We start from the raw sequence: 57671 nt of genomic DNA on the forward strand, positions 1-57671 counted from the left end.
TGGCGAGCGCAGCCGGCAGGGTCGTGCCCGAGGTGGTCGTGACCAGCAAGCCGGACGCGTACGGGGACCGTGAGCGTGTCGTGATCGGGGGCCGGGCCGCGGGCGCGCCGGCCGGCACGGCGGTGACCTTGCAACGCTCGAGCCACGGGAAGTGGGCCAAGGTCGCCACCGTGAAGGCCACGTCCACGGGTGCCTTCGTCGTCACGTACCAGGCAGGATCGGCGAAGGCGACGGCGAGGCTTCGCGTGGTCGTCGGGGCGACTCGTCAGGTGAAGAGTGCGAAGTCGGGCGTCTTCGGCATCAGACCGCGCGACGCCGTCCACGTGAGTGCCGCCCTGGCCGGCGGCCCCTTCGTCAAGGGCGATGTGGTCACCGTCTCGGGCACGGTCGCCGGCACCACGTCGGCAGTGGCCGTGCGGCTCGAGGAGCTGCGCGGGGCCACCTGGCACGTGGTTCGGTCCGGGCACACCTCGTCACGCGGCTCCTATTCCCTCGCGACGACTGCGGGGACGTCGAGCCGCTTCCTGCGCGTCGTGGCGCCCGAGGCGGGGCGGCGGGACGCCGGCGTCTCCCGCTCGGTCACCGCGAGCCACTACGCGTGCGTGGCAGGCGCCGCTCCCGTCGGTGGCATGGCTGCTCGCTTCAACACGCCGATCTCCGGCAGTGGTCGCGAGCTGTCGTCGCTGCTCGTCGGTACGGCCTGCGCGGCCGCCACAGGGGCGACGATCAGCGTCTCGACGTACATCCTGGCGGCGAACGATCCGGAGCCCGCGCGGATCCTCACGGCCCTGCGATCGGTGGCCGTCGAGCGCGGCGTGCACGTGCGGTTCGTGCTCGAGCTGCAGGGGAGCGGGATCACCAGCGCCACGGTCCGCCAGCTCCGCAGGTTCGCGAACGTCGTCACCTGCAAGGGCGGATGCATCACGCGCGCCGCGGACGCGGCGCAGATGCACGACAAGGTGTTCGCGGTCAGTGACACGCGGTGGTCCCCGGGAAAGGACCCCGCGGTGATCCTCGGGTCGTCCAACTGGTCCACACGTCAGTTCCACCAGTACTGGCAGACCGCTGCCCTCTTCCACGGTGACAAGGCGCTGTACGCGGCGCACGTCGCGAAGTTCGACCTGATGCGGCGCTGTGCGACCTCACGGTGCTCCGCGTCGCAGGTCAGGGCGACCGTGGCGACCGACCCGGGCCGGGGGATGACGCTGCACTTCTTCCCGCAGAGCTCGGGGGACGAGACGGTGGCGACCATGAGGACGGTCGGATGCGTGCCGGGGTCCCACGTGTCGATCTCGATGTACATCGCGTCCGGCTCACGCATCTCCGCCGTGACCAAGCAGCTACGCCGGCTCGTGAAGGAAGGCTGCGACGTCGACGTGCTGATGAGCGACGGCGGCGCGTACAGGACGTCGAGTGCCGGCCTCGCTGAGGTGCGGAACACGGGTGCGTCGCTGCGGTGCGTGACGCTGTCCCACGCGAAGTTCGCTGTGTATCGCGGCGTCACGGTGGGTGGCCGGACCGTGCAGGCGATGGTGACGGACGGTTCGCAGAACTGGACGACGTCGGGTCTGCGGCGCAACGACGACAGCACCTTCACGCTCTCGACGGCGCAGGCGTCCGGAGGATGGCAGGCGAGGATCAAGGCGATGGCGTCGTCGTACGAGGCCGGTTGGCGCGCGATCGCGTCACGATCGCACCGCTGCTCGTAGCGCGATCCCTGCCCATCGAGGCTCGACGGCCCACGCGGTGAGGCCACGGACCAGGGGTGTCGCCAGCACGAACGCCAGCGCGACGGCCGCTGCCGCCAGGAGCGTCGCCTGAGCAGCGCTCGTGACCGGTTCGTCGCGCAGCGGTGTCAGCACCAGGGCGTGCAGCAGGTAGACGTAGACCGACGCCCGCCCGACCGACGTCCACCAGTGCGTGGCGCGGGGCATCACGACGAGGACGGCGAGGGTCGTGACGGCGGCGGCGCACACCAGGATCAGCCGCAGCAGCGTCCCGCGTCCTGCGGTCGTCCCGATCGCGTCGGTCGCGAATCCGGGCTGGAGAGCCGCGCGGTTGAAGGCGTCGCGGGCCAGGGCCGTCACGACGAGCGCGGCCAGCAGCACGAGGCCCGCCACGACGCGCCACCGGACCGCGATCGACGCGACGACCTTCCCGATCCGGTCGAGGCCGCCGGCGTCCCGGAGCAGCAGACCGGCGACGAAGAAGGGCAGGAAGCCGAGCGTGTCGTCCAGCGCGAGCGCGTGGCCGACCCCGCCGCCCAGACCGCCGAGCACGCACAGGACGAGCGCCGCCACCAGGGCGACGGCGGGTCGCAGGGCGAGCCACAGCGGCACCGACAGTCGCCACAGCACGACCGCGACGAGGTACCACAGCGTCCATCGCGGCACCAGGACGTGCAGGGGCGCCGCGTGCCCACGCAGCACGGAGACCTCGATCGTCTGGAGCACCTGGAAGATGACGTACGGCACCGCGAGGCCGACGACGAGCCGTCCCGCGCGCCTCGTCGTGAGCTCGGCGGTGAGGACTCCCGTGACGAGCACGAACGCGGGCATGTGGAACAGGTAGATCCAGCGGTAGGCGACGTCGGCGGCGACGACCCCCGCGGCCGCAGCCGGTTGCAGGGCGTGCCCCACCACGACGAGCGTCACGAGGACGGCCTTCGCGTTGTCCCAGTACGCGTCCCGTACGTCCGCCGGTTGCTCCACCGGTGGCAATCTAGGTGCGGGCTGTGGGTTGCGCCAGATCCGTCCACCGATTCCGTCAGGCCAGGGCGTGTGGCCTATCCTTCCGCGGTGGGGATCGACGAGGGGCAGAGGCGTGGCTGACGTCAAGAGGATCCTCAGGCGAGGGGTCGAGATGCCCGGCCGCGTCGTGCTGGGCATGCTGCCGGCGTCCACGGCACGTCGGGTCCGCAGGCTCGTCAGCCCTGACGCCCGTGCCCTGCTGCGCTACGACCTGGCTGGGGCAGACCTGGACGTCAGCGGGCGCTACGCGGCGCGGGACTGGCGCGTGCAACAGCTCGAGGTGTGGGCTCGTCGGGCCGGTCGAGGGTTCGAGCTCCCCAACGAGGCCGAGGGCGAGGCCTTCGCCTTCCGCGTCTCGCTCGACCAGGTGCGGGCCGAGGGCGCGCTCAGCGAGGACGAGGTCGATCTGACGCTCCTGCTCACGAGCGACGACGGTGTCCGGCGGCGGGTCGCACTGGGCCCGTTCGACCGCGTCGAGCGGCCGCAGCGTCGGCTCGAGACGGTCGTCGACGGGACGACGGCCGTGGTGCAGAGCTCCCGGACCGGGGCCCTGTCCATCGGGTTAGGGGACGCCCCGGAAGCGTCGCCCGCATTGCTCACGCACCGGCTCGCGCACGGCGACGAGAAGATCGCCGTCGATCTCGAGCTGTCGACCCGCAATGTCGTCGTCGCGGCGGCGCAGCTCGTCGCGACGGGCCGTCAGTCGGGTGTGCGGCTCACGGCCCCTCTGACCGTCACAGCTGATCCCGAGGCGAGCACGCAGGGGAACGGTGGCCTGGTGCACCGCGTGACGGGGCACGTCTCGGCCCTCGAGCTCGCCGCGCTGCTCCCGGCGACGGAGGAGACGGTCGACCTCCACGTCGTCACGAACCCGGGTGAGCCGGGCGAGCGCTGGGTGCGCGTCCGGGTCCCGAACGGCCACCGAGGCCGGCGGATGCGCTCGGTCAGCGCCGACGAGGGTGCGCAGACCACGCTGTTCGTCCCGTATTCGACCTTCCGCGCGCACAACGTCTCCTACCGCGTCGAGCGGTACCGGACCGAGGACTACCGATACATGTGCCGGCTGGCGCGGTTCGGGTGGGCCTTCACCCTCACCCGCCCGTTCACGCGGATCTGGCTGATCGGTGAGGTCCCGTACAAGGCGCAGGACAACGGGTTCCAGCTGTTCCGGCACCTGCGCACGACGAGCCCCGGTCGACGTGCCTACTACGTCATCGACGCGGCGTCGCCCGACCGGGCGAAGCTCGAGCCGTACGGCAACGTCGTGACCGTGAGGAGCCGGGAGCACATCCGGTACACGATGGCGGCCTCGCGCCTGGTCGGCTCGCACCACGCGGAGTACCTGCTCGCGTCGCGGGACCACCGCGTCGCCCGCTGGGCGCGCGGCGTGCGCGTCTTCCTGCAGCACGGGCCCACCGCCAACAAGAACGTCACGCTCAACTACGGGCGCCAGGGCACGGCCGAGCGGCCGACCGAGCGGTGGATCGCGACCTCGGAGCTCGAGAAGCGGATCGTGGTCGAGGACTACGGCTACCGGCCGCACCAGGTGAGCGTGGCCGGGTTCGCGCGGTTCGACGCGCTGTTCACGGACGACGTGGAGCACGAGCGCACGGTCCTCGTCATGCCCACGTGGCGCGACTCGCTCATGCTGGAGGAGACGTTCCTGGCCAGCGACTACTACGCGAACTGGCACGGCTTCCTGCACGATCCCGGACTGCACGACGCGCTCGCGGCGGCAGACCTGGAGGTCAAGCTCCTGCTGCACCCCAACATGCGCAAGTACGCGGACCACTTCGAGTCGGACCGCGTCCACGTGATCCGCCAGGACGACGTGGACGTGCAGCGGATGCTGAAGGCGTGCGCGGTGCTCATCACGGACTTCTCGAGCGTGTGCTGGGACTTCAGCTACCTGCACAAGCCGGTGCTGTTCTTCCAGTTCGACCGTTCGATGCTGGTCAAGGCGCGCGCGCCGCACATCGACTTCGACACGATGCTGCCCGGCCCGGTGTCCACGACGCCGGCGACGCTGCTGGCCGACCTGCGCACGGTCATCGACGACGACCTGCGCATGAAGCCCGAGCACCAGGAGAACGCCGACGCGTTCATCGCGCACCGCGACCAGCACAACTGCGAGCGCATCGAGCACGTCGTCGCGCACGCTTGGAACACCAAGGTCGCGTTCGAGCGCGTGCGCAACGCGGAGAACGTCCAGCTCGTGTGGCGCTGGTTCCGCAAGAAGCCGATGTACTTCCGGGCCGTGCGGGCGCTGGGCTGGGTGGGCCGCCGACTGCCGCGCACCGACGTCGTGCTGTTCGAGTGCGACCGTGGTGCGCACTACGGCGACGCGCCGCGCTACCTCTACGAGCGCCTGGCGGCGCGCGAGCACGGCCTGCAGCTGGTGTGGGCGGACAACACGACGACGCGTCTGACGGACCCCCGCGCGCGCAAGATCCGCCGGCACAGCCCCACCTACTGGTGGGTGGCCTCCCGGGCGCGGTACTGGGTCAACAACCAGAACTTCCCGGCGCCCATGCGCAAGTCGCCGCGCACGCAGTTCCTCATGACGTGGCACGGCACGCCGCTCAAGCGCATGCAGCACGACGTGGAGCAGATGGTCGGTCGCGAAGGTGACTACCACAAGCGTGCGGCCAGGTTGACGAGCTACTGGACGGTGCTGCTCTCGGCGAGCGCGTACGCGACGAAGGCGTTCCGCAGCGCTTTCCAGTTCACCGGGAACGTGCTCGAGGTCGGCTACCCGCGCAACGACGTCTTCTCCTGGCCCGGTGCCGACGAGCGCGCCGCCCGCGTGCGGGGGCGCCTGGGTCTGGCCGACGACCCACGCAAGGTCATCCTGTACGCGCCCACGTTCCGCGACGACGAGCGCCAGGGCGTGCACTGGAAGCAGCGCCTCGAGATCGACATCGCGGGCCTCGAGGAGCGGCTGTCCGACCGGTACGTGCTCGTCGTGCGCTTCCACCAGCTGGTCCGCGACGCGCTGCCGGAGCGGTTCCGGGACAGCCCCTTCGTCGTGGACGCGTCGAGCTACCCGGACGTCCAGGAGCTCATGCTCGCCAGCGACGTCCTGGTCACCGACTACTCGTCGCTGTTCTTCGACTTCGCGGCCCTGGACCGACCCATGGTGTTCTTCGCCTACGACCTGCCCAAGTACCGCGACGAGCTGCGTGGCTTCTACCTGGACTACGACTCGCAGGTCCCGGGGCCGATCGCGCAGACGAACGCCGAGCTCATCGACACGCTCGACGGGCTGGACGGCATCTGGCCGGCCTACGGGCAGCGTCTGCTCGACTTCCGGCGCACGTACGGTCCGCTCGACGACGGGGGAGCGAGCGACCGGGTCCTGGACGCGTTCTTCGGCGACGTGATCGGCTCGCAGCGCGACGACCTGAGCGTGCCGAAGCAGGGCTGATCGTCCGCTCCGATTGCGCGACCGGCGTTCGCTTGGCACCGTGTGCCGATGGACGAGCGACGACGACGTTCCCGACGCGTGGTGGCCGTGCTGGTCGCGGCACTGGTGACGACCGGTCTGGGCGTCGGCCCGGCGCACGCCGCGACGCGCGCGAGCACGACGACGCTGACGCTGAGCCAGACCCACATCCGGTACGGCGAGATGGTGTGGCTGACCGGCAAGGTGACGTCGGGCGGTTCGGCGAGCAAGGCCCGCAAGGTCGTGGTCGAGCGTCGGCTCGGGTCGGGGTCGTGGGCCAAGGTTGCGACGACGACCACGTCGAGCAAGGGCACCTTCACGGTCCGGCAGCGCCCGACGAAGGAGTACACCTACCGTGCGCGGGCGCTCGCCACCGCCACCCGAGCGGGGGACTCGAGCCCGGCCCGGCGCGTCGACCTCACCGTGGGCGCGCGGACGCTCGCGGCCCGAGCGAAGGCCCTCGGCTCGCACGCCGGCAAGGCCACGTCCTCGGCGGTCAAGGCCAAGGTGTCCGGCACGAAGGCCGTGACCTACCGCAGCCACTCCCACGGGCTGCTGGTGCAGGTGACCAGGACCAGCGGGACGGTACGCACGTGGTTCGTCTACGGCGACATCCTGACGGCGTACCGCAAGCAGGGCGGTCCGAAGGGTGCGCTCGGCGTGCCGCTGGCCGACCCCAAGTGCGGGCTCATCGAGAGCGGCTGCGTGCAGCGTTTCCAGCACGGGGCGATCTACGACAACAAGAACACGACGAAGGCGTCCGTCGCGCTCGGGTCCGGACGGATGATGGAGGTCATCGCCGCGGAGAAGTCGCAGGTCGGGTACAAGCAGAAGACGTACAACCACTCGAAGTACAACGTATGGGCGGGCCGCGTCGGCGCGTGGTGCTCGGTGTTCCAGTCGTGGGCCGCGACCGCGTCGGGCAACCGGGCGGCGATCCCGCAGCACGCGTCCTGGGCCGCGTTCCTCAAGGACGTCCGCGCCCACGAGAAGCTCGGCAGGACGCCGAAGGTCGGCTCGCTCGTGTTCTTCGACACCATCTCCGACGGGAAGACGGCCGCCACGCACGTGGGGATGGTCGTCACGGTCAAGAAGTCCACCATCGTGACGATCGAGGCCAACACCAGCACCCCGGGCTCGCACGGCAACGGCCGGGGCGTCTACCAGAAGGAGCGGCCGCGATCATGGGCACTGTTCTACGCGTACCCGTCGTACTGAGGCGACCGCTGTCGGGCGGTGCAGCGCTCGTCGCGCTCGCGATGCTCGCCGTCCTGCTCGCACCCGCGGCCCAGGCGGCGACCGTGAAGGTCACCTTCAAGCCCAGCGCCACGTCGTTCCGGTGGTCGGAGTCGCTCTGGTTCACCGGGTCGGTCAAGAAGGGCACGAAGGCCGGCAAGGCCATGAAGGTCGAGCTTCGGCGGCAGCCGTCCGGCTCGAGCACGTGGAGCACGGTCGCCCGCGCGACGACGACGTCGTCCGGCGGCTACAGCATCCCGTACACGCCGTCCGCGCACACGGCCAAGTACCTCGTCCGCGTCGTGGCGACCTCGTCGACGGCGGTGAAGCGCAGCACGGTCGTGACCGTGAAGTACACCGTGGGCGACCGCACCCTCGAGGCGCGCGCGAAGCAGCTCGGCTCGCGCCTCGGAACCGCCCAGGCGAAGACCGTCCGTCTCAGCGCGACGGCCCGCAAGGCGGTGGGGGACACGTCGGTGACGTCGGTGCGCTACCGCAACTACACCAAGGGGATGCTCGTCGAGGTGGTGCGCGGCGGGAAGATGCGTACCTGGTTCGTGCCGGCCAAGATCCGGGACCGGCTGGTGTCCACGGGCGGCGTGCGCAAGACGTTCGGCGTCCCGCGCAAGGACGCCGTCTGCACGCTCATCGACTCGGGGTGCACGCAGCAGTTCAGCAAGGTCGCGGCCTACCAGAGCTCGGCGTCGAAGCTCGCGCGATACCAGGCGGGCACCACACGCCGCGCCCAGTACCTCGCGGTCGCGCGCTCGCAGGTCGGGTACGCGGAGCCGTCGTGGCGGCACTCGAAGTACAACACCTGGGTGGGGGCGCACAACGCCTGGTGCGGCGTCTTCCAGTCCTGGGTGGCCGCCGCGTCGGGGAACCCGGACCTGGTACCGAAGCGGACGACGTTCGCCGGGCTCGTCAGCTCCGTCAAGAAGGAGCTGGTGACGTACAAGCCGTCGTCGAAGACGCACAGACCCCGCGCGGGGACGCTGGCCTTCTTCGCGTTCAAGACGGCGCACCCGAACACGGCCAGCCACGTGGGCGTGGTGCTTTCCGTGAGCGGCGGCAAGGTGCGCGCCATCGAGGGGAACTCGTCGAAGGGCTCGGTCTTCACCGACGACCGGGGCGTGTACATCCACACCCGCAGCGTGTCGTCGGTGCTGTTCTACGCGGAGCCGGACTGGTGAGCGCCGGCGGGCTCGGCGTCGCCACTACGCTGGGTCGACCGCCCCGACCCTGAGGAGTCCTGCTGTGCCCGTAGCCGGTGAGGTCCGTGCGATCGCACGTCGCGGACGCGCGTACGCCCGACGACGCCGGGACGCCCGGGCCGTCGCCCGCCTGCTGCCCGGTCGTGTGCCGGTGCCGCCCGGCACGGTCGAGGTGGTCGTCTACTTCCCGGACACGGCCGTCAACCTCTACCAGGTGCGGCAGTGGTACGAGCCGCTGCGCCTCCTGGCGGCCCACCACGCGGTGGTCGTCGTGTCGCGCGAGCCCGACGCCACTCGGATCCTGCTGGCCGAGTGCCCCGTGCCCGTGGTACCGATGCGCAACATCGCCGAGCTCGAGCAGTGGTTGGCCACGCAGAAGGTCACGCTGATGCTCTACGTGAACCAGAACGCCAACAACTTCTCCGCGATGCGGTTCGCCGAGCCCGCGCACGTCTTCGTCTCGCACGGCGAGTCCGACAAGGCCTACATGGTGTCCAACCAGCTCAAGGCATACGACGCGGTCATGGTGGCCGGTCAGGCCGCGGTCGACCGGATCGCCGCGAACATCGTCGGCCTACCGCCCGAGCGCCTCGTCAGGATCGGACGTCCGCAGGTGGACGTCGAGTACGACGGCCCGGACCTGCCGGACGACGGCCGGACGGTCGTGCTCTACGCCCCCACCTGGGAGGGCGACCGGCCGAGCATGAGCTACTCGTCGGTCGCGTCGCACGGGCCTGCGATGGTCGCCGCGCTGCTCGCCGACCCACGGTTCCGCGTCGTCTACCGACCGCACCCCCGGACGGGCGTGCAGTCGGAGGAGATCCGGGGGGCGCACGCGGACGTGGCGCGACTGATCGAGCGCGCGAACTCCGCCGACCCCTCCGCGATGCACCTCGTCGACACGAAGACCGCCTTCGGCTGGCACCTGCGGGCCGCAGACGTCTGCATCACCGACATCTCCGCGGTCGCCTACGACTGGTTGGCCACAGGGCGGGCGCTTCTCGTGACCCGGCCCGCCTCGTCGGACGCCGTCCTGGAGAGCTCGCCGCTCGTGGACGCCCTCGCGCTGGTCGACGTGGGCGACGCACGCGCCATCGTCGACCTCGTCGTCGCTGCCCTCGTCGACGGGGGCGCCACCCTCCAGGAGGTGGCCGAGCGATACTTCGGCGACACCAGTGCCGGCGCGTCGATGACACGCTTCCTGACGGCCGCCGACGACCTCGTCCTCGCGCGAGCTGGTGTGCTCGAGGGACGGTCACGCACCCAACACTAGGATCGACGCAACGCCGGGCCTGGCTTGACGGCACAGGACGGAGTCCGGCGATTCGACGAGCCCGACGATCGGATTCATGCGCGCATGGTCTCCCCGACGCCCACCGCTGCTCTCGAGGCGCTGGCGCCCGAGCGCACGCGCACGGCGGTCCGGCCCGAGATCCAGGCGCTGCGCGCGATCGCCGTGATGCTCGTCGTGCTCTACCACCTGTGGCCCGAGCGGCTCACGGGAGGGTACGTCGGCGTCGACGCCTTCTTCGTCATCTCCGGCTTCCTCATCACGGGTCACCTGCTGCGCGAGGCCGAGCGGCAGGGGCGAGTCTCGCTCGCGCAGTTCTGGGCTCGACGAGCCCGCCGGCTGCTGCCCGCGTCGCTGCTGGTCCTGCTCGTCACCGCGGTGGCGACGTTCGCCTGGGTGCCCAGCGGGCTCTGGAAGGACTACCTGCGGCAGGTGGGCGCCGCCGGTTTCTACGTCCTGAACTGGGTCCTGGCGCACGACGCGGTCGACTATCTGGCCGCGGACGCCGCGCCGTCGCCCGTCCAGCACTACTGGTCGCTGTCCGTCGAGGAGCAGTTCTACCTGGTCTGGCCGCTCCTGGTGGTCTTGGCGCTGTGGGTCGCTGCGCGGATGCGCGGGCAGGTGCTCCGCTCGGTCGGCGTCGTGCTCGGGGCCGCGAGCATCGCCAGCTTCGTCTGGTCGCTGCACCTCACCGTGTCGGACGCGCCCCAGGCCTACTTCGTGACGACGACCCGTGCGTGGCAGTTCGGTGCCGGCGGACTGCTGGCGATCGCGATGGTCGCCTACGAGCGGCGCGCCGCTCGACTCGTCGCAGCGCGCGCCGTGCTGTCCTGGGCAGGGCTCGCCGTCCTGGCCTGGACCGGGTACGCATTCACGTCGGCGACACCGTTCCCGGGCACGGCTGCGGTCGTCCCGGTGCTCGGTACCGCCGCAGTGATCGCGGCAGGTGCGCCGGAGGCTGCGTGGGCGCCGACCCGCCTGATGGCGTGGCGGCCGGTCCAGACGCTGGGGGACATCTCCTACTCGACGTACCTGTGGCACTGGCCTCCTGTCGTCATCCTGCCGTTCGCCCTGGGCCGTTCGCTGCACGCCGTCGACAAGGTGGTGCTCCTCGTCGTCGTCCTGGCTCTCGGGTGGGCGACGAAGCGCTGGGTCGAGGATCCCGTCCGCTCGGCTCGCCGTCTCGGCCTGCGGAGGCCGACGGTGACCTTCGCACTGACCGCGGCGGGCATGGGCGTCGTCGCGGCCGTCTGCGAGCTTGGTAGCGGTGCGGCGTCGGTCGCGAGGGAGCGAGCCGAAGAGCGCGCCGAGACCGTCGTCGCCAGCAGGCCGCTGTGCTTCGGGGCCGCCAGCCTGGTGAACGACGGCAAGGGGTGCCCCGACCCCCGCCTCGAGAACGTGGTGGTGCCCGGGCCGGCCGAGGTCAAGAACGACGACGCCGGGCTGCAGAGCTGCTGGAGCGACAACAGCGAGCCGGACATGGAGCCGTGCACGTTCGGGAAACCCCGCCGCGGCGTGCCGCACGTCGCGGTCGTCGGCGACTCGCACGCCCGCGCCTGGTTGCCCGCGTGGCAGGTCCTCGTCGACCGAGGCCACGCCGTCGTCACGCTCTATGCCAAGGCGTCGTGCGTGTGGAGCGCCGTCCAGCCCGAGCGCTCCAAGCCATCACTCGTCGAGGGCTGCCGGACGTGGCAGCGCCAGGTCGGTGCCCACCTCCTGGCGAAGGGGAACACGTACGACGCGATCGTCGTGACGGGGTATGCGCGCCAGAAGATGCAGGTCCCGACCGGTGAGAATCGGCGGGACGTGGTGGCGCAGGGTCTTCTCGATGCCTGGGATCCCGTGCTGGACGCCGGCACGCCGATCATCGCGATCCTCGACAACCCGTCATCCGACGTCGATCCGAACGACTGCCTCCTCAAGGAAGGGCGCGGCGACCCGAGCCGGTGCGACCGACTGCGCAGCGACGTCCTGGTCGAGCACGATCCGCTGCGGGATGCGACCGATCGCAGCGACGGCCGGGTGCCGCTCGTCGAGATGACCGATCACTACTGCCGGGGGGATTCTTGCCCGGCGGTGATCGGCGGCGCGAACGTGCACCGGGACAACGACCACATCTCGTCGACCTACGTGCGCAGCATGGCGCCTTACCTGTGGGAGCGGATCGAGCCACTCGTCGCGCCGTGACTGCGGGAGCGGGACGAACCGCCGCACGACTAGCATGCTCTGGGGTGCCGCGGGCAGCGGGCGCCCCTGGAACCGACGACCACCTGACGAACAAGGAGTGACTTCTCGATGACGACACAGGTGGCGATCCTCGCCGCGGGCATGGGCACCCGGCTCGGACGTCCGTTCCCCAAGCCGCTGACGCCGCTGCGCGACGGCCACACGATCATGGACCAGCAGGTCGCCAAGATCCGCGGCGCGTTCGACGACGTGCAGCTGTACACCGTCGTCGGCTTCAAGCTCGAGATGATCCTCGAGGCACACCCGCGCAACCTCTTCGTCTACAACGAGGAGTACGACCGCACCAACACCTCCAAGAGCCTGCTGCGCGTGCTGCGGGCGTCGGGTGACGGCGGCGTGCTCTGGATGAACGGCGACGTCGTCTTCGACCCGGCCATCCTCGAGCGGCTCAAGCCGTACATCGACAAGGAGCAGTCCCTCATCTCGGTCAACACCGCCACGGTGGCCGAGGAGGAGGTCAAGTACACGGTCGACGGCGACGGCTTCATCGACCAGCTCTCCAAGCAGGTCGTGGACGCGCTCGGCGAGGCCGTGGGCATCAACTACGTGTCCGCGCAGGACAAGGCCACGTTGATCGCGCGCCTCGACGAGGTGGGCGACCAGGACTACTTCGAGCGCGGCATCGAGGTGGCCATCGAGAGCGACGGCCTGAAGTTCGTACCCGTGGACATCTCCGACCTGTGGGCCGTCGAGGTGGACTTCGACGAGGACCTCGAGCGCGCCAACGAGCACGTCTGACCGCGGATGGGGCTGGACGTGGCGCAGGTGCGCCGGCGCGTGCGCGGCTGGGGTGGCGTCGCGCTGCGCCGCCTCGGCTGGCTGCCCGCGGGCATGCCCGACGGACTGGGCGACGACGCCGCGCTGGAGGGGAAGACCTTCCCTCAGCGCGTCGTCGTCTTCTATGCCGGCACCCGGCAGAACCTGTACCAGCTGCGGCAGTGGTACGCGCCGCTGCGTGAGCTCGACGCCACGTACGGTGTGCTGATCGTCGCGGCCGACTCGCGGGCGGCGCGGGTCGTGGCGCAGGAGCAGCGGCTTCCCGTCATCACGGTTGGGCGCAGCGCCACGATCGACGCGATCGCCGAGCGTTCCGGCACCGCGCTGTTCTGCTACGTCGGGCACGACGTCGGCAACTTCAACGCCCTGCGCATCCCGAGCGCGCTGCACGTCTACCTCTCGCACGGCGAGAGCGACAAGCGCGTCGCGGCTTCCAACCTGATCAAGGCGTACGACTACGCGTTCGTCGCCGGTCAGGGTGCGGTGGACCGGTTCGCCGACCAGCTCATGCGGTTCGAGCCGGCGGGGCGCGTGGTACCGATCGGGCGCCCGCAGCTCGACGCGGTGCGCACCGGGCCTCGCGAGCGCCCGACGGGCGCGCCGATCGTCGTCCTGTACGCCCCCACGTGGGAGGGCGGCCAGGGGTCGAGCGCGTACTCGTCGGTCGTCAGCCACGGCGAGCGGCTGGTGCACACGCTGCTCGCCGACCCGCGCTTCCGCGTCGTCTACCGCCCGCACCCGCGCACAGGGGTCTCGGACGCGCGGTTCGCGGCCACCGACGCGCGCATCCGCGCGGCGATCGCCCAGGCCGGTCCCGGTCACAGGGTGGACCGGGGGAACGACCCGTACCGGACGTTCGAGGGCGCCGACCTCATGGTCACGGACGTCTCCGCGATCGCGTTCGACTGGTTGGCGACGGGCCGCCCGCTCGTCGTCACCGTCCCGCCCGGTGCGGCCGACGTCGCGTCCACGGGACTGCTCGAGACCGTCCCACGCCTGCACGCCCACGACGTCGGGACACTGCCCGACCTGCTGGAACGCGAGGTCGTCGCGGATCCCGACGCCGCTCGGCGCGCCCAGCTCGTCGACTACTACTTCGGCACCGTCGGTGGTGCCACCGCGCGGTTCGTCGCCGAGTGCGACCGCGTCATCTCGGAGCGCGACGCTCTGCAGGCTGACGACGTCCTGCGCGCCGGACAAGGACAGGAATGACCGAGCACACCACCTCCGCGCGGCCCACGGTCGCCGACATCAGGCGCGTCGGTCAGCCCGACTCGATCCGCAAGCGCCGCAACGCCGAGCACTGGACCGCTGATGTGTACGGGCGGCGGATCTCGCCGTACCTGACCCTGGGTGCGCTGCGCCTGGGGATGAGCGCGAACGCGGTCACCTGGGTGATGCTCGCGATCGGCTGGGTCGCGGCGCTCACCGTGGCGCTGCCGGGCTGGGGCTTCGCGGTCCTGGCCGTGGTGCTGACGCACCTGCAGATGGTCGTGGACTCGTCCGACGGCGAGGTCGCGCGCTGGCGCGGGACCAGCGGACCGGTCGGGATCTTCATCGACAAGCTCGCGCACTACACGACCGAGGCGCTGATCGCGCTGGCGTTCGGCGTGCGAGCGGCCGGCGGGTTCGGCGAGATCTCCGACAACCTGGCCTGGACCACGTGGGGCGGGCTGTTCGCCACGCTGCTGCTGCTCAACAAGGTCGTCAACGACCTCGTCGTCTCGTCGCGCGCGCAGGGCGGGCTGCCGCCCGCGAAGGACGCCGCCGAGGTCGCGGCGCCGCGCGTCAGCGGGGTGGCGCGGCTGCGCCGCGCGGCGCGGTTCGTCCCCTTCCACCGGCTGTTCCACGCCGTCGAGCTCGCGACCGTGATCGCGCTCGCGGCGATCATCGATGCCTTCGTCGGCGGGATCGACGTGACGCGCTGGACGCTGATCGGGCTCGTCGTCGCGGTCGTGGTGACTGGCCTGGGCCACGTGACCGCGATCCTGTCGTCGTCGAGGTTGCGCGCATGAGCCGCCCGCTGCCGACGATCGGCGTCGTCGTGCTGTCGATGGGCAACCGACCCGTCGACCTGACGATCGCCGTCAAGTCCGCCCTCGCGCAGGAGGGTGTCGAGACCGACGTCCTGGTGGTCGGCAACGGCTGGGAGCCCGAGGGCATCCCTGCCGGCGCGCGCTCGATGGCGTTGCCGGAGAACCTCGGCATCCCCGAAGGTCGCAACGTCGGTGCCGCGCAGGTGAGCGGCGACCTGATCTTCTTCCTCGACGACGACGCCGTCATCCCGTCCACCGATGCGCTGCGTACGATGGCCGAGCGGTTCGCGGCGCGCCCGAGGCTCGGGATGGCGCAGGCGCTGCTCACCACGGCGGACGGCTCGGAGCCGCCCGGCCGCTGGGTGCGCCGGCTGCGCAAGGGCGACCCGCGCCGCTCGAGCGTCATCTTCTCGGTGACCGAGGGCGTCACCGCGGTGCGTCGCGACGTGTTCGAGGGCGCCGGGGGCTGGGCGGGGGAGTTCTTCTACGCGCACGAGGGCATCGAGCTCGCGTGGCGGGTCTGGGATCAGGGCTTCGAGGTCTGGCACATGGGCGACGTCGAGATGCACCACCCCGCCACGAGCCCGAGCCGGCACGCGGTCTCGCAGCTGCTCAACGGCCGCAACCGCGTCTGGCTGGCCCGACGCAACCTGCCCGTGGTGCTGCGCCCGCTGTACGTGGGGACGTGGACGGCGATCCAGGTGGTCCGTGACCGCAAGGACCGCTCCGCGCTGCGGGTCTGGTTCGACGGCTTCCGCGAGGGGTGGCGGGACGATCCGGGCGAAGCGCGCATCATCTCCTGGCGCACCGTCGCGGTCATGACCCTCAAGGGCCGACCGCCGATCATCTGAGGCAACCAATTTGCGGTCGATACTGGATGCTGCGGCGCGGGCGTGTCACAGTTGCCCCCATGCGCCACGGTAGTCGTCTCTCGTTCACTCCTGTCACACGCCTCGCAGCCTCGATCCTGGCCGCGGTGCTGGTGCTGGCGGGGCTGACGGTGGCGCTCCCAACGGCCGCGGAGGCGGCGACGACGTCGCACACGCTGACCGCGCCGACGTCGGTCCACCTGGGGACGTCGGCGACGATGAAGGCCACCTGGATCACGAAGGGCAAGCGTGCGACGGGCAGCGTCCTGCTGCAGAAGCGCTCCGGCGGCACGTGGAAGACGGTCGCGAAGGTCAAGCTCGTCAAGGGCAACGGGTCGGTCGCCATCAAACCCGCGGCGAGCGCGACGTACCGGCTGCACAGCGCGACGTACAACAGCGCTTCGAAGACCGTGAAGGTGGTGCGCAACTGGCTCTCGTTCGGGCCGAGCGCGGGCGCGTCCATCAAGGTCGGGACCTCGGTGAACCTCACGCTCAAGGTCTACAAGGACGCCAAGCCCGTCACGCGGATCGTGGCGCTGCAGCGGCTCTCGGGCAAGAAGTGGGTCACGGTCCAGAAGCTGAAGGTCAGCAGCACGGGCACGACCGTCGCCGTGAAGCCGACCTCGACGACGAAGTACCGCCTGGTCCGCTACTCGCTGACGAGCGCCATCCGCACCGTGACGGTCGACCGCGACTGGGCGTCCCTGTCGTTCTCGTCGCGCTCGCTCGCCACCTCCACCTCGACCACGACAGCGACCGCCACCTGGTACTCCGCGGGCAAGAAGGCCACCGGAACGATGACGCTCCAGCAGCGCATCGGGTCCGGAGCCTGGACCACGGCCGCGAAGGTCAAGGTCACGGGCGGCATCGGCACGGTGACCGTCAAGCCGCTGGTCTCGCGCACCTACCGCCTGCTCGCCGGTTCCGTGTCGAGCTCGTCGGTCAAGGTGAGCGTGAAGACCGTCATCCCGGCATCGTTCACGATCAAGGGTTCCGGTTTCGGTCACGGCGTGGGGATGTCGCAGTATGGCGCCTACGGCATGGCGCTCGACGGGTACAGCGCCACCAAGATCTTGCAGCACTACTACTCGGGCGACACGGTCGGGCTCGATGGGCTGTCCTCCAAGACTTCCATCGCAGTCCAGATCGACAACGCAAGGACGTCACTGCCTGTCCAGATCGTGGGTGGAGCGTGGCGTGTTGGTACGACGCCCGGGCTCTCGACGTTGGCGGGCTCGGCGAGCGCGACGATCAAGTTCGCGGTTGCGAAGGACGGAAAGTCGGTTACTGCGACGTACGGCAGCAAGAGCGTGACGTCGCCGAGTCTCGCCCTGCAGTGGGGTGGGACTACGTACTTCCCCTCACTGACGACCGGCATCTATGCCACCTGGGATGCGACGGCCAATCGGTATCACTACGGCCAGCTCCGGATCAGCGTGCTGAACAAGAAGCTGAACATCGTGAACGACGTTCGACTGCAGACCGAGTACCTGTACGGCCTGGGCGAGGTTCCGTCGAGCTGGTCGATGGAAGCGCTGAAGGCGCAGGCGATCGCGGCGCGCTCCTATGCGGAGACGACGCACCGCACTGGTTGCGGTTGCGACATCCTGGACAGCACGAGCGACCAGAATTACGTCGGCTGGAAGAAGGTGACCGGCACGGACGGTGCTCGATGGGTCGCAGCAGTCGACGCCACCGTGGACGCCGCGACGGGCCAGGGCAAGGTCGTCAAGACGAATGCTGGCAAGGTCGAGCACACCTACTACTACTCGTCCTCTGGTGGCAGCACGCTCAACAGCGAGGATGTGTGGGTCGCCGCGATCCCCGCGATGAGGTCCGTCGACGATCCGTGGAGCCTGGACCCCAGGGTCGGCAACTCGCTCTCTACATGGTCCGTGTCGCTGAGCCAAGCGAGCGCAGCCAAGATGCTCGGCCTCAAGGATGTCGTCGCGATCTCGCTGTCTCACTACACAGGAGGCGGGCTGAAATCGATGACCGGAACATCGTCGATGGGCCTGACGGCTACGGTGATCGGTAAGGCGGACGCCATGCGCAGCAAGCTGAATGCATACGCCACCGGCACGGTCTACGGTCCCTGGGTGAGGTCGGCAACACCGGTGCCGCCGAAGTAGGCCGCACCGGCGCCGTCGACCTCAGCGGCCCAGGGTCGCGTACTTCGCCTCGGTGGCCTCCTTGCGGGGGCGCCACCAGGCCTCGTTGGCGCGGTACCAGTCGATGGTCGCGGCGAGGCCCTCGCGGAACGAGCCGTACTGGGGCTGCCAGCCGAGCTCGTCGCGCAGGCGCGTCGCGTCGATGGCGTACCGCAGGTCGTGACCGGGACGGTCGCTGACCAGGTCGTACGCATCGGCGTCCTGGCCCATCAGGTCCAGGATGGTCTCGACCACCGTCTTGTTGTCGACCTCGCCGTCGGCGCCGATGAGGTAGGTCTCGCCGATCCGGCCGCGCTCGACGATCGCCCACACCGCGGTGTTGTGGTCCTCGACGTGGATCCAGTCGCGCACGTTCTGCCCGGTGCCGTACAGCTTGGGCCGCACACCGTCGATGACGTTGGTGATCTGGCGCGGGATGAACTTCTCCACGTGCTGCAGCGGGCCGTAGTTGTTGGAGCAGTTGGAGATCGTGGCCTGCACGCCGAAGGAGCGGACCCATGCGCGGACCAGCAGGTCGGACGACGCCTTCGTCGACGAGTACGGGCTCGACGGGTTGTACGGCGTGTCCGGCGTGAACTTGGCCGGATCGTCGAGCTCGAGGTCGCCGTAGACCTCGTCGGTCGAGATGTGGTGGTAGCGCACCCCGTGCTTGCGGACTGCCTCGAGCAGCGTGAACGTGCCGATCACGTTGGTCTGGACGAACGGCGACGGGTCGTGCAGCGAGTTGTCGTTGTGCGACTCGGCGGCGAAGTGGACGACCAGGTCGGACTGCGCGACAAGACCGTCGACGAGCGCGGCGTCGCAGATGTCGCCGCGCACGAACGTGATCGCGTCCGCGACGCTCGCCAGGCTCGCCTCGTCGCCCGCGTAGGTCAGGGCGTCGAGCACCGTGACCTGCACGTCGGGGCGCTCGCGCACGGTCTGGAGGACGAAGTTGGCGCCGATGAAGCCAGCACCGCCGGTGACCAGAACACGCACGAGAAACTCCTTCGGGTGGCGCGTGCGATGACGCGCCGTGGGGTTGGGACGGTGACAAATCTACCGGGGCACGTACCCTGGACGGCGTCGCGTGCCTGACGCAACGGTTCGAGGGGGAGCATCGCATGGTCCGCAAGCTGGTCGTGGCGGCCGTCGGTCTGTCGGTCGCGATCGGGGGGATGGTCGTCCCGGCGCAGGTGGCCGGCGCCGTCGGCCCCGAGGTGTCTCCCGTCGTCCTCGCGCCCGACGAGGACGCTGCCGCGCCTGTCGACGGCGCATCCGCCGACGGGTCGTCGGACGCGACTGCCGTCGACCCCGAGGTTGTCGACCCTGACGTCACCGCCGTGCCCGTCGACGGTGTGGACCCGGCCGCGAGCCGCGACGCGAGCGCTTACGCGCCGGCCCGGACGGACGGATCGTCCGCGTCCGCGCCAGCGGTGGCGGCGGTCGACCCCGACGACGTCGTCGCGCTGGGGGCGCGGACGTTCACGGGCCACTTCCTGGTCGCGGGCGTGACCTGGGACCCGGGTCAGGACATCGCGGTCACGCAGGTCGCCGTGCGGGTGCGCGAGGGTGGGACCTGGACGCCCTGGCAGGACCTCGACGTCGTCGACGTGGGCGTGCCGGGGGAGCGGCCGGGCACCGAGCCGCTGATCAGCTCGGGTGCGGACGCCGCGCAGGTGCGCGTGGCGACTGCCGGCGGAGACGCCGAACCGGCGGGCCTGCGACTCGACGTGATCGACCCCGGGACGACGCCCGTCGCGAGCACCTCCACGAGCACGCCCACCCGCACCTCGGGGGACACGGGCGTGCGGGCAGTCGCCGACGTCGTCCCCGCCGTCGAGACGGTGCCCGCACCGACGCCCACACCGACCTCGGCCCCGACGCCCACGCCCACGCCGACCACGCCGACCACCCCGAGCACCGTGACCGTCGCGGCGAAGACCGGCGCGAAGGGCGACGTCATCCGCCCGAGGATCGTCACGCGCAAGCAGTGGGGCGCCAACGAGAAGCGGGGCAGCGCGTGGCCGGAGGTGTCGTCGCGCCTGACCGCGATGTACCTGCACCACACCGCCGGCACGAACAGCTACTCGAAGTCCCAGTCCGCGGCGATCGTGCGCGGCATCTACGCGTTCCACACCGGCAGCCGCGACTGGCCGGACATCGGCTACCAGTTCCTCGTCGACCGGTTCGGGACTATCTACCAGGGGCGCCGTGACGCGATGACGGACCTGCCGATCGGCGCCCAGGCCGGGGGGTACAACACCGACACGATCGGCGTGTCCGCCATGGGGAACTTCCAGACCGGGAACCCACCGGCCGCCATGGTCGCGTCCGTCGAGAAGGTGTTCGCATGGCAGGCCTACGCGCACGGCCTGAACGCGACCGGGCGCGCCACGCTCATCACCGGGTCGAGCACGGGGAGCAACACGAAGGCGAAGGCGGGGGCGAAGGTCTCCGTGCCCGTGATCCTGGGGCACCGCGACACGAACGGCACGGCGTGCCCGGGGTGGCGGCTCTACGAGAAGCTCCCGGCCATCCGCAAGGCGGTCAAGAAGCAGGTCACGGCGGCGATCGCGAAGTACGGCAAGCCGGTTCCCGCGCTGCCCGCACCCACCGCCGTCGCGCCGACGAGCACGCAGGTGCCGGTCCAGTGGGCGTCGTCGTCGACCTACCGGTGGAAGGCCGTCAAGGGCGCGGTGTCCTACCAGGTCCTCACCCGGTCGTCGGGCTTGACGTACGCGATGGACGACGACCGCGCGTGGACCGTGCTCAAGACGGTCAAGGGCACGTCGACGTCGATCGCCACCGACCCCGGTCGTACGCGCGTGATCGCGGTTCGGGCGATCGACAGCAAGGCGCGGCGGGGTCTGGTCACGGTGATCGGCCAGGTCACACGCCTCGTCGACTGGTCGAGCGTCGCCCGGTCCGCGTCCTGGAAGCGCAGCACCGCGACCGGGTACACGACGTACCGCACGACGACGAGCGGGGCGACGCTCACCGTGAAGAGCGTCAAGCAGGCCCGCGCCGTCCTCCTGCAGGTCGCACGCGGACCGGCCACCGGCCGGATCGAGGTCAAGGCGGGCAGCAAGCGGCTCGGGTACGTCGAGACCCGTTCCTCGACGACGACGTCGCGGGCGGTCGTCCGCCTCGACCTTCCCGCCTCCACGTCCGGCACGATCACGCTGCGCACGGTCGCCGGCCGCGGCCCGGTGACCGTGGCGGGCATCGCGTTCCCGAGGGTCAGGACCGCAGCCCTGACGCTCGGCCTCGGGCGGCTGCCGTCCGCGACGCCGACGAAGGTCGCGCTGTCCGCCTCGCAGGCACCGTTCCTCGAGGCCACGTCGTCGGTCTACCGCTGGAAGAAGGTGTCGACGGCCGTCCGCTACGAGGTGTTCGTCCGTACCGCGGCGCACGGCAAGGCGTTGCCGTCGTCGTGGACGAAGGTGAGGACCACGACCGGGACGTCGTACCGGCTGCCCACCTCGCCGTCCGGGCGCACGTGGCTGGTGGGGGTCCGGGCGGTCGGCAAGGGCGGCTCGAGCGCGATCACGTCCTTTCCGCGGGCGACGCGTCCCGTGTCGAGCGCGCTCGTGAAGCGGTCGTCGGGGTGGACCACCAAGCACGGCGACAGCTGGTACCGGGCTCAGGTGTGGCAGGCGACGACCGCCAAGCGGACGCTGACGGTGACGTCCGCGAAGAGCGTGCGCGCGGTGCGGCTCATCGTTGCGTCGGCGCCCGGGCGTGGGCGCGTCGTGGTCAAGATCGGCTCGACGACCATCAAGACGGTCTCGACCGCATCGGCCCAGCCAACGGCCCACCGGCACCTCGACATCGTCCTGCCCAGGACCATGAGCGGGACCCTGACCGTGACGGCGCTGGACCGCAAGACGGTCAGGATCTCTGCCATCGTGCTGGGGCGTTGATGCGTCCTGACCTGCAGCTTCGCCCCTCTTGCAGCGACGGCGCGCGATAGATCACCCAGGCAATCGGCGCAGGTATACTGCTCCCGCCCATCTGTGCGTGAGGGGTCGCCCCCGGCTCGTGCGCACACATCCGAGCAGGGAGCACGATGCACGAGACGACGACGGATCCGGTGCGGCAGCAGCCACGACTGGCGCACAGCACGGGTTCGGGAGGGTCTCGCACCCTTGCCATCGATCCGGTCGTCTTCATGCAGCCTCTGCATCTCATGCCCTCGGGGTGGCTGGAGCACGTCCCGTTCGCGTTCTGGCTGGCAGCGACCCACCGGCCGACGACGTTCGTCGAGCTCGGGACGCACTACGGCGTCTCCTACTTCGCCTTCTGCCAGGCGCTGGACGTCACAGGGCAGGCGACCCGCTGCTTCGCTGTGGACGCGTGGAAGGGCGACGAGCACGCGGGTGCGTACGGACCGGAGGTGTTCCGGGCCGTCCGTGATCACAACGAACGCCTCTACTCCCGCTTCTCGACGCTCATGCCCATGTTGTTCGACGACGGCCTCGAGTTCTTCGCGGACGGCGAGATCGACCTCCTGCACATCGACGGCTACCACACGTACGAGGCTGCGCGTCACGACTTCGAGTCCTGGCTGCCGAAGCTCTCCCGCCGGGCGGTCGTCGTGCTCCACGACACGAACGAGCGGAAGGACGACTTCGGAGCCTTCCGGTTCGCCGACGAGCTGCGTTCGATCTACCCCGTCGTGCAGTTCTCGCACGGGCATGGTCTGACTGTCGTGGCCGTCGGTCCCGACCAGAACCAGGAGATGCAGGAATTCTTCCGTACGGGCCACGACGGCGCGGCCCTGAGTGACCTGCAGAAGGTGTTCGGTCGGCTGGGCAAGGCATGTGCTCAGGACTTCCTCAAGCGGTCGCTCGAGGTCGAGCTGCGCGACACCAAGCGAGAACGCGATCGTCTGAAGAGCGACCTGGAGGGAGCCCGTGCTCTCGTCGGTGAGACCGAGAGCGAACGTGGCGCGCTCGAGCGCGCGATCATCGAGCGTGAGGCGACGTTCGACGCGGAGCGTCTCAAGGCGGAGTCCGAGCTGGCCACCGCCCGCCAGAACCTGCGCGTCGCGGCGAGGTCGGCGCGCACGATGGGCGAGGCGGCCCGGGCGGCCAAGACCACCCTGTCGGGGCGGGACCGTGAGCTTGCGGCGGCGAAGAAGAGCGCGGCGGCCCGCAAGCGCGAGATCGCCAAGATGAAGCGGTCCACGTCGTGGCGCCTCACGGCGCCGTTGCGTGCCATCGCGCGCGCTGTCAGGCGCCCCAACCGGCGGCGTGACGCCACCGGGGGAGCGGGAGCCGCGCCGCGCCGCTCCGCTCCTGCGCGGCCCAACGGCGGCGCCCCGAGCGCGCCCGTCGTCGACGCTCGCTGGTACATGAGGTACTACCCCGACGTAGCGGTCCAAGGGCTCGACGCGGTGACGCACTATGCCGCCATCGGTGCTGCGCAGAAGAGGCACCCCAACCCCGACGCGTTCAGACGCGCCGAGGTCCCGGCGTTCGACGCCGACTGGTATCTCAAGGCCTACCCCGACGTCGCCAAGGCCGGCATGGACCCCGTCGTCCATTACTCGCTGTTCGGGCGGCGTGAGAAGCGCTCTCCCGTCCCGACCGCCCTTCCCGTCAAGCGGCAGGCCATCCGACGGTCGTACCAGGACTGGGACCGCGAGGAGGAGCGCGACTTCCTCGCGCAGATCGACACGGTCTACCAGCAGCATCAGCACGAGGTCGATCGGGCGCTCGTCTCGGTCGTCATGCCGACCTACAACCGCTCGTCCCAGATCGCCGACGCCGTCCGTTCGGTCATCGCGCAGAGCCACGCCAACCTCGAGCTGCTCGTCGTGGACGACGGCAGCACCGACGACACCGAAGCGGTCGTCACCGGGTTCGCAGACCCTCGGGTGCGGTATCTCCGGCTCGCCAAGCAGGGTGTCTCGAGTGCTCGGAACGCGGGCCTCGCTGCGGCCAAGGGGACGTTCGTCGCATACCTCGACAGCGACAACACCTGGACGACCGACCATCTGCGTCACCTCGTGACCTTCCTGGTGCGCACCGGATCGACGCTCGCCTACTGCGGGCTTCGCGCCACCGGGGACGAAGGTGCCCCGCCCTACTACCGCGGCGCGCCGTTCGACTACGAGTTCTGCCTGGACGGCAACTACGTCGACCTCAATGCGGTCGTGCACCGGCGGCTCGACGACGCGCGGTACCGGTTCGACCGCGAGCTCCGACGGCTGGTCGACTGGGACTACCTGCTGTCCGTCACGCGGACGACGGGAGCGACCTTCCTGCCGTTCGTGGGCGTCAACTACTACGCCGGCTCCGGATTCGGTCGCATCACCTCGACGGAGCACCAGGGCGACGCTCTCCGGGACCTGGCGGCGAGGATCCAGGCCCGGCACGCTCTCGGTCGGGGGCCGGTGGCACCGGCGCGGGCCTGGCGGGATGCGCTCGCCGGGGGAGCGGCACTGCTCGGGGACGAGCACTCGGCACCGTTCGAGGCCGCGGACGCGCGCATCGACTGGTCGGAGCTGGCCGGAAGGTCTCGCGTTGCCGGTCGGGTGAGCGTGGTCGTCCTCGGCTTCGACAACTACGACCTGACCCGGGCGTGCGTGCGATCCGTCCTCGAGCATCCCGATGGACGTGACCTCGAGCTCGTCGTGGTCGACAACGGGAGCTCCGACGGCTCGCACGCGAAGATCGTCGAGGAGTTCGGCGGGCGCACGGATGTCGTGCCGCTGAGGCTCGAGCAGAACGTGATGTTCTCGGCTGGGAACAATGCGGGATTCGCTGCGTCGAGCGGTGAGGTGGTCGTGTTCCTCAACAACGACACGATCGTCACCGAGGGCTGGCTCGACGGCCTGGTCGAGCCGTTGCGGCTCGACCCCACCGTCGGAATGGTGGGACCGAAGCTCCTCTACGAGGACGGAACCGTCCAGTGCTGCGGCATCGTCTTCTCCGCGAAGTCCCACATCCCGTACCACGTCTATCAGGGTCACGCGGGCGACGCCCCGGAGGTCAACAAGGCCCGCGTCCACCAGGCGCTCACGGGAGCCTGCATCGCGATGCGGGCGACGGACTTCGTCGAGCTGCGAGGTCTCGACCCCGCCTTCATCAACGGATGTGAAGACCTCGACCTCGCCTTCCGGCTGCGCGCGCAGCTCCGGCTGCGCGCGCTCTACAACCCGGCGTCCGTGGTGTACCACCTGGAGAGCCGCTCGAGCGGGCGCGGGCGGTTCATCGCGCGCAACAGGGCCGGGTTCGTGGCGAGGTGGGCGGGCGCGGTCGTCGCGGACGACGCCGGCGTGTACGCGGAGGACGGCTTCCGCGCCGTGAGCTACGTCAAGGCGGGCAGCGAGGCCGACGGCCCCACTGCTCTCTACCGTCCTGTCCTGGAGCCCGTCGAGCTGCCGCGCGACGTCCCGGACCGGGTCGTCAACATCGGGTTCAGCTCGATCTGGCACACACGGGGCGTCAGCATCCAGACCAAGCAGATCACCGACGCGATCGAGAGCCCGACCCTCCGGACCCACATCTTCGCGCGCTGGGAGAGCGACCGGTTCGAGAACGCCGGTGCCGTGGAGCATCCTCGCGTCCTCAACGCGGGCGACGACCCGACGCCGGCGGAGATGCTCGCGTGGGTACGCGACAACGAGATCGACTGCGTCGTCTTCATCGAGGTCCATCCCAACGACTGGAAGCGCGTCAGTGCGCTCAAGGCCGCCGGCGTCGAGGTCGTCTGCTACGAGAACCTCGACGTGCTCCGTACCGAGAGCCTGCATCGCTACGACGTCTTCGACACCTTCCTGTGCGCGTCCTACACGGCGCGTGAGCGTCTGCTGCGACGCTTTCCGTCCAAGCGCGTGATCTTGGTGCCGTGGGCGAGCGACATCAGCGTCCCCGACCAGGTCGAGCGGCCTGCCGACGAGATCCGCTTCGTGCACGTGGGCGGCTGGGGTGGCCTCAACAACCGCAAGAACACGGACATGGTCATTCGTGCGTTCGACGCCGCTGCCCCGAGCTCGGCCAAGCTCTTCGTCTACTCGCAGGTCTCCGTGGACAAGTACGGCGACGAGATCGCCGAGATCTGCCGGACCAATCCGGCCGTGGTGGTGATCGAGGGCACGGTGCCGGAGATCAGCGAGGCGTACGCGGGCAAGGACGTCCTGCTCTGGCCGTCGAAGCGTGAAGGCGTGGGCCTCCCGATCATCGAGGCGTTGGCGTGCGGTCTGACGGTCGTCGTCTCCGACGGCTACATGATGCGGCAGTGGATCGTCCCGGACGAGCACGGGCTCGTGTGCGCTGCACGTCCGCGCTTCGACCGGATGACGCTTCCCGAGATGATCGTCGACGAAGCGAGCCTCGTCGAGACCATCCGCACTCTCGCGAACGATCCTGGGCGCGTGCACGAGTTGAAGGCTGCGGTGGCGCGGGACCGTGCGCTGTGGACGTGGGAGTGGCAGCGCGACGTCCTCGCGAGGCTGCTGCGCGAGCGTGCGGTCAGTCCACTCTCGCGGCCGTCGGAGCTGCTCGAGTACGTGCCGGAGGAGCTGCGCAGTCACGAGGCCAGACGGCGGTCGTTCGACTGAGCGCTGGTGCCAGGTCGGGCGTGGTCCTCGGAGTGACCTGCGGGTCGTCGTGAGCTGTCCGACCGTGGGCCTGGCGTCCATCTGCGGGCGAGATCGCCCGCAGATGGACGCCCGTCCATCTGCTCTGCCGTACTAGACTCCCGGCCAGAACGCGGGACGGGATGGCAATGACGACATACGTGCGCAGGGACTCGCTGCGTCGCCGGGCTCGACGGGTCGGCGGACGGCTGATCCAACGTTTCGGGCTGCTGCCGGCCGGCGTGCCCGACGCCCGCGGCGACGACGCCTCGCTCGTGGCTGCCGGGTCGCTGACCGAACGCGTCGTCGTCTACTTCGGCAGCACCCCGGAGAGCGTCTACCAGCTCGAGCAGTGGCTGCCCGCGCTCGAGGCCCTGCACGCCGCCCACCCGGTGGTCGTCCTGACGGCGGACTCGCGGTCGGCCGCGCGCATCCGCACGCTCACGCGGCTGCGGGTCGCGACGGTCTCGCGCTACGCCACCTTCGACGACCTGCTCACCGGCAGCCAGGTGCGGCTGGTGCTGTACGTCAACCACCACGCCCAGAACTTCGGGCTGCTGCGCTTCGGCGACGTCACCCACGTGTCGTTGCTGCACGGCGACAGCGACAAGGTCGTCTCGGTCTCCAACCAGGCCAAGGCCTACGACTTCACGTTCGTCGCCGGCCAGGCCGCGGTCGACCGGTTGAGCATCCACCTGCAGCACTTCGACGCGGCCGCGCGGTGCGTCGTCGTCGGGCGCCCGCAGGCGTCCGCCGCGCCCCGCGAGCGCAGGCCGGGAGAGCCGCTGACCGTCCTGTACGCGCCGACGTGGGAGGGGGCGCAGCGGTCGGCCGCGTACGGGTCGCTGCTCGACCTCGGCCCTGCGCTCGTGCGCGCCGTGGTCGCCGATGCCGGCCTGCGACTGGTCTACCGGCCGCACCCGCTCACGGGCGTGCGACGCCCTGACTACGGCGAGGCCGACGCGGCGGTGCGGGAGATCGTCACCGCAGCCGGGCACCGGGTCTCCACCGGCGCGGCCATCGCCGACGACTTCGCCGCCGCCGACGTGCTCGTCTGCGACGTCTCGGCGGTCGCGGTCGACTGGCTCGCGACGGGGCGTCCCCTGGTGCTGACCGAGCCGCCCGGTCAGGACCCGACGGCGCTGCGCACGCCGCTCGCCAAGGCCGTACGAAGGCTGGGGCCCGACGACGCCGCGCGGGCCGCGAGCATCGTGCGGCAGGAGGTGGAGCGTGACGAGCTGGCCGCCGACCGGGTCGCGATGGCCCGTTACTACCTGGGTGACACCACGCCCGGTGCCGCACTGAGCCACTTCCTGGCCGCGTGCGACCAGGTCGTCGCCGGCGTCGACCCCGCGCCCGTTCGCGTCGACGGCCGAGCGACGGACGCCTTCACGCTCTGATCGTCGCAGCGCCCGGGTGCGTCCGGGTGGGTCCGGGCGGTCCGGTTCAGTCCGTCGCGCCGGCGTCGAGCTCGTCCGTCTCGAGCTCGCTCGCGTCGAGCTCGTCGTCGTCGGTCGCCTGCTGCCCCGCGGTGCGCGGGGCGTCGACGAGCGCGCGCACCGCGTCGACGAAGACCTGGCCGTACCCCTCGACGGGGAAGTCGCCCAGGTAGTAGCGGCGCAGGTCGGCACGGGTGGCGGCCATGTCGTCGGTCCGCAACCGCGCGATCGCGTCGCGGACCTCGCCGGCGTCGGCCGCGTGCGCCACGTAGGCGGCGCGCGCCAGGGGGAAGTCGGCCAGGAAGGTGGCGTCGTCGTCCTGCCCGACGCGGGCCAGGACGAACGGCTTCTCGCTGAACAGGTAGTCGGCCGGCACGGAGGAGACGTCCGCCACCAGGGCGTCGGAGGAGTTGAACGTCTCGTCCAGGTCCAGCTCGGACGCCGCGGCGCCGTAGAGGTGGTTGCGGCCGCTGGCCGCGCGATCGGCCTCGAGCAGCGCGTGGATGTCGGCGATGTGCCCGCGGGACGCGGCGTCGCCCATCGAGAACGGGTGCGGGCGGAACGTCACCGTCCACCCGGCCGCGAGCAGCTCCGACACGAGCAGCGTGCCGTGCGCGAGGGAGCCGAAGTTGTTGTCCGCGTGGAACCCGGTCCATGTGGGCGCGTACAGGACGTGCTCGCGCCGGTCCGTCGTCGCCCGGGCGATGTGCTGCACCTGCGGGCGCCCGACGATCCGGAACTTGTGCGCCGGGATGGACACCCCGTGCTGCTCGTACCGGTCGACCCCCGCCTGACCCGCGACGAAGATCTCGTCGAACATCGCCGTGACGGGGTTGTAGCTGGACGGCTTGTCGCTGTCGCCGTGCAGGAGCTGGACGTGCGTGAGATCGCGGTAGCGGACGTTGTGGCCGTTCTTGGCGCCGTTGTTCACGTAGATCGCGACCCGCAGGGAGTCGAGCTGGACCCCATCGAGCTCGGCGAGCGTGCGGGCGGCGATCACGGGGACGTCGGTGAGCTCGGCGACGGCGAGCGCGAGCGGCGACTCACGCACGACGATCACCCAGCGGCGGTCCACGGCCGCGAGGTGCTCGAGCCACGTGCGGAGCTGGTACTGCGTGCCGCCGGGACCCGACAGGTAGACCATGAACCGCGGTGCGTACGCCTCCAGGGCGGCTCGGACCTCGTCGTCCAGGCGGCCGCGGTCGCGGGCCGCCTGCAAGGTCCAGCCGAGCACGACGGCGGCGTCGACGAGCGTCCCGACGGCAGCGACGACGGCGAGCCACGTCGCGACCGCACCGAGCGCGGTGAGCGCGACCAGCACCACCGAGGCGAGGACCACGAGGCCGCCGGAGCGGGCGTACGGGCGGCGCAGGTCGAACCCGGGCAGGTTCATGACGGGCCTGCTCGACGCCCGCCACAGACGAGCACCGGACGGTTCCGTCGCGACCAGTGCCGCGAGGGCCGCGGCGGTGAACACCGACCAGCGCGGCGCGTCCGAGCCGGCGACGAGCACGACCGCGGCGACGGCGGTGACGGTGCGCGCGGCACCCCACGCACCGAGGTGGCGCAGTGCGCGGGGTCGCCGGCGCAGCCCGAGCGCGTTCGCTGCCAGGACGACGCCGCCGAGCGTGAGCGCCCAGCCGACCGCGTCCAGCGCCGCGGCGCAGACCGCGAGGACGGCGAGGGTGTTCAGTGCGCCGGTCGCGACGGCCTTCGCCGCCGAGCCGGACCGCAGGCGCAGCCGGAGACGGCCCAGCAGTGCGCTCACCGGCGAACGACGAGGTTGGCCGAGTCGACGAACTTGCCGACCGGCGACGCGAGCATCTCGATCACCGCGGCGACGTCGCCGGGCTGCATGATCGTCGTCGGGTCCTCGGTCGGTGCCAGCACCCTGCGCAGGGCGGTCGCGGTGCGGCCGGGGGAGATGCACACCACGCGCGTCCCGTAGATCGCGAGCTCCTCGCGCATCACCTCGCTCATGTTGATGAGCGCGGCCTTCGACGCCGAGTACGTCAGCCAGCCCGAGCGGCCCGTGATGCCGGCGGTCGACGCGATGTTCACGATGAGGTCGAAGTGGTTGCCGCGACGCAGGAGCTCCTGGACCAGCGTGAACGGTGCATACAGGTTGACGGACATCGTGCGCTCGAAGTCGGCGAAGTCGACCTGCTGCAGCGCCACCGGGTTGGTGTAGCCGGCGTTGTTGACGAGGAAGTCGACGTTCCCGACCTCCTCGACGATGCAGTCGATGAGCTCGAGCAGGCCGTCCCGGTCGCCGACGTCGGCGCGGTAGGTGAAGAGCTCGATCTCCCGCGGGTTGTTCGCCTCCAGCTCTGCCAGGGCGTCCGAGTAGTCCTGCGAGTCGCGCGCGACCAGGACGATGCGGCTGACCGTCCCCTTGTCCGGGCTGGTCTCCTGCAGGAAGCGGCGGACCGTCTCCAGGCCGATGCCGCGCGAGGCGCCCGTGACGAGCAGCGTCTTAGTCATTCCAGTTCTCGTCTCCGCCGGTGAGCAGGTACGTGGCGAGCTTGATGTCGGTGGGGGTGGTCACCTTGATGTTGCGGTCGCTGCCCGCCACGAAGCGCACGTCGTGCCCGGCGACGGCGACCAGCGTCGCGTCCTCGGTGAACAGACGATCCTCGCGCTCGGCGAACGCGTGCGCGTCGCGCAGGTCTGCGATCGAGAACTTCTGCGGGAGCTGGACGTTGCGCAGCGTCGACCGCTCGAGGTAACCCGTCACGCGGCGCTCGTCGGGGTCCACCGGCGCCACCGTGAACGGGATCTCGAGCATGAGCGAGACATTCCGGTGCTCGGAGGCGACCAGCGAGCGGAAGTCGTCGGACGAGACCAGCGGACGCGCCGTCTCGTGGATGACGACGTCCTGCTCGGTGGCGACGTCCAGCATCGCCCGGACGGACTCGTGCCGGCTCGCCCCGGCCCGCACGTACGTGACAGGCGTACGGATCGCGTAGTCGGACACGATGGCCTCGATCTGCTGGCGCCACCCGTCGGGGTAGTTCAGGACGATCTGCGTGATGTCGTCGACCGCGTCGGCCGCGACCAGCGAGTACACCAGGATCGGCAGACCGTTCACCTTGACGAGCTGCTTGGGCTGGCCGGCGCCGGCCCGAGTGCCCACGCCGCCGTTGAGCAGCAGCAACGAGTACATCGAGAGTCCTCTCGCGGACGTGAGTCGGGTCACGACGGCCGGTCGCCCGGCCGGGACGGGACGTTCCGCGACGTCGCGGGGCTGCCCGGCGTCTAGTATGGGGCATCGGTCCGGACCCTCGTCGTCGCGACGAGCCCCGGGCCGCCGCCCGGTTCCCGACAGATTGGCCCCACGCCACGTGCCCGCTCCGACGCAGTCCGCAGGACTCGTGACGCCGGCGTCCTCGGGACCGCAGGACGAGTCGATCGCGATCCCGACACGGCCTTCACGCCCTCAGCCGGTCGACGGCGAGCTGCCCGACGCGTTGGGCCCCTTCGCGTCGAGCGACGAGATGCGCGCCGTGGCGCAGGCGTCAGGCCTGCGCCAGATGGGCGTGCGGCCGCCGCTGACGGACTACGTCCGGTCGCTGTGGGCGCGGCGTGCATTCATCCGCACGCTCGGCCAGGCGAAGGCCTACGCGCGCAACCAGGGCTCGTACCTGGGCCAGCTGTGGTCGATCCTCAACCCGCTGCTGAACTCGCTCGTCTACGTGTTCATCTTCGGGCTCCTGATCAAGACGACCCGTGGCACGGAGAACGGCATCGCGTTCATCGTGACCGGAGTCTTTCTGTACCGGTTCTTCGACTCGTCCGTGAGCACCGGGGCGAACTCGCTGAAGAGCAACATGAGCCTGGTGCGGTCCGTGCACTTCCCGCGCGCGGTGCTGCCCATCTCGACGACCATCACCGAGCTGACGACGCTGGGGCCCGCCCTGGTGGTCATGGTGCTCATCTCGTGGGCGTCCGGTTTCATCCCCAGCCAGGGCGAGGTGCCCTTCACCTGGCGCCTGCTCCTGCTGCCGGTCGCCGTCGCGCTCATGTGGGTGTTCAACACCGGGTGCGCCTTCATGGTCGCGCGGTGGGTCGCGATCACCCCGGACCTCGGCAACGTCATCCCCTTCGCGCTCCGGTTCGTGTTCTACGCATCCGGCGTGCTCTTCAGCGTCGACCACTACCTGAAGGACCACGAGGCGCTCGCGGGTGTGCTCAGCTACCAGCCGATCGCCGCATTCCTCGACATCGGCCGCCAGGCGGTCCTCAACGACCCCGTCGCCGCTCCGCTCGACCTGACCATGTGGTTCGTCGCGCTCGGCTGGGCGATCCTGTTCCTGGTCGTCGGGTTCTGGATCTTCTGGCGCGGCGAAGAGCGCTACGGTCGGGACTGACATGAGCATCCCTGAAGAGATCGACTTCGAGGTCGACGCCGACGACCTGTCACCGCTCGCCGCCGACGCGCGGCCGCTCGGCGCTCCTTCCCTCGTCGTCGACGACCTGTACATCACCTACCGGGTGTTCGGCGGCAAGCGGGTCGGCGCTGGTGTGGGTGCCCCGCCGAGCCTGCTCAAGCGCCTCCTCGGGCGTGGTCGCACGCACGTCGGCGGCGTCACGTCCGTCGAGGCCGTCAAGGGCATCTCGTTCGTCGCGCGGCACGGCGAGTCGATCGGCATCGTCGGCATCAACGGCTCCGGCAAGAGCACGCTCATGCGCGCCATCGCGGGCCTGATCCCGCCCACCCAGGGAGCGGTGTACGTCTCGGGAGACCCGTCGCTGCTGGGGGTCAACGCCGTGCTCATGGGTTCGCTGACGGGCGAGCGCAACGTCATGATCGGCGGGCTCGCGCTGGGCCTGTCACCCGAGGAGGTCCGCGAGAAGTTCGACGACATCGTCGAGTTCTCCGGCATCGGCGACGCCGTGTACCTGCCGATGAGCGCGTACTCCTCGGGCATGGGTGCCCGCCTGCGCTTCGCGATCAGCGCGGCGGCCGTGCCCGACGTCCTCATGATCGACGAGGCGCTCGCCACCGGTGACGCCGCGTTCCGCAAGAAGAGCAAGGACCGCATCGACGCGATCCGGGACCAGGCGGCCACGGTCTTCCTGGTCAGCCACTCGCTCGCGACCATCGAGTCGATCTGCTCGCGGACGCTGTGGATCCACCAGGGCAAGCTGGTGATGGACGGGCCCGCCGCGGAGGTGTGCGCGGCATACAAGGCATTCGTGAAGGCGCAGGACGGCGCTTCGCGCTGAACGGGCCGCCGTCGCCCGCCCCTGCACCACGGCACCACCGGGAGAGACCGAAGATGAAGAAGACTGTCCGCGGCCTGGCGGCGCGGCTGACGCCTGCTCCGATCAAGTCCCGGCTCCGCAGCGGCGGGCCTGGCGGAGCACGGCTCGCCGAGGCCGCCCCGGAGACCGGGGAGGTCGCTGTGACCGGCCTGCGGCGCGACTGGTCGGTGCTGGGTGTCGATCGCACGGGTTCGGGATGGGACGTCACCGTCGCCGTTGCCGACGACACGTTCCGAAGCATCGCGATGGCCCTCGCGGGTCGGGAGACCCACGACGTCCGCTTCGTCCCCATGATGCTTGCGGACGGGACCGCCACGGCACAGCTCCCGGACTCGGTGCTGGCTCCGTTCGGTGGCGAGGTCGTCGACCTGTGGGTCGAGCCCGTGCTGGGCGACGCGCCGAACGGTTGGCGACGCGTGTCGGCGGCGGAGGGGTCCCTGGGGGTGCAGGCGCCAGGTGCGGCGGGCGGTCGGTGGTACGCGACCCGCAAGGGCAACGTGAGCATCGAGGTGCCCGCCCTGCCCGGGGGCACCGCGGCGCGTCCCCGCCTCGTCGGCCTGGAGATCGGCACGACGGCGGTGCTGACCCTGCGCGACGTGCCCGCGGGGCCGGGTCCGTACCTGGTGCTGGTGGGTGCGGCGACGAAGAAGGAGGTCGTGGTCGAGCTCGGGACCGTCGGCGCCGACGTCGAGGCGGTCGTCGCGATCGAGCACCTCACGGGGTTCGGGTCCGAGGTCGTCGACCTCTACATCGGCAGCGACGACGTGGTCGGGGCCACGCGGGTCCGCCGTCGGCTCGGCGTAGGCATCCGGGTCCCGGACGACGTGGCTCCGGGCTGGTCCCGGCGATGGTTCGCGACGGCCGACGGGCAGGTCAGCCTCCGTCGACGTACGCCGGTCGAGGCGATCTCCGAGGGCGGCATGTTCGACCCGGAGTACTACCGCAGCCAGTGCCCGGACCTTCCCGCCGGCGTCGACCCGATCGAGCACTACGTGACGACCGGTGCCGCCGCGGGCCTGAACCCCTCCGCGATGTTCGACACGGACTACTACCGGCGCAACAACCCGGCGGTGCGCGGGATCGGCCTGGCGCACTACGGCGAGTTCGGCTGGCGCGAGTTCCGCAACCCGTCGTCGGACTTCGACACCTGGTGGTACTGGTCGAAGCACATGGGCCTCGTCGACGACGGTGTGAGCCCGTTGGCGCACTACGAGAAGCACGGCAGACGTGCCGGCCTCAGCACGCGCCCCTCGCGGAGCCCGTCGCGGTCCCTGGGGACGGGGCACGCCCTCGAGGACCCGGGCAACGTGCGGCGCGTCTGCATGTTCGCGGCCTACGACGCGCAGGGGATCGTCGACGACTACGTCGTCGCCTACCTCACCGAGCTCGCGAAGCACGCCGACGTCTACTACTGGGCCGACTCCGACATGGCGCCCGAGGAGCTCGCAAAGCTGAGCGGCGTCACCCAGGGCGCCTGGGCGCAGCGCCACGGCGAGTACGACTTCGGCTCCTACGCGCGCCTCGTCGACGCCGTCGGGTGGGAGACGATCGAGACGTACGACGAGCTGCTGTTCGTCAACGACAGCTGCTACCTGGTGCGTCCGCTCGACGAGGTCTTCGCCGAGATGAGTGGCCGCCGAGCCGACTGGTGGGCCCTGCAGGCCACCAAGGGCATGGCGCAGACCCGCAGCATCGCGGTCAACCAGTTCCGCGAGCCGATCGCGGTGGACGCCGTGCGCACGTCGCTGGTGGACGCGTTCGAGCGTGACTACACCTACGACTTCCACCTCGGCTCGTACTTCGTCGCTTACCGCCAGCCCGTCATCCGTGACATCGAGTTCCGCCGGTACATCGGGGCCGTCACGCGGCAGACGAGCAAGCGGACGATCGTCAAGACGTATGAAGTGGGCCTGACGCGCTGGCTGATCCACCACGGGCACCAGCTCGACACGTTCGTCTCGAAGCTGTACCCGTTCCACCCGATCTACAGCGAGTGGTACTTCCGCCTGCTCGACGAAGGCTTCCCGCTGCTCAAGCGCTACCTGCTGGCCGAGAACCACTACGACGTGCCGCGGCTGGGCACCTGGAAGTCGCGTGTCCTGGAGAAGGCGCCGACGGCGGACGTCGACATGTTCGAGCGGAACCTGCGTCGCGTCACGGACGCCGACAAGCTGCGCCGTACTCTCGCCGTCGGGACCGAGGAGGGGATCGTCGACGCGCCGGTCCCCGACCACCTGCTGACCAAGGACGAGTTCGCGGCGGCCGACGTCCTGAGCCCGAAGCACACGAGCTGGTGGGTGTTCCCGGTCTGCGCGTTCACGCACCGCTTCTCGGGGAACGAACGGGCCATCTTCGAAGCGGTGAAGAACGACCCGTCGATCAAGAAGGTCGTCCTGACCCGAGACCTCGACGTCTCGGTCGACGGCGTCGACGTCGAGGTGCTGCCGCTGCACAGCCCCGAGGGCCAGCACCGACTCATGCGCGCGGGCACCATCTTCATCAAGCACAGCACGAGCCGGAACCTCGTGTACCCCGTCTCGTCCGAGCTGCACAACCTGATCCAGGTGTGGCACGGCATCCCGCTCAAGCGCATCGGGTACGCCTCGTCGGACTTCCTGGGCGTGCTGGACCGTGCGGCCGAGGACCATTCCAGGTATCGCGCCGTCATCAGCTCGTCGAAGGTCGACTCGCTGGCGATGACGGCCGCGTTCTACCCGTTGACGGTGCACCAGGTCTGGAACACGGGTCTGCCGCGCAACGACTTCATCCTGCGTGACGAGCGCGACCTGCCGGACGACTTCCGAGCTGAGCTCGAGCGCCTGCGTGAGCTGGTCGGCGATCGTCGCCTGGTGCTCTTCATGCCGACCTTCCGCAACGCGCAGTCGGACGGCTATTACCGCTTCGAGCCCGACGAGGTCGCGCGGCTCGCGGCGTGGCTCGAGCGGGAGAACTGCGTGCTCGGGATCCGTGAGCACATGGCAGACAGCTCCCACCTGTACAGCCAGCAGCTCGCGGGCCTGCCGGTCGTCGAGCTGTCGGACGACACGTTCCCGAACGTCGAGGTGCTCTACCGGGTGTCGTCCGCGCTCATCACCGACTACTCGAGCGCCTTCATCGACTACATGCTCACCGGCAAGCCGATGGTGAGCTTCGCGTACGACCTGCAGGCGTACCTCATGGAGCGTGGGCTGTTCTACGATCTCGACCTCGCGTTCCCCGGTCCGGTCTGCGAGACGTTCGACGAGCTCGCCGCGGCGCTCGACGGGCTGCTGACGCCCGGCACCGACCCGACCTACGCGCTCAAGCGCCGCCTGTTCTTCGACCACGAGGACGACAAGAGCTCGGCCAGGGTCGTGGAACGCCTGCGGGACCTGGGCGAGGCGCACGGCGTCGGGAAGCCTCCTGGCGAACGGACGACGTAGTGTGCGGGCGGTCGACGGGCGGGCGAGCGGCCGCACCGTGAGGAGCAAGCTGGCTGGTCGTGGTGCCGCGAAGCGTCGCCGCGTGGACTCGACGTCGTACGTGTGAGGAGATGGGTGCCGGTGATGAGGCGACTGCGGAGGTTTGCGGGAGCGGTGAAGCGCGACCTCGTGGGTCGTCGGCGTCACGAGACCCCGAAGGCGGCCGGGAACGCACCGGCGAAGGACACGTCCGCGGCGCCGCCCGTCGCTGGACTGGGCGACCCGGGCTGGCAGCTGCCCGTGGTGCTGATCTCGTTCAACCGGGGCCCGATGCTCCGCAAGGTCGTGGAGGGCTACCGGCGCCAGACGGTTCCCGTCGACGTGTTCGTGCACGACAACGGTAGCGAGGACCCCGAGACCGTACGTGTCCTGGCCGAGCTGGAGCGCGAGGGCGTCGTCGTCTTCCGCCGCGCAGCGATCTCGTCCCCGGAGGACCTCAACCTGGTGGACGAGTCGGTCCAGGCCGTGTTCCGTGACCGGCCGGCGTCGCCCTACGCGGTCTCCGACTGCGACGTCTCGATCGCTGACAGCTCCGAGCGCACGTTGGAGACGTACCTGCAGGTGCTCGCCGATCGCCCGGAGCTCGACTGCGTCGGTCCGATGCTGCGCATCGACGACGTGCCGACCACGTATCCGCTGTACTCCGCGATGATGAACCGCCACATCGGCAGGTTCTGGTCGCGTGAGCCGCAGCTGTCCACCGTGGCTGGTCGGCCGTTCGCCTACCAGGCAGCCCCGATCGACACGACCCTGGCGGTCTACCGAGCGGGCGAGCCGTACCGTCGGCTCCGCAAGGGGGCACGGCTCTACTTCCCCTACGACGCGCGACACCTCGACTGGTACCCCGACGAGCACCAGGACGCGTACCGGCAGAGCGCGGACGGCTCGACGATCAGCAACTGGTCGAACCCGGCGCGTGAGCGTGCGAGCCGGTTCACCACCATGGAGAGCTCGGAGTACCGCACGGTGGTCGAAGGCCCGGACGGCGGCCTGGTGGTCGAGACGAGGTCGGTCGCCTCGGTGTCGGGTGCGCGGAGCGCCGACCTGCTCAGCGTGATGGAAGACATCATGCGTGACCTGGAGCCGTCGTGGCCCGGGCTGACGACGCGCGCGTGGGTGTGGCGGGACACCGTCGGCGTGGTCGACGCCCAGCTCGCGTCCGGTGAGCGACTCGGGCTGGACCTGATCCCGGGTGCGGGTGACCGGTGGGCCGTGTGCCTGGTCGCGCGGACCGACCCGGCGAACGACGTCGTCTCGCGGCTCGGCCTCGACGTGATCGGTCGTCGACGTTACCTGGTGCGAGAGGTCCAGGCGGGCCGACGTGCTGTGCCGGACCCCGTCGAGGCTGCCGAGGCGTTCCGCGCGGTCCTGGAACAGCTGATTACCGTCGACCCCTCGGCGCGCTGACGCGTCCACCGGACCGCTGTGGCACGATGTCTCACCGGGTCGTCCTCGACCCCTCCCGTCCCCATCACGGCTCGGCGATCGTTGCTCGTCGGCTCCCGTCAAGGAAGTTCGTCACGAGATGAGTAGCCGTCCCACCCGCCGGTCCGCCGGTCGCCTCTACGCGGGCCTGCGTCGCCGTACCGGCACCGTGTTGCGTGCGGCGGGTGAGCAGCTCGCGCCGCCGGCGAAGCCGGCCATGAGCGGTGTGCTGCCGACGACGCGGCACAAGCTGACCGGCCTCGCGGCGCGCGACGAGCGCGTCGACCTCCGGGCGTGGGTCGGCTCCTCCGACTACCGGGTGACGCCCGACGGCTTTCACGTCGCACTCGTGGAGCGCGGGAGCGGCCGCCGCACCACGGTGAAGGTCAAGCCCGTCGGGCCGGTCACGGAGGACGGCTGCGTGGCCGTCTCGGCCGGGTTCCGCATCGGCGCGCGCGCTCTGGCGGGAGCAGGTCCGTGGGAGGTCCTGGTGGCGCCGACGTGGGCAGGTCGCGAAGGAGCCTGGTCGCGTCTCGGGACGAGCCTGACGCGGGGCATGCCGCGCGACGGAGCGCCCGTCGGTGGTGGCGCCCTGATCGTCGAGTTCGAGGGTGCGAGCGACGGTCTCCTGATCAGTCGTGCGAGCGGTGTCCCGGACATCGCTGTCGTCGAGGTCCGTGCCGACGACGACGGTCGACCGGAAGCCGTCGTCACGGGGATCTCGCGCCCGAACCTGCGCGCGTACGCTCAGCTGTCCCCGGCGGGCAGCCGTGCCGCTCGCCATCGGCTTCCCTACCGCGACGCCGGCGCGGAGCTGACCGCCGTGCGCCTTCCCGTGCCGCCCCCCGGAAGCACCGAACCGGTCCAGGTCGCACTGTCGGTGGCGGTGGACGGCGTCCTGCGACCCGTCGTGGTGCCCGAGTCGGCACCGGTGGCTTCGTTCGACGGGTTCCGCGTCGAGCAGCTCGTGGGCGCGCTGCTCGTCGTCCGGCAGGAAGGCGTGGACCATGAGTGACATCCGGCTGTGGTGGTGGCGCTGGCAGCACCCGTACGACCTGAACTTCGGCGACGAGGTGTCGGCGCCGCTCCTCGAGCGGCTCACGGGACGCCGCGTCGTGTGGACACCGATGGACAAGGCCGACGTCGTCGCCGCCGGGTCCGTGCTCCAGATCGTGCTGGCACGGCGACGTGCGTCCCTGCCGATCGTGTGGGGGGCAGGTTTCATCGAACCGCAGCAGTACAGCGAGCTCGACGTGGCGCCTCGCGCGGTGCGAGGGACCAGCACCGCGGCAGCCTTCACCGCCGAGGTGCGGGCGTCGCTGCGACTGGGGGACCCCGGACTCCTTGCCGGTGTGCTCGTGGACGGCAAGGTCCGCAAGCGCCACCGGCTCGGCGTGATCCCGCACTACACGGACGTCACGCATCCGTGGGTGGCTCAGATCGCCAAGCAGAGCGGCGTGCGCGTCATCGACGTCGCCTGGACGCCGGAGGAGGTGGCGCGGGAGATCGCTGCCTGCGACGCCGTCGTCTCGTCATCGCTGCACGGGCTGATCTTCGCGGACGCGCTCGGCGTGCCCAACGCGCGGCTGGTGCTGCACGGCCGACTTGCCGGTGGCGACTACAAGTTCGACGACTACTACTCGGTCTTCGCCGCGGAACGCGATCGGCTCGTGCTGTCGCCCGAGGTCTTGGCCGACCTGGACGCAGCACAACTCGGCGAGCTGGTCACCCGACGCTTCGACGCACCCCAGGGACTTGACGACGTGCTCGACGGCCTGCGCTCGGTTCTGCCCTGACCCGGGTCAGGCGAATCGGGGGAGGAGACCGGACTCCAGCGCCTGAGCGAGCGTGGGCGCAGCCTCGTCCTTCTCGGAGAGCAGTGCCTCCAGCGGGCTGCCGTCGCGCGAGCGCGAGGGCCACGCGACGCCGATCTCCGCATCGAGAGGGTGGATCCCGTGCTCGGCGGTGGGGTTGTAGCCGGTCGAGCACAGGTACAGAACCGTCGAGTCGTCCTCGAGCGACATGAACGCGTGGCCGAGGCCTTCGGCGAGGTAGATGGCGCGCCGGTCGACGTCGTCCAGCAGGACCGAGTCCCACTGACCGAACGTGGGCGACCCGACCCGGATGTCGACCACGACGTCGAGAACTGCCCCGCGGGCGCACGTCACGTACTTGGCCTGCCCCGGGGGGACGTCGGCGAAGTGGATGCCGCGCACGACCCCGGCCGCCGAGACCGAGAGGTTGGCCTGCGCCAGGTTCAGCGCGTGGCCGGCGTGCTCCGCGAACGGTGCGTCCTTGAACCACTCGAGGAAGACGCCACGCGGGTCGCCGAACTGGCGGGGCGTGATCTCCCAGGCTCCGGGGACGGACAGCTCGCGATACTCCATGGGTTCCTCGTTCTGTAGACCGGACGTCCCGGACAGCGTAGTGCGCTCGTTAGGCTGGGCGGTCGTCGCGCCGTGGTGGTGGGACGGGACGGAGGACGACGTGCGCTGGGTGGTCACGGGAGCGAACGGGATGCTGGGGCAGGACCTGGTCCGGCGACTGGCGTCCGAGCACTGCGAGGTGGTGGCGCTGGGGCGCGCCGATCTCGACGTGACCGACGAGGAGGCCGCGCGTGCCGCGGTGGCGGGGGCCGACGTCGTCGTGAACTGCGCCGCGTACACGGCGGTCGACGCGGCGGAGTCGGACGAGGCGGCGGCGTTCGCCGTGAACGGGACGGGCGCGGCGGTTCTCGCGCGTGCGGCGACGGGTGCGCGCCTGGTGCAGGTCAGCACGGACTACGTCTTCGACGGTGCCGCGACGAGCCCCTACGCCGAGCCCGCAACCATCGCGCCCCGGTCCGCGTACGGACGGACCAAGGCCGCGGGCGAGTGGGCCGCGCGCGCCGAGCACCCGGACGCGCTCGTCGTGCGGACGGCGTGGCTCTACGGCGCCGGCGGCGCGTGCTTCCCCAAGACCATCGCGCGCGTGGCCGCCGAGCGTGGTGGCCTCGACGTCGTCGACGACCAGGTCGGTCAGCCGACGTGGACGGCGGACCTCGCCGACCTGATCGTCCGGCTGGTCGACGCGGGCGCGCCCGCCGGGACCTATCACGGGACGTCCTCCGGCAAGGTGTCGTGGCACGGCTTCGCGCAGGCCGTCGTCGCCTCGGCCGGGCTCGATCCCGCGATCATCGCACCGACGACGAGCGAGGCCTTCGTCCGCCCCGCGCCGCGCCCCGCGTACTCCGTCCTCGGTCACGACGCCCTGCGCGCGGTCGGTGTCGAGGCCATCGGCCCGTGGGACGAACGCTGGGCGGCGGCCGCCGGCGAGGTCCTCGCCGGCTGAACGGGCTCTCTATCGGCGCAGGACCGCACGCAGCTCGGCGTCGTACGCGGCGAGGTCGAACGTGAAGTCGGACCTGAACGCGGTGGCGCTGTAGCGCTCGGTGTCGTTCTGCACGAGGGAACGGCCCCAGAAGTAGTGGATCTCGTTGCCGTTGGCGGCGGCGATGAGCTCCTCGTTCGCGGCGCGGTAGCTGTTCCCGGCGATGATCACGACGCGGGCGTGGGGCGCGAACATCATCGAGAACATCCCGCTGCCGCCGAACCCGGCGATGACGTCCGCCTGGGCGAAGAGCGCCCGCTGGTCGGGGTAGGCGTAGTCCTCGGGATAGACGATCGCGAAGCCCGCCGCCTCGAAGTAGGCCTCGACCTCCTCGGTGTTCGTGCACTCGCGCTTGCCGGTGCGTCGCCGCGAGACGAAGATCCGGGCGCTCGCCACCGGGGGCGGGCGGTCGGGCAGGTTCTCGCCGAGCGTGCGCCAGACGTCCGCCATGAGCGGGTGCACGTAGTAGGGGTTCTCGAACGCGGGGGTCGCGGCCAGGAGCTCCTGCACGACGACGGCCTCGTCCGGCTGGATGTACTCCGCCGCGTCGGGGTCGACGCCGAGCGCCGTGAAGATGGCCCGCTGGAACGGCGTCATGCCTGTGCGTCCCGTGAGCACGCTGAGCAGCGGGCGCACGCCGGGTCGCTGCCGGACGGCTTCCACCCACCCCCAGTAGCGGCCCAGCACGTCGGTGGTGATGTGGCCGAAGTGGTCCGGGAGCTCGGTGTCGAAGTAGTAGAACGAACCGTCCAGCTCGCGACGCGTCGTCGGGCGCCGCTCCGCCCGGTACTCGGCCATGTAGGCCGTGTCGTAGACGAGGCAACGGTGGTGCAGCGTGCCCTGGTTCGGATGGCGCCACGTGTCCGGCAGGACGTAGTCGCCGTAGGTCGCGACCTGGCGCGACGAGACGGTCGGTCGGTCGTACGCGCGCAGCCGCATGGCGGGGAGCTCGAACGTGCGGCGGCCCGAGGCGATCGGCCCCTCGCCGTGGGCGTGCACCTCGCCGAGGGCGGTGAAGGTCGACGACGGGGTCTCCTCCAGGACCCGGCCCCACGTCGTGCCGTGCCGCGCGGTGAGGACCTCGTCGACCTCCCACTCCCGCAGCTTCAACAGCTGCTCGCCCTGCTTGCGCAGCCACACGTGCCCGTCGCCGAGGTCCATGGCGGCGACGGCGTCGACGAGCGGCCCGTCGACGGTCTTGCCGAGCGGACGTGCCTCCGCGGTCATCGTCCGCACCACCGCGACGCGCTGCAGGATCCGAGCGATCGTGCGCCGCGCACCCGGGTCGGGGTCGGCGGGCTCGACGCGCGACAGCTTCGCGATCAGGTACGTGCCCCCGTCGCGCAGGAAGAAGAACAGATGGCGAAGCGAGCTCTGCGTGTCGTTCGTGACGCGGGACGCGTCGATGAACAGCTCTGGTCGGTCGATCACCGACAGCACGGCGAGGCGGTCCGCGAGGCGTCGGGCGACGTGGACGGTCACGTTCGCGGGGAGTGCGGCCGACGAGTCGTCGTCGACCGGTTTCCGCACGAAGGCGTGGACCCGGGTGTCGGGCAGGCGGGTGCCCCAGGTCGCCGCCGTCGCCGCCTCCTGCCCGCCCAGCAGCAGGACGACGACGTCCGGCGTACCGGTGCGGGCCAGGTGCTGCTCGAGCTGTGGCCAGAGCGGACGGAGACCCGACGCGGGTCCCGCCTTGAGCCGCGCGGCGACCTGCTGCAGCGTCCGTGCGGGCGCGGAGGGTCGTTCGTCGTGCCGCTTCGCGTTCCGCAGGCGCCGCTTCCCGCTCAGCAGCCCCCTGCGCAGAGCACCCGTCATCGGCCCTCGTCGAGCAGCCCGAGCAGGTACGTCCCGTACCCGGACTTGACGAGCGCCTCGGCGCGCGCGCGCAGCTCGTCGTCGGACAGGAAGCCACGCCGCCAGGCGACCTCCTCCGGCGAGCCGATCTTGAGCCCCTGGCGGTGCTCGACCGTGCGGACGTAGTCGGAGGCCTCGATGAGGGAGTCGAACGTGCCCGTGTCGAGCCAGGCCGTCCCGCGGGGGAGCACACCGACCTGCAGGCGGCCCTGCTCGAGGTAGGTACGGTTGACGTCGGTGATCTCGTACTCGCCGCGCGCCGACGGCTCCAGGTCCCGGGCGATCGCGATCACGTCGTTGTCGTAGAAGTACAGCCCGGGGACCGCGTAGCTGCTCTTCGGCTTCGCGGGCTTCTCCTCGATCGACAGGGCCTTGCCGGACTCGTCGAACTCGACGACGCCGTAGGCGGTCGCGTCGGCCACTCGGTAGGCGAACACGGCGCCGCCGTCGATCGTCGAGAACCGCTGCAGCTGGGAGCCGAGGCCGGGGCCATAGAAGATGTTGTCGCCGAGCACGAGGGCGGCGGGCTCGTTGCCGACGAACGACGCGCCGAGCACGAACGCCTGCGCCAGCCCGTTGGGCTCGGCCTGCACCGTGTACTGGATCGAGATGCCGAACTGCGAGCCGTCGCCCAGCAGCCGCCGGAACTGCTCGGCGTCGTGCGGCGTCGTGATGATCAGCACGTCGCGGATGCCCGCGAGGATCAGCGTGGAGAGCGGGTAGTAGATCATCGGCTTGTCGTAGACCGGGACCAGCTGCTTGCTGACGCCGAGCGTGATCGGGTGCAGTCGCGTGCCGGATCCGCCGGCCAGGATGATGCCTCGCATGTCCCCATCATGGCGGATCGCCCGCAGTGGCCCGTATGGGTGAAGACGGCACCGCCGACTTGGCGGGGAGATCCGCGGGACCGCACACTCTCGCGTGGCGTCCCGTCGGGCCGTCGAGAGCACCAGCAGGGGGAGTCCCGCATGCAGTTCCGAACGTCCTTGTCACGCACCACGCTCGTCGCCGCGATCGGCGGTGCCCTGGCGCTCGGCCTGGCGGTCCCCGCCGCGGCAGCGCCGTCCACGTCGGGTGTCGTGGTCCAGCAGGCGCAGGCGCACGCCGTCCGCACGAAGGTGATCGCCCAGCCGAAGGCCAAGATCGTCGTGTCGGGCACGAAGGCCACCTTCGCCGTCAAGGCCAAGGGCAGCAAGCTCCACTACCAGTGGTACGTCCGCAAGCCCGGCAGCAAGCACTACGCCAAGGTCCCGAGCGCCACGAAGCGGACCTACACGCTCACCACCAGGCGCTATCTCGACGGTGCGCGCTACCGCGTCGTCGTCGCCGGCGCCCACGGCAAGGTGACCTCGAAGTCTGCGCCGCTGACCGTCGTCGTGAAGCCCAAGGTGACGTCGAGCACGGCGTCGGTCGAGGCCCGCGCCGGTGACGTCGTCGTCATCAAGGTCAAGGCCGTCGGTCACCAGCTGACGTACCGCTGGCAGTCGAGCCTCGACGGTGTCCGGTGGACGTCGCTCGCGGGCTCGTCGTCGGTGCTCCACCTGCGGGTGCACTCCTCGATGAACATGAGCTACGTGCGCGCCGTCGTCTCCAACAAGGCCGGCAGCACCGTGGCGCCCCCCACGGATCTGACGGTCGACTCGACTCTCGCCGAGCCGTTCGGCCGCCAGACGATCGCCTTCGTCGGCGACTGGGCCGTGGGCTTCGATCACACCGACCTGTCTGCCACGCCTGAGGTGCTGGCCGCCTCGGCGACGAACGTCGCTCCGGCGGCCGGCTACACCTACGTGACGGGCGCGCTCGTGGAGTGCGACGTGCTCGAGGACTCCGCGGCACCGACGGTGCGGTTCCGCGGCACAGACGGCAACTTCTACGACGCCGGGACCGCGGTCTTGCCAGCACCCCAGGTCGACGGCATGGAAGACGCCGCGGACTTCGGTTGCACGGTGAGCACGGTGGGCGCCCTCGCGCCGACGAGCGTCGTCTCGGGCGCCACCTGGGTGGTCACCGGCGTCGCGGGGATGGGCCCGGCCACGCAGTACTACGCGGCGAAGTAGCTCAGACGAGGACGGCGCGCTCGGTCTCCAGGAGGCGGTCGAGCGCGCCGTCGGTGCTTCCCAGCTCGGCGAGCCGGCCGGGGGCGATCGCGACGACGGACCCGTCCGCGGCCAGGGTCGCGACGACGCGGCGCAGCCAGCCGGCGACGTCGTCGCCGGCGCCGAACGCGACACGCCGCGCGTCTCCGTCCGCCCACCATCCGGGCAGGTCCGCGTACGTGGTGGTGTCGAGCGCCGCGGCGCCGGGGTCGGTGGGCGGGACGTAGCCGACGACGTCGGCGTACGTCATGACGGCCGAGGCGGCGTCGATCGCGCCCCGGGGGAGCGGGCCCTCGAACCGTCGGGCCAGCGCGGCGAGGGTCACGGCGACGACGGCGTCGGCCGCGTGCTCGCCGGGCCGTGTGGTCACGACGACGTCCGCGGGGCCCGTCAGCGTCAGCGTCGCCCCCGTGCGCCACGTCGCCAGCGCCCACACGAGCGAGCGCCAGTGCGGCGGCAGGTCCAGCAGCACGCGGACGCCGGGGGCGGCGTCGAACTCCTCGACCAGCAGGTTGGTCGTCTTGCTCACCCAGTTGTCCAGGACGGCACCGGAGAGCTCGACGCGCTCGAAGTCGTCCCCGTACCAGGTGATCCGGGGTCGGCCGCCGGAGCGGTTCAGCTGGGTGAGCAGGGCGACGGCGGAGGTGGCGGGCACGAGCACAACCCTAGGCGCGACACGCCGAAGGCCGCACGAAGGACAAGTTCACCCGGCAAACCCGGACAACTACCACGCCTCCGCTTGACGACTCGGAACGACACGCGTGTAATTCAACGCAACAGGTTTGTCGGGCAAGGCGTCACCATCGCGGGCAGGTCGAACGGCCCACCGCACGCACCAGGCTTCACCCGGGCAACAACGAGCGACCAGCCCCACGGAGGCACGGCATGTGGAATCTGCTCGACGGCGACGGGAGCTTTCCCTCCGACGCGCACCAGGCTGCACCGTCGCAGCCGGACAACGTCCTTTCTCTGTTCGGCACGCCCGAGGACGACGGGCTCATGGGTTGGCAGGAGCGTGCCCTGTGCGCCCAGACCGACCCGGAGGCCTTCTTCCCCGAGAAGGGCGGCTCGACCCGCGAGGCCAAGAAGGTCTGCACGGGTTGCGACGTCAAGGCCGAGTGCCTCGAGTACGCGCTCGCCAACGACGAGCGCTTCGGGATCTGGGGCGGGCTGTCCGAGCGTGAGCGCCGCAAGCTCAAGCGCCGCGTCGTCTGATCGCCAGGCCGGATTCACAGGTTCGGACACGGGGAGTGTCGCTCCCCGGATGCGTCGGACCCGCGGGCAATCATGGGCCGCAGCATGACTGAGACGCTTCCTCCCGTGGCCCCGCCCACGACGACCTCATCGACGCCGGCGACGGCGCCGGTCACAGCCGTCGTCGTCACCCGGGGCCGCACGGCCTACCTGCCCACGACGCTCGAGGCGCTCGCCGCCCAGACGCGCAAGCCCATGCGCGTCGTGCTGGTGGACGTGGGCGACGAGCACGACGGCGAGCTCGCCGGCACGTTCGACCGGGCGTTCTCCGTGGACGGTGCGCCGGCCCTCGTCATGATCGCCGCGCCCGGCGCCCGCACGTTCGGTGACGCGGTCCGACGAGCCCTCGCCGACGGCGTCGAGGGAGACGGGCTGGCCGCCTCGTGGCTCTGGCTCCTGCACGACGACTCCGCACCGGAGCCCACGGCGCTCGCCGAGCTCGTGCGCGCCGTGTCCCGCGCCCGGTCGGTCGGCGTCGCCGGGGTCAAGCAGCTGCACTGGAGCCAGCGGGGACGCCTGCTCGAGGCGGGCCTGCGCACGTCCCGCTCGGGCCGGCGCATGACGGACGTCGAGCCGGGCGAGCTCGACCAGGGCCAGCACGACGCGCGCGACGACGTGCTGGGCGTCGGCATCGCCGGTGCGCTCGTCCGGCGCGACGTGTGGGCGCAGCTCGACGGCCCCGATCCCGCGCTCGGTCCGTTCGGTGACGGCCTCGACCTGTCGCGGCGTGCGCGCCTGGCCGGCCACCGCGTGATCGTGGTGCCCGAGGCGGTCGTCCGCCACGCCCAGGCCACCTTCTTCGGTCTGCGCGACGACCCGCGCGCCCGCCCGAACGCGCGCCGTTCCCACGCGGCCCGCCGCCAGGCCGTGGTGCACCAGCGACTCACGACGGCGCCGCTCCTGCTCGTACCTGTCGTCGCCGCCCTGGCCGTCGTGCTCGGCGTGGTCCGCTCGCTCGTGCAGGTCGCCGCCAAGCAGCCGGGCCTCGCGGTCGACGACCTGAGGGCGCCGCTGGCCGCGTTCGCGCGGCCGGTCGCGATCGTGCGCGCCCGACGGACGGCCCGCGCTACCCGCACCGTGCGCCGGGCCACGCTGCGCCCGCTGCAGGCGACGTGGCGTGACGTGTGGCGGCAGGCGCAGGACCGCCGGCTGGCGCGCATCGAGGCGCGCAAGGTCTCCTCCGCGCCGTCCGAGCTGGAGCTGCGCGAGCTCGCCGGCATCACGACACGACGCCGGGTCACCCTCGGCGCGACCATGGCGCTGCTCGCGCTCGTCGTGGCTGTCGCGCTCGGGCCCCTCGTGAGCGCCGTGCTCGGGGGCGCCCGCCTGGCCGGACAGTCTCTCGTCCCCGCCGCGTCCGACCTGGGCGGGCTGTGGGCCGCCGCGACGAGCGGCTGGGTCGCGGGCGGGCTGGGCGCGCCCGGACCCGCGGACGCGCTGTTGACGGCGCTGCTCGGCCCGACCCTGCTGGCCGGCGGCCAGCTCGACGTGGCCGTGGCCGTGATCCTGCTGGCGTCCCTGCTGCTGGCGGGCTGGGGCGCCTGGGTCGCGGCGGGTGCCGCCACTCGCTCGGTCGGCGTGCGCGCCTGGGCCGCCGTGGTGTGGGCGGGTGCACCCGCGTTGCTGCTGGGTCTGGGCCAGGGGCGTCTGGGCGCCGTGGTCGCCCACGTCGCGCTGCCGTGGGTCGCGGTCGGCGTGGCCCGGGCGATCGGTGTCCAGCGCGTCGACCAGGTCCTGTCCGGCCTGGCGACGGCTCGCCGCGACGACGAGGACGCCGCGCCGGTCGACGTCCCGACCCAGCGCCCGCGCACGGACGCCGTCCTGGTGGGGGCGCCCGAGCCGAGCGGCTCCGTGACGGCCGCGGCCGGCGCCGCCCTCGCGTTCGCGCTCGCCGTGGCAGGTGCGCCTGTGCTGCTGGTGCCCGGCGTCGTGGCGCTCCTGGTGGTCGCCGCCTGCGCCAGGCGCCACCGGCGCAGGCTCCTCCTGGTCGTGGTCCCCGCGCTCGTCCTTCTCGGCCCGACGATCGTCGAGGCGTCCCGTCGCGGTGCGGGCGGGTGGCGCCTGCTCGTCGCGGGCCCGGGGCTGCCGGCCGTCGCGGCGCCGACCACCCCGCTCGAGCGGCTCCTGGGAGTACCCGACGACGCGAGCGCCCTGGTGCCCGGCTGGGCGAGCGGGGTCTTGGACGTGTGGCCGCTGGCCCTCGGCGGTCTCGTCGTCCTGCTCGCCGTGCTCGCCCTGCTGCGCGGGGCGCCCGCGTCGCGCGCCGTCCGGGCGGGTTGGCTCGTCGCGGCGGTCGCGCTCGCGGCGGCCACGGTCGTCGTCCGCATCCCCGTCGGCTTCGAGGACGGGACGGCGGTCCACGGCTGGTCGGGTCCGCTGCTCTCCCTGGCCGGGCTGGGTCTCATGGGTGCGGCCGTCGTCGGTGCCGACCGCCTGCGCGAGCGGCTCGCGCACCACACGTTCGGCTGGCGCCAGCCTCTCGTCGCGCTGCTCACCGCCGTCTCCGTCGTGGTCCCGCTCGTCTGGTTGGGCGGCTGGACCTGGCAGGCGCGTGCGGGCGACGCGGTCGGGCTGCACGCCGTCGACCGCGCGGTCGTCCCCGCGGTGGGGCGTCAGGCGCAGACCTCTCCCGACGCTGCGCGTGTGCTCGCGCTGTCCGCGGCACCCGCCGGCGACTCCTCGGCGGCGCCCGATGCGTCGTGGCAGCTCATGCGCGGCGACGGCCCGCTCCTGGTCGACCAGGCCGCCGCCGTCGGTACGCGCGGCCTGACCGGCGACCTGTGGGAGCCGTCGGACACGGGCGCGGACCCGGCGGCCGTTGAGGTCGACGGCGTCGTCGCGCGGCTCGTGCGCGGCTCCACGGCCGACGTCTCGGCCGACCTCGGCGCGCTGGCCGTCGCCGACGTCCTCGTCCCTCCGCTCGGCAGCGATGCGGGCTCCGGCGCCCGGGTGGCACGCGACAGGCTCGTCGCGACCCTCGACTCGACGCCCGGGCTCGAGCGCGTGACGCAGGGGGCGTCGGGCACGCTCTGGCGCACGCAGACGGTCGACGAGACCGCGCCTGCGGCGGTGACGGCGTGGGCTCGCCTGGAGACCGCCGACGCGACCGGCGCGACGCCGGTGGCCTCGAGCCGGCTCGGGATCGACACGACGATCGCCGAGGGTGACGACGAGCGCCTGCTGGTCCTCGCCGAGAGGGCCGACCCGCACTGGCACGCCACGCTCGACGGGCGCGGGCTGCGCTCGGTCGACGACGGCTGGCGCCAGGCCTTCCAGGTCGACGCGAGCGGCGGGAACCTGGTCGTCACGTACGACGCGCCGCAGAAGACTCCGTGGATCGTGCTGCAGGGGCTCGTCCTGCTGGTGACGATCCTGCTGGCCGCACCCGTGCGGCGCCGAAGGACGGGACGGGCATGAGCAGCACGTGGACGGGCCGCGCCACCCGGGCGGCCTCGGGGATCGCCGTCCTGGCCGCGGTCGGACTGGTCGTGGCCGGCGGTGTCCGGTTGCCCGACGTCGGTGCGGGCCCGGTCGACGAGGCCGCGCGCGTCGACGTCGCACCGTCGCAGGTGACCCTGACCTGCCCGGCACCGCTGATCCTGCCGACGAGCGAGGGGGACAAGGCCTTCAACCCGGTGCCCGTGCAGCCGGTGACGTCGGTCGCGGCCGTCGTCGCGTCGTCGGGCGGCACCACCGTGGCTCCCGCGGGCAGCGACCCCCTCGCGACGCTCGCCGCGGGCAGCGCGGCGGCGCAGGTGCCCGGCGTGACCGCCCCGCTCACCGTGACCGCAGCCCCCACCACCGACGAGACCGCGGCCCGGTCCGCCGCCTCGTTCGGGGCGATCGTCACCGCCGGCGACCTGCGTGGGCTGTCCGCCGCGTCGTGCCAGCGGCCGACGACGGACGCGTGGCTGGTCGGCGGGGCCACCGACCTGTCCAGCACCGACCAGCTCGTGATCTCCGCGGCGGGCGTGACCCCGGCCGAGGTGGACGTCACCGTGTACGGCCCGTCGGGCAAGGTCGACGTGACCGCCGAGCACTACGTGGTCGCGCCGGGCGCCCAGAAGGTCGTGGTCCTCGGTGCCGTCGCCGCCGAGCAGCGCCGGGTCGCGGTGCGCGTGCGCGCGACCGGCGGTGCCGTGACGGCCTACGTGCAGGACTCGGCGCTGGACGGGTTCACCCCGCGGGGCACCGACCTCGTCGTGCCCGGTGCCGGGCCCGCCAAGAGGCAGGTGATCCCGGGTCTCTCGCTCGTCGCCGCCGACGTCGACAGCCCGCTCGCCGGGGCCGTGCGGCTCCTGGTCACCGGCTCGAAGGCCACGACCGCGCACGTGCGGATCTACGGGCCGTCCGGCGAGGAGGACCTGGGCGGCGCGCAGGACGTCGCGCTCGCACCCGGTGAGGTGACCGACGTGCCGCTGGGCGGCCTGCCCACCGGCTCGTACACCGCGGTCGTCACCGCCGACCGGGCCATCGTCGCCTCCGGCCTGGCGGCACGCGCCGGCGCGGCGACGTCCGTCGACCCTGACCCGAGCACGGAACGCGCGTGGGTCGCGTCGTCGCCCGCAGGGACCAGCGGCTTGGTGGCCGTGCCGGTCGGCACGCGCGGGACGCTCGTCGCGACGACCGTGGGCTCGTCGGGCACCGCCACGGGCACGCTGCGCGCGATCGGGACCGACGGTCGCCTCCTGTCCGAGCGGCAGGTCAGCGTGCCGGCGGGCACCACCGGTGCGTGGCTCACGGACACCCTGGTCGGCACCGGGCCGGTCGAGGCGGGCACGCCCGGGGCGGCGACGCCCGGCGTGCGCGTCGCGGGGGTGGAGCTGGTCCCCGACGACGGGCAGGCCCGGCTCGCCTGGGCGCTGGTGGCCGACGTGCCGCGACCGGACGGCGACCTGTTCTCCGTGCTGAGCCCTGTTCAGGCCGTCGCGGACGAGGCCGCGGTGACCGTCCGGCCCGACCCCCGTCTCGGGACCCGCTGACGACTGGTCGAACCTGAGTGCTCGTCGGTGCTCTTCAGCGTTCGCCGTACCCCGGGTCGATCTCCTCGGGCGAGCGCCCCAAGGTGTGCGCCACCTGCTCGACGATGACCTCCCGCACCAGGTCCGCGAGGTCCAGCGGGTCCTCGCACCGGGACTCGATGGGCCGGCGGTAGATGACGATGCGCGTGGGCTGGCCCGCGTCGGACGGGAAGCACCGACCCAGCGGCACCCCGCCGTGCTCCCACGGGGCCGGGTTGGAGGGTGGCACGTCCTCGACGGCGAACTCCGTGCCCTTGAGCTGGCGACCCCAGCGCTGCTCGATCCGCTCGACTGCGTCGAGCACCAGGTCGTCGAACCGCTGCGCGCGGGTGCGGTAGGCCGGCATCGACGGCGGCATGAGAGGGCCGCGCGGGCCGCGGCCGCGGCGGTCGCGACGCCGCACCGGTCGGGGCGCGTCGGAGGCTCCTGTCGATCGGCGATCAGGTACGGGGAGCGTCACCGGGTCATCGTAGTGGGGCGCGTGCGGCGTGGGGACAGCGCCGTGTCGGCGGGCGGGGGTACCTTCTGCGAGTGAGATCCGTCCGGCAGTGCACGCGCACGGCATGCGGCAACGCCGCCGTCGCCACGTTGACCTATGTGTACGCCGACTCGACCGCGGTGCTGGGTCCGCTCGCGCAGAACGCCGAGCCGCACTCGTACGACCTGTGCGTCGAGCACGCGTCGCGCCTGACGGCGCCGCGCGGCTGGGAGGTCGTCCGGCTGACTCCCGAGTTCGAGCCCGCCGCGCCCAGCCGCGACGACCTGCTGGCGCTGGCAGACGCCGTCCGTGAGGCCGCCCGTCCGCGCGTACCGGCCCAGCCGGAGCCGGTCGACCTGGGTGAGGCGCCGCGGCGTGGGCACCTGCGGGTGCTGCGAGGGGAGGGGTGATGGCGCGTCGTCGAGCCGCCGGGCAGCCGCCCGAGCCGCTGGGATCGGTCAGCCAGCCGTCGGGACCGCTGGTCGAGGGCACGGAGACGTGCGTGAAGTGCGGGGAGACCTCGCTCACCCGCATCCGCATGACGCTGACGGACGGTCGGCCGGCGGTATTCGTGTCGTGCCCGTCGTGCGAGCAGACCAACTGGTTCGCGTTCGACGGCGGTGGCGTGCCCCTGGACCGCTCCGAGGTCCTCGGCAGCTGACGGCCGGCGACGTGGACCCAGGGGTCCGCACTAGAGTTGCGCAGGTCCTGGTCGTCGGTGCGGGGAGCGAGTCGTGCGCGAGCGTGTGGAGATGTCCGCCGTCGTCGACGACGGTCCCGAGCTGGTCCGCTACGCGGAGGCGCTGCGTTCGCTCGTCGACCGGAGCGTGTCGCGGCCGCTGCGCGTGGTCGTCAGCCCGGGCGCCGAGGTGGTTGCCGCCACGGTGCCGACGGTGCTGGGGACAGCTGGGGGCCTGCCCGAGCTGCCCGTCGACCTCGTCGTGCTGCCTGTCCGCGCCGGCGTGACGCCGGGCGAGCGCCTCGACGACCTGCGCGCGGTCGTCGTCGAGCACGACGCCGACGCAGGCCTGGTGTTCGGCGCGGACCCGGAGCGGTGCGCGGTGGTCGACGAGCACGGCGACCCCGTCCACCCGTCGGTCGTGACCGTCCTGGTCGGCCTGCGCGAGACAGCCCGCGCACGGGCGGCCGAACGCGACCTGACCGTGGTGCACGACACGGCGGCCTCCCGCGCGGTGCCCGACCTCCTGACGGCCGCCGGCGCGCACGTCGTCCCGGCCGGCTCGGCCGATCTCGAGGACGCGCTCCTCGAGCACGACGCCGCGTTCGCCGCGTCGTCGGACGGGCGCTACCTGTTCCGTGACCTGCCGTACGCCGACACCGCGCTGCTCGCCGCCTGCCACGTCCTGGCGGCGCTGGGCGAGCAGGACCACCCGCTGTCCGTCCTCGGCGAGATCTACCGCCCGTACGCCCGCACGGAGCTGGCCAGCGCGGCGCACCCGTCGAGCGACGCCGCGACCGCCCGCGTGGCGGACGCCTACGTGACCCGGCAGGGTGCTGGGCCCGTCGACGTCGACGAGCGCGACGGTTTGCTCGTCTCCCACTGGGCCGACCACCCGCAGTGGTGGTTCCTGGTCGAGCCCTCGGGTCCGCAGGAGGTGCGCCTCGTGGTCGAGGCGGCCGACGACGACATCATGGACAAGGTGCGCGACGACGTGCTCGCGCTCATCGAACAGGAGCAGGCATGACCGACACGACACCCGCGCTCGAGCCCTGGGCCCGCGAGCTGCTGCGCTGCCCCGCCACGGGCGCGACCCTGGTGGACGGGACCGACGCGGACGGTGCGCCCGTCCTCATCTCCACGCACCCCACCGACTCACGGACCTACCCGGTGCGCGACGGCATCCCGATCCTGCTGGTCGGCGAGGGCACCCCGACGAAGCCCTGAGCAGCTCCGTCTCGAGCACTGCCGTCTCGAGAAGTACCGCCCCGACAGCGCGATCTGCCGCTACGCTCACGGCGGCAGGGGACGGCGACGAGATGGGGGACCCGATGGCGCACGATGGTGGCAGCAAGGCGATCGTGGCGGCGCTGGGCGCCAACCTCGGCATCGCCGTCACCAAGTTCGTCGCGTACCTGCTGACGAGCTCGAGCTCGATGCTCGCCGAGTCGGTCCACTCGCTGGCCGACTCCGGCAACCAGGTGCTGCTGCTGATCGGCGGCCGACGGGCCCGCAAGGCCGCCGACGACGAGCACCCGTTCGGCTACGGCCGTGAGCGGTACGTGTTCGCGTTCATCGTCTCGATCGTGCTGTTCAGCCTCGGAGGCCTGTTCGCGCTGTACGAGGCGTGGCACAAGTGGCAGGACCCGCACCCCATCGAGTCGTGGACGTGGGTGCCCGTGGTGGTGCTCGTCGCCGCGATCGCGATGGAGGGGTACTCGTTCCGGACCGCGATCCACGAGTCCAACCAGACGCGGGGCGACCAGTCGTGGGTGTCGTTCATCCGCACGGCCAAGGCTCCCGAGCTGCCCGTCGTCCTGCTCGAGGACTTCGGCGCCCTCATCGGCCTCGTGCTCGCGCTCGGCGGCGTGGGGCTGACGCTCGCGACCGACGACGGTCGCTGGGACGCCGCCGGGACCGCCGGGATCGGCGTGCTGCTCGTCGCGATCGCGGTCGTGCTCGCGCTCGAGACCAAGTCGCTGCTGCTCGGTGAGTCGGCCGGCAAGCAGGACGTGGCCGCGATCCGCGCCGCCCTGGTCGGTGACGGGGTGTCGTCGGTCATCCACCTGCGCACCATGCACCTGGGGCCCGACGAGCTGCTGGTCGGCGCGAAGATCGAGGTCCCCGCCGCGACGACGGCCGCCGACGTGGCCGCCGCGATCGACGCCGCCGAGGAGCGGGTGCGCACCGCGGTCCCCATCGCGCGCGTGATCTACCTGGAGCCGGACCTGCGCCGGTGACCTCTCGCCCGGTCAGTCGACCGGGTCGGGGATGCCCAGCGGGAGCCGGTGCATCGCGCGGGCGTCCTCGGCGTCCCGGACCGCCGCGCGGGCCAGCGCCTCCACCTCGCGCCGTCGCCTCTCCGCGAGCACCGCGGCCAGGAAATCCTCCGGATGCGTCCAGGCCGGCGGCCCGGGCTGCACGTAGCGGCCGACCTCCGTGGTCAGCCGGGTGCCGAGGTCGACGCGTGACGCCGGGTGCAGCCGCGGGGCGCGGTGCAGGAACTGCCGCACGGTGAGGGCCAGGCCGTCGGGCAGGCGGGCGACGTCGGCCTGACGAGCCCATGCGGCGAGGTGCGGCGGGGGCTCGATCAGCCCGCGCGCCTTCGCGGCCCCGCGCACGCGCACCGCGTACGTGCCGGCCAGGATGTCGCCGACGCGCTTGCCCTGTGGGTGCACCATCGAGCAGATCAGCGCGAGCATGCCGAAGGTGATCCACAGCTCGACGACGCCCGTCAGGCCGCGCACCAGCGCCTGACGGAAGACGATCGGGCCGCCGTCGTCGCGCACGACGCGGATCCCGACCACGAGCTTGCCGACCGACCGGCCACGCGTGAGCGTGTCGACGGAGACGGGCAGCACGAGCATGATCGTCACGAGGAACACGATCGTCGTGACGCTGGCCACGGCGTCGCTGGGAGCGTTGACGACGACGCTCGTCGAGACGATCGTCAGGAGCAGGACGACGGCCCCCAGCACCAGCAGGTCGAGCAGCGCGGCGAGCAACCGCGACGCGGCGGATGCGGCCTGCGAGTCGATCAGGACGCCTTCGCCCGTGACGATCCCGTCCACCACACCTCCGAGGTCCGCGCCGTCGACGGGGCGACCGCCCCCGACCTGGGAAGACTAGCCGCACGGGGGGCGTCGTGGATGGCAGGCTGTGCGTCATGGACCTCGACGCCTACCAGCAGGTGCACGGACCGGCGTGGCAGCGCCTCGACGCGCTGACCAAGCAGCGCCGCCGCACGGGCGCCGAGGCCGACGAGCTGGTGCGGCTCTACCAGGCCACCGCGACCGACCTGTCGGTCATCCGCTCTGCCGCTCCCGACCCCGAGCTGGTGACCCGCCTGTCGCAGACCGTGGCGCGGGCCCGTTCGGCCATCGCCGGCGCGCACGAGCCCAGCTGGCGTGACGTCACCCGGTTCGTCGCCGTGACGCTGCCCGTGGCGATGTATCGCATCCGGTGGTGGACGCTGGGCGTCACGCTGGCGTCCGTGCTGCTGGCGGTGGTCTCGGGCGTGTGGGTCGCGACGCACCCGGACGTCCTGTCGCTGATGGGGACGCCCAGCGAGCGGCAGGAGTACGTCGACCACGCGTTCCGCGAGTACTACGACCCGGGCGCCGGCTTCGCCGCGACGGTGTGGACACACAACGCGTTCCTGACCGCCGTCTGCATCGCGACGGGCATCACCGGGATCGGGCCCGTCTACTTCCTGGTGGGCAACGCCATCAACGTCGGCGCCGCCGGTGCGCTCATGGCCTCGGCGGGCGAGCTGGACATCTTCCTGCAGCTCATCGCGCCCCACGGAATGCTCGAGCTGACGGCCGTGTTCGTCGCGGGCGCCGCGGGGCTGCGCATCTTCTGGACGTGGATCGACCCGGGCCCGCGCACGCGCTCGAGCGCCCTGGCCCAGGAGGCGCGCTCGCTGTTCACGGTTGCCATCGGGCTCGTCGGGGTCCTCGCCGTGTCGGGGGCGATCGAAGGTTTCGTCACCGGGTCCTCGCTGGCGTGGTGGCTCAAGATCGCCATCGGCGCCGTCGCGCTCGCGGGCTTCTGGACCTACGTGATCGTGCTCGGCAGGCGCGCGCAGGCCGCGGGGGAGACCGGCGACCTGGACGACGACCGCGCGGGCTACTCCCTGGCGACCGTCGGCTGAGCCGCTCCTCAGCGTTCTGCGAGCACCGCGTTCTGACGAGTGCCGCGGTCGGACGAGCACCGCCGTCAGACGAGCACGGCGTCGTGCTCGTCTGCGTCGTCGGCGACGAACCGCACCACCGCGTCGGCCTCGGCCAGCACCTCGTCGCGCGCCTCACGGCCGAGCGGCTCGAAGCTCGTCACGGCGATCGTCGCGCGCTGCGGACCACCGCGCCGCACGCGCTCGCGCTCGATCCGCCACGTCCCGCCCACGCGGCCGTCGCGCAGGAACGTGCCGGGCAGCACGCCGTTCGGCGAGCCGAGCGCGGCGCGGCGGACGTCGTCGGCGATCAGGCGCGTGCGGTCGGCGTGACCGAGCAGGACGTTGTCGTAGTCGGGCAGGAACCGGACGGGTGCGGGCGTGTCACCCGCCGGCCGGGGGCCGTCGGGGACGTCGAGCAGCACGCGCGGACGGACCTTGCCCGGTGACGGCGCGCCGACGAGGCGCACGACGCGGTCCCCGAGCCGGTCGACGACGGCCTTCATGCCGGTGAGCCCCGACCACGACTGCAGGTCCGCGACGGACGC

43 protein-coding genes (2 of these 43 only partly in view) are annotated in these 57671 nt (G+C 71.5%); 31 read left to right on the forward strand and 12 right to left on the reverse strand.

Annotated features, from left to right (window positions below):
* Nucleotides 1-1709 carry the 3' portion of a phospholipase D-like domain-containing protein gene (locus IC607_RS17945; protein ID WP_191788356.1) on the forward strand. Its footprint begins 1 nt before the window's first position, so 1709 of the gene's 1710 nt are visible here — the last part of the coding sequence; only part of the start codon is in view: it crosses the left edge, with 2 bases visible at nt 1-2; it ends in the stop codon at nt 1707-1709.
* Here the strand turns inward: IC607_RS17945 and IC607_RS15795 are convergent.
* Nucleotides 1686-2711, reverse strand: a complete 1026-nt coding sequence (locus tag IC607_RS15795) for an acyltransferase family protein (RefSeq protein WP_191788357.1) — start codon at nt 2709-2711, stop codon at nt 1686-1688. The two genes, IC607_RS17945 and IC607_RS15795, sit on opposite strands and share 24 nt — an antisense overlap.
* Nucleotides 2712-2823: 112 nt before the next feature.
* On the opposite strand from IC607_RS15795, the gene IC607_RS15800 reads away from it, so the two are divergent.
* From IC607_RS15800 to IC607_RS15845, 10 genes are all read left to right on the forward strand, one after another.
* On the forward strand, nt 2824-6177 hold the full coding sequence (locus IC607_RS15800) for a CDP-glycerol glycerophosphotransferase family protein (protein ID WP_191788358.1): 3354 nt from the start codon (nt 2824-2826) through the stop codon (nt 6175-6177).
* Nucleotides 6178-6225: 48 nt separating this feature from the next.
* Nucleotides 6226-7413 (forward strand): CHAP domain-containing protein, encoded by a 1188-nt coding sequence (locus IC607_RS15805; protein WP_191788359.1) that lies wholly within the window; start codon nt 6226-6228, stop codon nt 7411-7413.
* Nucleotides 7380-8624 (forward strand): CHAP domain-containing protein, encoded by a 1245-nt coding sequence (locus IC607_RS15810; protein WP_191788360.1) that lies wholly within the window; start codon nt 7380-7382, stop codon nt 8622-8624. The genes IC607_RS15805 and IC607_RS15810 overlap by 34 nt, the downstream gene beginning before the upstream one ends.
* Before the next feature lie 64 nt (nt 8625-8688).
* On the forward strand, nt 8689-9918 hold the full coding sequence (locus IC607_RS15815; RefSeq protein WP_370526311.1) for a CDP-glycerol glycerophosphotransferase family protein: 1230 nt from the start codon (nt 8689-8691) through the stop codon (nt 9916-9918).
* Nucleotides 9919-10002: 84 nt separating this feature from the next.
* Entirely contained in the window at nt 10003-12123 is a 2121-nt protein-coding gene (locus IC607_RS15820; protein WP_191788361.1) for an acyltransferase family protein, read from the forward strand.
* 108 nt (nt 12124-12231) lie between these two features.
* Complete coding sequence (locus tag IC607_RS15825; RefSeq protein ID WP_191788362.1) at nt 12232-12921, forward strand: NTP transferase domain-containing protein; 690 nt, start codon at nt 12232-12234, stop codon at nt 12919-12921.
* An 18-nt stretch (nt 12922-12939) separates the two neighbouring features.
* Nucleotides 12940-14172, forward strand: a complete 1233-nt coding sequence (locus IC607_RS17950; RefSeq protein WP_191788363.1) for a CDP-glycerol glycerophosphotransferase family protein — start codon at nt 12940-12942, stop codon at nt 14170-14172.
* Entirely contained in the window at nt 14169-14975 is an 807-nt protein-coding gene (locus IC607_RS15835) for a CDP-alcohol phosphatidyltransferase family protein (protein ID WP_191788364.1), read from the forward strand. Before IC607_RS17950 ends, IC607_RS15835 begins: the two co-directional genes overlap by 4 nt.
* Complete coding sequence (locus IC607_RS15840) at nt 14972-15847, forward strand: glycosyltransferase family 2 protein (protein ID WP_191788365.1); 876 nt, start codon at nt 14972-14974, stop codon at nt 15845-15847. Before IC607_RS15835 ends, IC607_RS15840 begins: the two co-directional genes overlap by 4 nt.
* 59 nt (nt 15848-15906) lie before the next feature.
* On the forward strand, nt 15907-17997 hold the full coding sequence (locus tag IC607_RS15845) for a SpoIID/LytB domain-containing protein (protein WP_191788366.1): 2091 nt from the start codon (nt 15907-15909) through the stop codon (nt 17995-17997).
* A 21-nt stretch (nt 17998-18018) separates the two neighbouring features.
* Here the strand turns inward: IC607_RS15845 and rfbB are convergent, their stop codons facing one another.
* Entirely contained in the window at nt 18019-19014 is a 996-nt protein-coding gene (rfbB, locus tag IC607_RS15850; RefSeq protein WP_191788367.1) for a dTDP-glucose 4,6-dehydratase, read from the reverse strand.
* A gap of 125 nt (nt 19015-19139) precedes the next feature.
* On the opposite strand from rfbB, the gene IC607_RS15855 reads away from it, so the two are divergent.
* From IC607_RS15855 to IC607_RS15865, 3 genes are all read left to right on the forward strand, one after another.
* A complete protein-coding gene (locus IC607_RS15855; RefSeq protein ID WP_191788368.1) occupies nt 19140-21941 on the forward strand; it encodes an N-acetylmuramoyl-L-alanine amidase in 2802 nt (933 codons plus the stop codon).
* Nucleotides 21942-22189: 248 nt separating this feature from the next.
* Nucleotides 22190-26587, forward strand: coding sequence for a glycosyltransferase (locus IC607_RS15860; protein ID WP_191788369.1), 4398 nt, complete (start codon nt 22190-22192; stop codon nt 26585-26587).
* 167 nt (nt 26588-26754) lie between these two features.
* Nucleotides 26755-28005, forward strand: coding sequence for a CDP-glycerol glycerophosphotransferase family protein (locus tag IC607_RS15865; RefSeq protein WP_191788370.1), 1251 nt, complete (start codon nt 26755-26757; stop codon nt 28003-28005).
* A gap of 46 nt (nt 28006-28051) precedes the next feature.
* Here IC607_RS15865 and IC607_RS15870 read toward each other — a convergent pair whose 3' ends face one another.
* Genes IC607_RS15870 through IC607_RS15880 form a run of 3 tightly spaced genes read right to left on the reverse strand, consistent with a single transcriptional unit; the run spans nt 28052 to nt 31210 of the window.
* Nucleotides 28052-29812, reverse strand: coding sequence for a CDP-glycerol glycerophosphotransferase family protein (locus IC607_RS15870; RefSeq protein WP_191788371.1), 1761 nt, complete (start codon nt 29810-29812; stop codon nt 28052-28054).
* Nucleotides 29809-30528 (reverse strand): SDR family NAD(P)-dependent oxidoreductase, encoded by a 720-nt coding sequence (locus IC607_RS15875; RefSeq protein WP_191788372.1) that lies wholly within the window; start codon nt 30526-30528, stop codon nt 29809-29811. The genes IC607_RS15870 and IC607_RS15875 overlap by 4 nt, the downstream gene beginning before the upstream one ends.
* Nucleotides 30521-31210: a 2-C-methyl-D-erythritol 4-phosphate cytidylyltransferase gene (locus IC607_RS15880; protein ID WP_191788373.1), complete on the reverse strand. Its 690-nt coding sequence runs from the start codon at nt 31208-31210 to the stop codon at nt 30521-30523. The genes IC607_RS15875 and IC607_RS15880 overlap by 8 nt, the downstream gene beginning before the upstream one ends.
* Nucleotides 31211-31388: 178 nt before the next feature.
* Between IC607_RS15880 and IC607_RS15885 the strand changes: the two genes are divergently transcribed.
* The 6 genes from IC607_RS15885 (at nt 31389) to IC607_RS15910 (ending at nt 39994) form a co-directional block, all read left to right on the forward strand.
* The gene (locus IC607_RS15885; protein ID WP_370526312.1) at nt 31389-32414 is read left to right on the forward strand and encodes an ABC transporter permease; all 1026 of its coding nucleotides are present in this window, start codon (nt 31389-31391) and stop codon (nt 32412-32414) included.
* Between the two features lies 1 nt (nt 32415).
* Nucleotides 32416-33273 (forward strand): ABC transporter ATP-binding protein, encoded by an 858-nt coding sequence (locus IC607_RS15890; RefSeq protein ID WP_191788374.1) that lies wholly within the window; start codon nt 32416-32418, stop codon nt 33271-33273.
* 53 nt (nt 33274-33326) lie between these two features.
* Nucleotides 33327-36734, forward strand: coding sequence for a CDP-glycerol glycerophosphotransferase family protein (locus tag IC607_RS15895; protein WP_191788375.1), 3408 nt, complete (start codon nt 33327-33329; stop codon nt 36732-36734).
* 153 nt (nt 36735-36887) lie between these two features.
* Complete coding sequence (locus IC607_RS15900) at nt 36888-38180, forward strand: glycosyltransferase family 2 protein (RefSeq protein ID WP_191788376.1); 1293 nt, start codon at nt 36888-36890, stop codon at nt 38178-38180.
* Between the two features lie 118 nt (nt 38181-38298).
* Entirely contained in the window at nt 38299-39213 is a 915-nt protein-coding gene (locus IC607_RS15905; RefSeq protein ID WP_191788377.1) for a hypothetical protein, read from the forward strand.
* Nucleotides 39206-39994, forward strand: coding sequence for a polysaccharide pyruvyl transferase family protein (locus tag IC607_RS15910; protein ID WP_191788378.1), 789 nt, complete (start codon nt 39206-39208; stop codon nt 39992-39994). The genes IC607_RS15905 and IC607_RS15910 overlap by 8 nt, the downstream gene beginning before the upstream one ends.
* A gap of 6 nt (nt 39995-40000) precedes the next feature.
* On the opposite strand, the gene IC607_RS15915 is transcribed toward IC607_RS15910, so the two are convergent.
* Nucleotides 40001-40585 (reverse strand): dTDP-4-dehydrorhamnose 3,5-epimerase family protein, encoded by a 585-nt coding sequence (locus tag IC607_RS15915; protein ID WP_191788379.1) that lies wholly within the window; start codon nt 40583-40585, stop codon nt 40001-40003.
* Between the two features lie 100 nt (nt 40586-40685).
* On the opposite strand from IC607_RS15915, the gene rfbD reads away from it, so the two are divergent.
* On the forward strand, nt 40686-41528 hold the full coding sequence (gene rfbD / locus IC607_RS15920) for a dTDP-4-dehydrorhamnose reductase (protein ID WP_191788424.1): 843 nt from the start codon (nt 40686-40688) through the stop codon (nt 41526-41528).
* Between the two features lie 9 nt (nt 41529-41537).
* Here the strand turns inward: rfbD and IC607_RS15925 are convergent, their stop codons facing one another.
* The gene (locus IC607_RS15925) at nt 41538-43382 is read right to left on the reverse strand and encodes a DUF563 domain-containing protein (RefSeq protein ID WP_191788380.1); all 1845 of its coding nucleotides are present in this window, start codon (nt 43380-43382) and stop codon (nt 41538-41540) included.
* Nucleotides 43379-44248 (reverse strand): glucose-1-phosphate thymidylyltransferase RfbA, encoded by an 870-nt coding sequence (rfbA, locus tag IC607_RS15930; protein WP_191788381.1) that lies wholly within the window; start codon nt 44246-44248, stop codon nt 43379-43381. Before rfbA ends, IC607_RS15925 begins: the two co-directional genes overlap by 4 nt.
* Before the next feature lie 141 nt (nt 44249-44389).
* On the opposite strand from rfbA, the gene IC607_RS15935 reads away from it, so the two are divergent.
* Nucleotides 44390-45478 carry a hypothetical protein gene (locus IC607_RS15935; protein ID WP_191788382.1) on the forward strand — a complete coding sequence of 363 codons (1089 nt, stop codon included), beginning with the start codon at nt 44390-44392 and terminating at the stop codon, nt 45476-45478.
* 1 nt (nt 45479) lies between these two features.
* Here the strand turns inward: IC607_RS15935 and IC607_RS15940 are convergent, their stop codons facing one another.
* Nucleotides 45480-46172 (reverse strand): TIGR03089 family protein, encoded by a 693-nt coding sequence (locus IC607_RS15940; protein ID WP_370526313.1) that lies wholly within the window; start codon nt 46170-46172, stop codon nt 45480-45482.
* A 230-nt stretch (nt 46173-46402) separates the two neighbouring features.
* On the opposite strand from IC607_RS15940, the gene IC607_RS15945 reads away from it, so the two are divergent.
* From IC607_RS15945 to IC607_RS15955, 3 genes are all read left to right on the forward strand, one after another.
* The gene (locus IC607_RS15945; RefSeq protein ID WP_304516321.1) at nt 46403-46732 is read left to right on the forward strand and encodes a WhiB family transcriptional regulator; all 330 of its coding nucleotides are present in this window, start codon (nt 46403-46405) and stop codon (nt 46730-46732) included.
* A gap of 105 nt (nt 46733-46837) precedes the next feature.
* On the forward strand, nt 46838-50188 hold the full coding sequence (locus IC607_RS15950) for a glycosyltransferase (protein WP_370526314.1): 3351 nt from the start codon (nt 46838-46840) through the stop codon (nt 50186-50188).
* Nucleotides 50185-51753: a DUF5719 family protein gene (locus IC607_RS15955; protein ID WP_191788385.1), complete on the forward strand. Its 1569-nt coding sequence runs from the start codon at nt 50185-50187 to the stop codon at nt 51751-51753. The genes IC607_RS15950 and IC607_RS15955 overlap by 4 nt, the downstream gene beginning before the upstream one ends.
* 34 nt (nt 51754-51787) lie before the next feature.
* Here IC607_RS15955 and IC607_RS15960 read toward each other — a convergent pair whose 3' ends face one another.
* The gene (locus tag IC607_RS15960) at nt 51788-52138 is read right to left on the reverse strand and encodes a metallopeptidase family protein (RefSeq protein ID WP_370526315.1); all 351 of its coding nucleotides are present in this window, start codon (nt 52136-52138) and stop codon (nt 51788-51790) included.
* A 185-nt stretch (nt 52139-52323) separates the two neighbouring features.
* On the opposite strand from IC607_RS15960, the gene IC607_RS15965 reads away from it, so the two are divergent.
* The 5 genes from IC607_RS15965 (at nt 52324) to IC607_RS15985 (ending at nt 55189) form a co-directional block, all read left to right on the forward strand.
* Complete coding sequence (locus IC607_RS15965) at nt 52324-52680, forward strand: DUF3499 domain-containing protein (protein WP_191788386.1); 357 nt, start codon at nt 52324-52326, stop codon at nt 52678-52680.
* Nucleotides 52680-52931 (forward strand): hypothetical protein, encoded by a 252-nt coding sequence (locus IC607_RS15970; protein ID WP_191788387.1) that lies wholly within the window; start codon nt 52680-52682, stop codon nt 52929-52931. The genes IC607_RS15965 and IC607_RS15970 overlap by 1 nt, the downstream gene beginning before the upstream one ends.
* A gap of 73 nt (nt 52932-53004) precedes the next feature.
* Entirely contained in the window at nt 53005-53976 is a 972-nt protein-coding gene (locus IC607_RS15975) for a hypothetical protein (RefSeq protein WP_191788388.1), read from the forward strand.
* Nucleotides 53973-54176: a Trm112 family protein gene (locus IC607_RS15980; protein ID WP_191788389.1), complete on the forward strand. Its 204-nt coding sequence runs from the start codon at nt 53973-53975 to the stop codon at nt 54174-54176. Before IC607_RS15975 ends, IC607_RS15980 begins: the two co-directional genes overlap by 4 nt.
* A 104-nt stretch (nt 54177-54280) precedes the next feature.
* A complete protein-coding gene (locus IC607_RS15985; protein WP_191788390.1) occupies nt 54281-55189 on the forward strand; it encodes a cation diffusion facilitator family transporter in 909 nt (302 codons plus the stop codon).
* A 12-nt stretch (nt 55190-55201) separates the two neighbouring features.
* Here the strand turns inward: IC607_RS15985 and IC607_RS15990 are convergent, their stop codons facing one another.
* Nucleotides 55202-56020, reverse strand: a complete 819-nt coding sequence (locus IC607_RS15990) for an RDD family protein (protein WP_191788391.1) — start codon at nt 56018-56020, stop codon at nt 55202-55204.
* A gap of 95 nt (nt 56021-56115) precedes the next feature.
* Between IC607_RS15990 and IC607_RS15995 the strand changes: the two genes are divergently transcribed.
* Nucleotides 56116-57105, forward strand: coding sequence for a stage II sporulation protein M (locus IC607_RS15995; protein ID WP_191788392.1), 990 nt, complete (start codon nt 56116-56118; stop codon nt 57103-57105).
* A gap of 65 nt (nt 57106-57170) precedes the next feature.
* Here the strand turns inward: IC607_RS15995 and IC607_RS16000 are convergent, their stop codons facing one another.
* Nucleotides 57171-57671, reverse strand: the end of a protein-coding gene (locus tag IC607_RS16000) for a winged helix DNA-binding domain-containing protein (protein WP_370526316.1). It continues 660 nt past the right edge of the window; only the last 501 of its 1161 coding nucleotides appear in the window; the start codon falls outside the window, past its right edge; the stop codon is at nt 57171-57173.

Origin of the sequence: Cellulomonas sp. JH27-2 (genome assembly GCF_014837175.1) — a bacterium.
GTDB lineage: Bacteria > Actinomycetota > Actinomycetes > Actinomycetales > Cellulomonadaceae > Cellulomonas.

Excerpts from the sequence above, each read along its gene's own strand:
- IC607_RS15895 (WP_191788375.1), top strand. The coding sequence starts at position 33,327 with ATGAAGAAGACTGTCCGCGGCCTGGCGGCGCGGCTGACGCCTGCTCCG.
- IC607_RS15810 (WP_191788360.1), top strand. The coding sequence starts at position 7,380 with ATGGGCACTGTTCTACGCGTACCCGTCGTACTGAGGCGACCGCTGTCG.
- IC607_RS15970 (WP_191788387.1), top strand. The coding sequence starts at position 52,680 with ATGGCGCGTCGTCGAGCCGCCGGGCAGCCGCCCGAGCCGCTGGGATCG.
- IC607_RS15835 (WP_191788364.1), top strand. The coding sequence starts at position 14,169 with ATGACCGAGCACACCACCTCCGCGCGGCCCACGGTCGCCGACATCAGG.
- IC607_RS15890 (WP_191788374.1), top strand. The coding sequence starts at position 32,416 with ATGAGCATCCCTGAAGAGATCGACTTCGAGGTCGACGCCGACGACCTG.
- IC607_RS15905 (WP_191788377.1), top strand. The coding sequence starts at position 38,299 with ATGAGTAGCCGTCCCACCCGCCGGTCCGCCGGTCGCCTCTACGCGGGC.
- IC607_RS15985 (WP_191788390.1), top strand. The coding sequence starts at position 54,281 with ATGGCGCACGATGGTGGCAGCAAGGCGATCGTGGCGGCGCTGGGCGCC.
- IC607_RS15910 (WP_191788378.1), top strand. The coding sequence starts at position 39,206 with ATGAGTGACATCCGGCTGTGGTGGTGGCGCTGGCAGCACCCGTACGAC.
- IC607_RS15860 (WP_191788369.1), top strand. The coding sequence starts at position 22,190 with ATGCAGCCTCTGCATCTCATGCCCTCGGGGTGGCTGGAGCACGTCCCG.
- IC607_RS15875 (WP_191788372.1), bottom strand. The coding sequence starts at position 30,528 with ATGACTAAGACGCTGCTCGTCACGGGCGCCTCGCGCGGCATCGGCCTG.
- IC607_RS15865 (WP_191788370.1), top strand. The coding sequence starts at position 26,755 with ATGACGACATACGTGCGCAGGGACTCGCTGCGTCGCCGGGCTCGACGG.
- IC607_RS15820 (WP_191788361.1), top strand. The coding sequence starts at position 10,003 with ATGGTCTCCCCGACGCCCACCGCTGCTCTCGAGGCGCTGGCGCCCGAG.
- IC607_RS15805 (WP_191788359.1), top strand. The coding sequence starts at position 6,226 with ATGGACGAGCGACGACGACGTTCCCGACGCGTGGTGGCCGTGCTGGTC.
- IC607_RS15960 (WP_370526315.1), bottom strand. The coding sequence starts at position 52,138 with ATGCCGGCCTACCGCACCCGCGCGCAGCGGTTCGACGACCTGGTGCTC.
- IC607_RS15915 (WP_191788379.1), bottom strand. The coding sequence starts at position 40,585 with ATGGAGTATCGCGAGCTGTCCGTCCCCGGAGCCTGGGAGATCACGCCC.
- IC607_RS15980 (WP_191788389.1), top strand. The coding sequence starts at position 53,973 with ATGACCGACACGACACCCGCGCTCGAGCCCTGGGCCCGCGAGCTGCTG.
- IC607_RS15880 (WP_191788373.1), bottom strand. The coding sequence starts at position 31,210 with ATGTACTCGTTGCTGCTGCTCAACGGCGGCGTGGGCACTCGGGCCGGC.
- IC607_RS15855 (WP_191788368.1), top strand. The coding sequence starts at position 19,140 with ATGGTCCGCAAGCTGGTCGTGGCGGCCGTCGGTCTGTCGGTCGCGATC.
- IC607_RS15925 (WP_191788380.1), bottom strand. The coding sequence starts at position 43,382 with ATGACGGGTGCTCTGCGCAGGGGGCTGCTGAGCGGGAAGCGGCGCCTG.
- IC607_RS15845 (WP_191788366.1), top strand. The coding sequence starts at position 15,907 with ATGCGCCACGGTAGTCGTCTCTCGTTCACTCCTGTCACACGCCTCGCA.
- IC607_RS15995 (WP_191788392.1), top strand. The coding sequence starts at position 56,116 with ATGGACCTCGACGCCTACCAGCAGGTGCACGGACCGGCGTGGCAGCGC.
- IC607_RS15825 (WP_191788362.1), top strand. The coding sequence starts at position 12,232 with ATGACGACACAGGTGGCGATCCTCGCCGCGGGCATGGGCACCCGGCTC.
- IC607_RS15955 (WP_191788385.1), top strand. The coding sequence starts at position 50,185 with ATGAGCAGCACGTGGACGGGCCGCGCCACCCGGGCGGCCTCGGGGATC.
- rfbA (WP_191788381.1), bottom strand. The coding sequence starts at position 44,248 with ATGCGAGGCATCATCCTGGCCGGCGGATCCGGCACGCGACTGCACCCG.
- IC607_RS15945 (WP_304516321.1), top strand. The coding sequence starts at position 46,403 with ATGTGGAATCTGCTCGACGGCGACGGGAGCTTTCCCTCCGACGCGCAC.
- IC607_RS15840 (WP_191788365.1), top strand. The coding sequence starts at position 14,972 with ATGAGCCGCCCGCTGCCGACGATCGGCGTCGTCGTGCTGTCGATGGGC.
- IC607_RS15935 (WP_191788382.1), top strand. The coding sequence starts at position 44,390 with ATGCAGTTCCGAACGTCCTTGTCACGCACCACGCTCGTCGCCGCGATC.